The 56398-nt window shown below is 68.1% G+C and carries 52 protein-coding genes (2 of these 52 only partly in view); 26 read left to right on the forward strand and 26 right to left on the reverse strand.

The genetic code is table 11. The features are described 5' to 3' along the window. Positions 1-159 carry the final stretch of a response regulator transcription factor CtrA gene (gene ctrA / locus FBZ83_RS03130; protein ID WP_109070287.1) on the forward strand. The gene continues 573 nt to the left of window position 1, outside the view, so only the last 159 of its 732 coding nucleotides appear in the window; the start codon falls outside the window, past its left edge; the stop codon is at positions 157-159. Positions 160-229: 70 nt separating this feature from the next. Here ctrA and FBZ83_RS03135 read toward each other — a convergent pair whose 3' ends face one another. Continuing rightward, complete coding sequence (locus FBZ83_RS03135) at positions 230-466, reverse strand: DUF1127 domain-containing protein (RefSeq protein WP_247888115.1); 237 nt, start codon at positions 464-466, stop codon at positions 230-232. 133 nt (positions 467-599) lie between these two features. Here FBZ83_RS03135 and FBZ83_RS03140 point away from each other — a divergent pair, with 133 nt between their 5' ends. After that, positions 600-1505: a transcriptional regulator GcvA gene (locus FBZ83_RS03140; RefSeq protein WP_137105474.1), complete on the forward strand. Its 906-nt coding sequence runs from the start codon at positions 600-602 to the stop codon at positions 1503-1505. A 1-nt stretch (position 1506) separates the two neighbouring features. On the opposite strand, the gene FBZ83_RS03145 is transcribed toward FBZ83_RS03140, so the two are convergent. The 6 genes from FBZ83_RS03145 to FBZ83_RS03170 form a co-directional block, all read right to left on the reverse strand. After that, positions 1507-2352, reverse strand: a complete 846-nt coding sequence (locus FBZ83_RS03145) for a CheR family methyltransferase (RefSeq protein ID WP_145681020.1) — start codon at positions 2350-2352, stop codon at positions 1507-1509. Further along, entirely contained in the window at positions 2349-3449 is a 1101-nt protein-coding gene (locus FBZ83_RS03150; RefSeq protein ID WP_186465968.1) for a protein-glutamate methylesterase/protein-glutamine glutaminase, read from the reverse strand. The genes FBZ83_RS03145 and FBZ83_RS03150 overlap by 4 nt, the downstream gene beginning before the upstream one ends. A gap of 138 nt (positions 3450-3587) precedes the next feature. Beyond that, a complete protein-coding gene (locus FBZ83_RS03155; RefSeq protein ID WP_145672709.1) occupies positions 3588-3953 on the reverse strand; it encodes a response regulator in 366 nt (121 codons plus the stop codon). A 48-nt stretch (positions 3954-4001) separates the two neighbouring features. After that, positions 4002-4499: a chemotaxis protein CheW gene (locus FBZ83_RS03160; RefSeq protein WP_145672711.1), complete on the reverse strand. Its 498-nt coding sequence runs from the start codon at positions 4497-4499 to the stop codon at positions 4002-4004. After that, positions 4496-7261, reverse strand: a complete 2766-nt coding sequence (locus FBZ83_RS03165; protein ID WP_145681022.1) for a hybrid sensor histidine kinase/response regulator — start codon at positions 7259-7261, stop codon at positions 4496-4498. The genes FBZ83_RS03160 and FBZ83_RS03165 overlap by 4 nt, the downstream gene beginning before the upstream one ends. A gap of 334 nt (positions 7262-7595) precedes the next feature. Beyond that, on the reverse strand, positions 7596-8240 hold the full coding sequence (locus tag FBZ83_RS03170) for a histidine phosphotransferase family protein (RefSeq protein WP_145681023.1): 645 nt from the start codon (positions 8238-8240) through the stop codon (positions 7596-7598). Between the two features lie 245 nt (positions 8241-8485). On the opposite strand from FBZ83_RS03170, the gene FBZ83_RS03175 reads away from it, so the two are divergent. The 5 genes from FBZ83_RS03175 to FBZ83_RS03195 all read left to right on the forward strand — a co-directional run bounded on the left by FBZ83_RS03175 (position 8486) and on the right by FBZ83_RS03195 (position 14885). Next, a complete protein-coding gene (locus FBZ83_RS03175; RefSeq protein ID WP_014198307.1) occupies positions 8486-8668 on the forward strand; it encodes a DUF3553 domain-containing protein in 183 nt (60 codons plus the stop codon). Further along, on the forward strand, positions 8665-9051 hold the full coding sequence (locus tag FBZ83_RS03180; protein WP_145681024.1) for a c-type cytochrome: 387 nt from the start codon (positions 8665-8667) through the stop codon (positions 9049-9051). The genes FBZ83_RS03175 and FBZ83_RS03180 overlap by 4 nt, the downstream gene beginning before the upstream one ends. 116 nt (positions 9052-9167) lie before the next feature. Next, on the forward strand, positions 9168-11588 hold the full coding sequence (locus FBZ83_RS03185) for a penicillin acylase family protein (protein ID WP_145681025.1): 2421 nt from the start codon (positions 9168-9170) through the stop codon (positions 11586-11588). Beyond that, positions 11585-12820, forward strand: a complete 1236-nt coding sequence (locus FBZ83_RS03190) for a threonine ammonia-lyase (protein ID WP_145681026.1) — start codon at positions 11585-11587, stop codon at positions 12818-12820. The genes FBZ83_RS03185 and FBZ83_RS03190 overlap by 4 nt, the downstream gene beginning before the upstream one ends. A 112-nt stretch (positions 12821-12932) precedes the next feature. Next, the gene (locus FBZ83_RS03195) at positions 12933-14885 is read left to right on the forward strand and encodes a M10 family metallopeptidase C-terminal domain-containing protein (protein ID WP_145681027.1); all 1953 of its coding nucleotides are present in this window, start codon (positions 12933-12935) and stop codon (positions 14883-14885) included. Between the two features lie 59 nt (positions 14886-14944). Here the strand turns inward: FBZ83_RS03195 and FBZ83_RS03200 are convergent, their stop codons facing one another. Then, positions 14945-15424, reverse strand: coding sequence for a flavin reductase family protein (locus FBZ83_RS03200; protein ID WP_145681028.1), 480 nt, complete (start codon positions 15422-15424; stop codon positions 14945-14947). Positions 15425-15651: 227 nt separating this feature from the next. Between FBZ83_RS03200 and FBZ83_RS03205 the strand changes: the two genes are divergently transcribed. The 6 genes from FBZ83_RS03205 to FBZ83_RS03230 all read left to right on the forward strand — a co-directional run bounded on the left by FBZ83_RS03205 (position 15652) and on the right by FBZ83_RS03230 (position 22515). Continuing rightward, the gene (locus tag FBZ83_RS03205) at positions 15652-16713 is read left to right on the forward strand and encodes a flagellar motor protein MotB (protein ID WP_145681029.1); all 1062 of its coding nucleotides are present in this window, start codon (positions 15652-15654) and stop codon (positions 16711-16713) included. A 231-nt stretch (positions 16714-16944) separates the two neighbouring features. Further along, positions 16945-18411: a circularly permuted type 2 ATP-grasp protein gene (locus FBZ83_RS03210; RefSeq protein WP_145672733.1), complete on the forward strand. Its 1467-nt coding sequence runs from the start codon at positions 16945-16947 to the stop codon at positions 18409-18411. After that, on the forward strand, positions 18408-19385 hold the full coding sequence (locus FBZ83_RS03215; RefSeq protein WP_145672734.1) for an alpha-E domain-containing protein: 978 nt from the start codon (positions 18408-18410) through the stop codon (positions 19383-19385). Before FBZ83_RS03210 ends, FBZ83_RS03215 begins: the two co-directional genes overlap by 4 nt. A 93-nt stretch (positions 19386-19478) precedes the next feature. Beyond that, a complete protein-coding gene (locus FBZ83_RS03220) occupies positions 19479-20219 on the forward strand; it encodes an arginyltransferase (RefSeq protein WP_145681030.1) in 741 nt (246 codons plus the stop codon). Between the two features lie 224 nt (positions 20220-20443). After that, the gene (locus FBZ83_RS03225; protein WP_145681031.1) at positions 20444-20983 is read left to right on the forward strand and encodes a TRAP transporter small permease subunit; all 540 of its coding nucleotides are present in this window, start codon (positions 20444-20446) and stop codon (positions 20981-20983) included. Positions 20984-21003: 20 nt separating this feature from the next. After that, positions 21004-22515, forward strand: a complete 1512-nt coding sequence (locus FBZ83_RS03230; RefSeq protein WP_145681032.1) for a TRAP transporter large permease — start codon at positions 21004-21006, stop codon at positions 22513-22515. A 122-nt stretch (positions 22516-22637) separates the two neighbouring features. Here the strand turns inward: FBZ83_RS03230 and FBZ83_RS03235 are convergent, their stop codons facing one another. The 5 genes from FBZ83_RS03235 to FBZ83_RS03255 all read right to left on the reverse strand — a co-directional run bounded on the left by FBZ83_RS03235 (position 22638) and on the right by FBZ83_RS03255 (position 28678). Continuing rightward, positions 22638-23735, reverse strand: a complete 1098-nt coding sequence (locus FBZ83_RS03235; RefSeq protein ID WP_014198296.1) for a TRAP transporter substrate-binding protein — start codon at positions 23733-23735, stop codon at positions 22638-22640. A 474-nt stretch (positions 23736-24209) separates the two neighbouring features. Further along, entirely contained in the window at positions 24210-26480 is a 2271-nt protein-coding gene (gene parC / locus FBZ83_RS03240) for a DNA topoisomerase IV subunit A (RefSeq protein WP_145681033.1), read from the reverse strand. Positions 26481-26498: 18 nt separating this feature from the next. Further along, complete coding sequence (gene recO, locus FBZ83_RS03245; RefSeq protein ID WP_432612484.1) at positions 26499-27224, reverse strand: DNA repair protein RecO; 726 nt, start codon at positions 27222-27224, stop codon at positions 26499-26501. A gap of 182 nt (positions 27225-27406) precedes the next feature. After that, entirely contained in the window at positions 27407-27640 is a 234-nt protein-coding gene (locus tag FBZ83_RS03250) for a hypothetical protein (protein ID WP_145681035.1), read from the reverse strand. A gap of 42 nt (positions 27641-27682) precedes the next feature. After that, entirely contained in the window at positions 27683-28678 is a 996-nt protein-coding gene (locus FBZ83_RS03255) for a hypothetical protein (RefSeq protein ID WP_211101615.1), read from the reverse strand. Positions 28679-29042: 364 nt separating this feature from the next. On the opposite strand from FBZ83_RS03255, the gene FBZ83_RS03260 reads away from it, so the two are divergent. Together FBZ83_RS03260 and FBZ83_RS03265 are read left to right on the forward strand one after the other, a co-directional pair. After that, a complete protein-coding gene (locus tag FBZ83_RS03260) occupies positions 29043-31580 on the forward strand; it encodes a sensor domain-containing protein (protein WP_145681037.1) in 2538 nt (845 codons plus the stop codon). Between the two features lie 118 nt (positions 31581-31698). Beyond that, on the forward strand, positions 31699-32082 hold the full coding sequence (locus tag FBZ83_RS03265; protein ID WP_040135007.1) for a hypothetical protein: 384 nt from the start codon (positions 31699-31701) through the stop codon (positions 32080-32082). A 6-nt stretch (positions 32083-32088) separates the two neighbouring features. Here the strand turns inward: FBZ83_RS03265 and FBZ83_RS03270 are convergent, their stop codons facing one another. The 3 genes from FBZ83_RS03270 to FBZ83_RS03280 form a co-directional block, all read right to left on the reverse strand. Next, a complete protein-coding gene (locus FBZ83_RS03270) occupies positions 32089-32607 on the reverse strand; it encodes a hypothetical protein (RefSeq protein ID WP_145681038.1) in 519 nt (172 codons plus the stop codon). Between the two features lie 102 nt (positions 32608-32709). Beyond that, positions 32710-34203, reverse strand: coding sequence for a DHA2 family efflux MFS transporter permease subunit (locus tag FBZ83_RS03275; protein WP_119509379.1), 1494 nt, complete (start codon positions 34201-34203; stop codon positions 32710-32712). 264 nt (positions 34204-34467) lie between these two features. After that, complete coding sequence (locus FBZ83_RS03280; protein WP_145681180.1) at positions 34468-35574, reverse strand: HlyD family secretion protein; 1107 nt, start codon at positions 35572-35574, stop codon at positions 34468-34470. Positions 35575-35880: 306 nt separating this feature from the next. Between FBZ83_RS03280 and FBZ83_RS03285 the strand changes: the two genes are divergently transcribed. Next, positions 35881-36501 (forward strand): TetR/AcrR family transcriptional regulator, encoded by a 621-nt coding sequence (locus tag FBZ83_RS03285; protein WP_145681039.1) that lies wholly within the window; start codon positions 35881-35883, stop codon positions 36499-36501. 11 nt (positions 36502-36512) lie between these two features. Here the strand turns inward: FBZ83_RS03285 and FBZ83_RS03290 are convergent, their stop codons facing one another. Then, positions 36513-37187, reverse strand: a complete 675-nt coding sequence (locus FBZ83_RS03290; RefSeq protein ID WP_145681040.1) for a zinc-ribbon domain-containing protein — start codon at positions 37185-37187, stop codon at positions 36513-36515. Between the two features lie 231 nt (positions 37188-37418). Here FBZ83_RS03290 and ftsE point away from each other — a divergent pair, with 231 nt between their 5' ends. The 6 genes from ftsE (at position 37419) to FBZ83_RS03320 (ending at position 43839) form a co-directional block, all read left to right on the forward strand. Next, the gene (ftsE, locus tag FBZ83_RS03295) at positions 37419-38099 is read left to right on the forward strand and encodes a cell division ATP-binding protein FtsE (protein WP_014198283.1); all 681 of its coding nucleotides are present in this window, start codon (positions 37419-37421) and stop codon (positions 38097-38099) included. Between the two features lie 22 nt (positions 38100-38121). Further along, positions 38122-39024, forward strand: coding sequence for a cell division protein FtsX (locus FBZ83_RS03300; protein ID WP_145681041.1), 903 nt, complete (start codon positions 38122-38124; stop codon positions 39022-39024). 74 nt (positions 39025-39098) lie between these two features. Then, on the forward strand, positions 39099-39698 hold the full coding sequence (locus FBZ83_RS03305; RefSeq protein WP_247888116.1) for a YdcF family protein: 600 nt from the start codon (positions 39099-39101) through the stop codon (positions 39696-39698). 13 nt (positions 39699-39711) lie between these two features. Further along, entirely contained in the window at positions 39712-40494 is a 783-nt protein-coding gene (locus FBZ83_RS03310) for a lysophospholipid acyltransferase family protein (RefSeq protein WP_145681043.1), read from the forward strand. Then, positions 40494-41477, forward strand: coding sequence for an alpha/beta hydrolase family protein (locus FBZ83_RS03315; protein ID WP_145681044.1), 984 nt, complete (start codon positions 40494-40496; stop codon positions 41475-41477). Before FBZ83_RS03310 ends, FBZ83_RS03315 begins: the two co-directional genes overlap by 1 nt. A 130-nt stretch (positions 41478-41607) precedes the next feature. After that, positions 41608-43839, forward strand: coding sequence for an adenosylcobalamin-dependent ribonucleoside-diphosphate reductase (locus FBZ83_RS03320; RefSeq protein ID WP_145681045.1), 2232 nt, complete (start codon positions 41608-41610; stop codon positions 43837-43839). 6 nt (positions 43840-43845) lie between these two features. Here FBZ83_RS03320 and FBZ83_RS03325 read toward each other — a convergent pair whose 3' ends face one another. From FBZ83_RS03325 to FBZ83_RS03335, 3 genes are all read right to left on the reverse strand, one after another. Beyond that, complete coding sequence (locus FBZ83_RS03325) at positions 43846-44490, reverse strand: DedA family protein (RefSeq protein WP_247888117.1); 645 nt, start codon at positions 44488-44490, stop codon at positions 43846-43848. 100 nt (positions 44491-44590) lie between these two features. Then, on the reverse strand, positions 44591-45292 hold the full coding sequence (locus FBZ83_RS03330) for a glutamine amidotransferase (protein ID WP_145681046.1): 702 nt from the start codon (positions 45290-45292) through the stop codon (positions 44591-44593). A gap of 136 nt (positions 45293-45428) precedes the next feature. Then, the gene (locus tag FBZ83_RS03335) at positions 45429-46919 is read right to left on the reverse strand and encodes a PLP-dependent aminotransferase family protein (protein WP_145681047.1); all 1491 of its coding nucleotides are present in this window, start codon (positions 46917-46919) and stop codon (positions 45429-45431) included. Between the two features lie 113 nt (positions 46920-47032). On the opposite strand from FBZ83_RS03335, the gene FBZ83_RS03340 reads away from it, so the two are divergent. After that, positions 47033-48271, forward strand: coding sequence for a benzoate/H(+) symporter BenE family transporter (locus FBZ83_RS03340; RefSeq protein WP_145681048.1), 1239 nt, complete (start codon positions 47033-47035; stop codon positions 48269-48271). 26 nt (positions 48272-48297) lie between these two features. Here FBZ83_RS03340 and FBZ83_RS03345 read toward each other — a convergent pair whose 3' ends face one another. After that, positions 48298-49242, reverse strand: a complete 945-nt coding sequence (locus tag FBZ83_RS03345; protein WP_145681049.1) for a LysR family transcriptional regulator — start codon at positions 49240-49242, stop codon at positions 48298-48300. A gap of 96 nt (positions 49243-49338) precedes the next feature. Here FBZ83_RS03345 and FBZ83_RS03350 point away from each other — a divergent pair, with 96 nt between their 5' ends. Further along, on the forward strand, positions 49339-50121 hold the full coding sequence (locus FBZ83_RS03350) for an NAD(P)H-dependent oxidoreductase (protein ID WP_145681050.1): 783 nt from the start codon (positions 49339-49341) through the stop codon (positions 50119-50121). Positions 50122-50127: 6 nt separating this feature from the next. On the opposite strand, the gene FBZ83_RS03355 is transcribed toward FBZ83_RS03350, so the two are convergent. Beyond that, entirely contained in the window at positions 50128-50580 is a 453-nt protein-coding gene (locus FBZ83_RS03355; RefSeq protein ID WP_145681051.1) for a DMT family transporter, read from the reverse strand. A gap of 79 nt (positions 50581-50659) precedes the next feature. Then, entirely contained in the window at positions 50660-51373 is a 714-nt protein-coding gene (locus tag FBZ83_RS03360; RefSeq protein WP_247888118.1) for an AraC family transcriptional regulator, read from the reverse strand. A gap of 122 nt (positions 51374-51495) precedes the next feature. Here FBZ83_RS03360 and FBZ83_RS03365 point away from each other — a divergent pair, with 122 nt between their 5' ends. Next, a complete protein-coding gene (locus FBZ83_RS03365) occupies positions 51496-53115 on the forward strand; it encodes an ABC-F family ATP-binding cassette domain-containing protein (protein WP_137141802.1) in 1620 nt (539 codons plus the stop codon). 121 nt (positions 53116-53236) lie between these two features. Beyond that, positions 53237-53449, forward strand: coding sequence for a hypothetical protein (locus tag FBZ83_RS03370; RefSeq protein ID WP_040135042.1), 213 nt, complete (start codon positions 53237-53239; stop codon positions 53447-53449). 43 nt (positions 53450-53492) lie between these two features. Here FBZ83_RS03370 and FBZ83_RS03375 read toward each other — a convergent pair whose 3' ends face one another. The 3 genes from FBZ83_RS03375 to FBZ83_RS03385 all read right to left on the reverse strand — a co-directional run. Beyond that, the gene (locus tag FBZ83_RS03375; RefSeq protein WP_145681053.1) at positions 53493-54581 is read right to left on the reverse strand and encodes a TRAP transporter substrate-binding protein; all 1089 of its coding nucleotides are present in this window, start codon (positions 54579-54581) and stop codon (positions 53493-53495) included. 144 nt (positions 54582-54725) lie between these two features. After that, positions 54726-55865 (reverse strand): hydrogenase formation protein HypD, encoded by a 1140-nt coding sequence (gene hypD / locus FBZ83_RS03380; protein WP_145681054.1) that lies wholly within the window; start codon positions 55863-55865, stop codon positions 54726-54728. 125 nt (positions 55866-55990) lie between these two features. Continuing rightward, positions 55991-56398, reverse strand: partial view of an SH3 domain-containing protein gene (locus tag FBZ83_RS03385; protein WP_145681055.1) — the 3' portion only. Its footprint extends 234 nt past the window's final position; only the last 408 of its 642 coding nucleotides appear in the window; the start codon falls outside the window, past its right edge; it ends in the stop codon at positions 55991-55993.

Here is a 56398-nt window from a genome sequence, read left to right on the forward strand (position 1 = left end):
GTCTTCGTCTGCAAGCTGCGCAAGAAGCTGGCCGCGGCGACCCAGGGCGACAATTACATCGAGACGGTGTGGGGCCGCGGCTATGTGCTGCGCGACCCGCACGAGGACGCGTCCCCGATCCCGCGCGTCCCGCACCCACAGGCACAGGCGGCCGGCTGACCGCCGACCGCCCGTCACCGTTAACCGTCATCCCGATGAACGGCGGGCCTGGGCCCGCCGCCAACCGCACTCACTCCTGCCAGAACGCCTTGTCGGTTTCGCGGCGGGCGTCCTTGCGGCTCAGCCCGACATCGCGCAGCAGATGGTCGTCCAGAGCCGCCAGGGAGCGGCGCTGCCGGTGACGCTCGATCATCCCCAGCACCTCGCCGAACGCGCGCTCGGCAAACCGCCGCGCGCCGCCGCCAGCCTGTCCAAGAGACACCATGCCCCGGTCTGTGGAAACGGCGCCCAGCGCTCTCCTGCTCATGATCCGACACTCCGCTTGATGATTTCCGTCCCCTAGAAATGCCCCGGAAGCGGCTTGTCCGCAAAGGATGCTTTCTCTAACCTGCATGAGAGAATTTCATGCGGCCGGTCAACAATCCGGCGGATGCGGACCCATGCAGATCCCTCCCCTCAACGGCCTGCGCGCGTTCGAAGCGGCGGCCCGCCATCTCAGCTTCACCCGGGCGGCGGAGGAGCTGAACGTCACCCAGAGCGCTATCAGCCACCAGATCCGCACGCTGGAGGACCGGCTGGGCATCCGGCTGTTCCGCCGGCTGAATCAGGCGCTGGTTTTGACCGACGCCGGCCAGCTTCTGCTGCCCAGCGTGCGCGACGCCTTCGCGCGGCTGGCCACCGGCCTGGAGCGGGTGATGGAGCACGAACGCTCCGGCGTGCTGACGATGAGCGTTTCGCCCTCCTTCGCCAGCCGCTGGCTGATGAGCCGGATCGGCCGCTTCCGCGCCCGCCACCCGGAAATCCACCTGCGCATCAGCGTCAGCCAGCACGAGATCGACTTCGAGCGCGAGGCCGACATCGACATCGGGCTTCGTCATGGCCTGGGGGTGTGGGAGGGATTGCGGGCCGACCGCTTCCTCGATGACGCGGTGTTTCCCGTGTGCAGCCCGGCCCTGCTGCAAGGGCCGACGCCGCTGCGCCAGCCCGCCGACCTGCGTCATCATGTTCTGGTCGAGGAGACCGGCCACAGCTATTGGGCGACATGGTTGGCCATGGCCGGGCTCGGCGATCTGAAGCCAAGCTCCGAGATGGTCTTCGACGAGATCGGCATCGCCATCGAAGCCGCGGAGAACGGTCAGGGCATCGCGATGGCGCGCGGCACCCTGGTGCTGGAGGAACTGGCGAGCGGGCGGCTGACCCGGCTGTTCGACCTCGCCCTGCCGGGAGACTTCGGTTACTACCTCGTCTGCCCGGAGGTGACCGCCGACCGGCCCAAGATCGCCGCCTTCCGCCGCTGGATCATGGAGGAAGGCGCCGCCGACCGTCTCACCGTCACGCCACCCTAGATCACACGGCGGCCCGCAGCCCGCTCGGCACCTGGAAGCCGCCCAGGCTGTAGAGGCCGCGCTGGCCGTCCACCGGCTTGAAACGGTCGGTGATGCCCAGCACGGTCTCGGCGCCGCCGAGATAGAGCACGCCGTCCTGCGGCATCTGGCGGGAAATCGCCTCCAGCACCTTGGTCTTGGTCGGCTGGTCGAAATAGATCAGCACGTTGCGGCAGAACACGATGTCGAACTGCCCCAGCGCCGAGAGGTCGCCCAGCAGGTTGAACTCGCGGAAGGAAGCCATCTGGCGAAGCTGCTGGCTGATCTGCCACTTGTCGCCCTGCTGCTTGAAATGCTTCACCAGCATTTGAATCGGCAGGCCGCGCTGCACCTCGAACTGGGTGTAGATGCCCGACTTGGAGCGCTCGACCATTTCCGCCGAGATGTCGGTGCCGACGATCTCGATCCGCCAGCCGGCCAGCTTCGCCGCGTCCTCATTCAGCAGCATGGCCAGCGAGTAGGCCTCCTGCCCGGACGAGCAGGCCGCCGACCAGATGCGGATCGACCGCTTGGCGGACCGCGCCTCCAGCAGCCGCGGCAGGACGATCTGCCTGAACTGGTCGAAAGGCTTCTGGTCGCGGAAGAAGGACGACTCGTTGGTCGTCATCGCCTCGGTGATGTCGCGCAGCAGCGCTTCGTCCTTGCGCGTCCGCACGGTGGAGGCCAGCTCCTCCAGCCCCTTCATGTTCCACTTGCGCGCCACCGGCATCAGCCGGGATTCGAGTAGGTAGGCCTTGTCCCGGGTCAGGACCAGACCGGAACGCTGCTTGAGCAGCGTGGAGAACATGTCGAAATCTTCGACTCTCATGCTGCCCTCGATGCGAACTTGCGGATGTAGGGACCGATTTCCTTGAGCGGCAGCACCGCCGAGCAGATGCCCGCCTGGGCGACGGCGCCCGGCATGCCCCACACGACGCTGGACGCCTCGTCCTGCGCGATCAGCGTGCCGCCGGCGTTCACCACGTCGGTGCAGCCCTTCAGCCCGTCCTGCCCCATGCCGGTCAGGATGCAGGCCAGGACCTTGCGCCCGCCGAAAGCGCGGAGGATGGACCGCATCATCGGGTCCACCGCCGGGCGGCAGAAATTCTCGGGCGGGTCCTTGGTCAGCGAAATCACGTTGGCGCCCGCGCGCTGGGTCACCAGCATGTGGAAGTCGCCCGGCGCGATGTAGCAGCGTCCCGACACGATCGGCTCGCCGTCCTTCGCCTCCTGGGCGTTCAGCCCGCACTGGCGGGTGATGTGCTCGGCCAGGATGGTGGTGAAGGTCGCCGGCATGTGCTGGGTGATCAGGATCGGCTGGGTGACGCCGGCCTTCAGATGGGCGAGCACCTCGAACAGCGCCTGCGGGCCGCCCGTGGAGCTGCCGATGGCGATCACATCCGGCTTCACCTGGCCGACGGAACCGACGGCCGGAGCCGGGCGCAGCGTGACGGGCGGCGGCTCGCGCTTCAGGAAGGCGGCCGGCACCGGCGTCAGCGGGCGCAGCTCGCCGCGGGTGCGGGACCCGGCGCGGCGGGCCGCGGCGCCGAGCGCCTTGACCTTCGACACCAGCTCGCGCTTGAAGGCGTCCGCCCCGCCGATCTCGCGCGTGGAGGTCGGCTTGGGGATGTAGTCGGCGGCGCCCGCGGACAGGCAGCGCATGGAGATGTCGGCCCCGCGCAGCGTCAGCGTGGAGGCCATGATGATCTTCACCTGCGGGGCCACCGCCAGCAGCTTCGGGATGGCGGTCAACCCGTCCATCACCGGCATCTCGATGTCGAGGACGATGACGTCGAGCGAGTTGCGCTGCAGGGCGTTGACCGCCATCTGGCCGTCGCCGACCGACGCGACCACGCGGATTTCAGGATCGCCTTCCAACGCGCGGGTCAGGAGGCCGCGGATCACGGCGGAATCGTCGACCACCATCACCCGGACGGGATCGCCGCCGGCCGCACCGGTCGGATGCCCCGCCGGTGCGGGGGGAGGAGGTCTGCCGAAACGATCGGACATAACGCAATCAGCCTTTCAGGGTCGGAACGGTGCGCGGTGCGGTGGTCCCGCTCCTCACAGCAGCCCGACCTGCTCGAACTTGGTCTGGATGATGTCGCTGTCGAACGGCTTCATGATGTACTCGTTCGCCCCGGCGGACAGCGCCTCCTGGATGTGGGCGAGGTCGTTCTCCGTGGTGCAGAACACGACCTTGGGAAAGTCCCCGCCGCTCATCTTGCGCAGGCGGCGCAGGAACTCGATTCCGGTCATCACCGGCATGTTCCAGTCCAGCAGGATGGCGTCCGGCATCTTCTGCGCGCAGGCCTCCATGGCCTGCTTGCCGTCCTCCGCCTCGGTGCAGGCGAAGTGCAGCTCTTCCAGGATCTTCCGCGCGACCTTGCGGACCACGCGGCTGTCGTCGACGACCAGGCAAACTTTCATGGTGAACGGGCCTCAGGCTTCGCTTTGCACACCGACCGGGGTTTCGCCTCAGGCCGCTTCCATCGTGGTGAAGTTCAGCAGACGCGGCACGTCCAGAACCACCATGAGCTGACCGTTCAGGCGGTAGATGCCCGTAGACACCTCGCGCCAGCGCGGGTCGAGGGTGGCCGGGTTGCGCTCGAAGTCGTCGTTGGAGAGGCTCAGCACCTCCCCCACCGAGTCGACCATCAGGCTGTAGAGCTCGCCGCGCAGGTCCACCACGATGGACATGCCCGGCTTGTCCTTCGGGCGCGACGTCAGGCCGAGCCGCAGGCGCACGTCGATGGCGGTGACGATGCGCCCGCGCAGGTTCAGCGAGCCGGCGACCTCCGGCGGGGCCAGCGGGATGCGGGTGATCCGCTGGTGCCCCAGCACGTCCTGGACCTGGAGGACCGGAATGCCGAACAGCTGGTCGGCAATCGTCATGGTCACATAGTCCTGGCTGCCACCGGAGATGATCTCGTCGCCCTTGGACTTCTTGGTGGCGGGCAGCTTGGCGTTGCTCATGCGGCACCTTTCTGCTCGGACAGGGTCTGCTGCAGCGCGTACAGCAGAGCGTCACGGTCGAACTTGGCGACATAGTCGGTGAACCCGGCCTGACGGCCGCGGTCGAGGTCGCGCGGGGAAGCGTGGCTGGACAGGGCGACCATCGGCGTGCCGCTCCAGCGGGTGCCGCCCTGGCGGACCGCCTCGGCGAAGTCGAAGCCGCTCATCCCCGGCATCTCGATGTCGGAGACGATGACGTCGAAGTCCTCGCCCGCCTCGCAGAGCGCCAGCGCCTCGTTGGCGTTCTCCACGGCGGTGACGTCGTAGCCGGCGACCGACAGAAGCGGGGTCAGCAGGTTGCGGAAGAAGGGGCTGTCGTCGACCAGCAGCACGCGCTGGAGCGTCCTCTCCTCCTCGTAGCCATCGGTCGAGGACGAGCCGAACCAATCCTTGTAGGCCTGGGTCAGGAAGAAGCCCGCGTCGAGCACGTCCGTCGCCTTGCCGGCGATGATCGCCGAGCCCATCAGGCCCGGACGGTCGGCGGTGAGCTGCACCACCAGACGCTCCTCCACGATGTCGACGATCTCGTCGACGATCAGGCCCATCGACCGGTCGCCGTCGGCGAAGACCAGGACCGGCTGGCGGCCTTCCTGGCCGATCATGAAGCCCGGATCGATCGGCACCAGCGGCATCAGCTTGCCGCGGTACTGGACCACCGGCATGCCGTTGGACGATTCGACGCTGGCGAGGTCGACATCCTCCAGGCGGGCGACCAGCGACAGCGGCACCGCCTTCGGCGCGCCGGCCCCGGCGCGGAACAGCAGGAGGGCCATCTTGTCCTCCTGGCGGGTCGCCTGGACGGAGGTCGTCTCCTTGGACGCGGTCTCGCCCATGGCCATCTCGCCGGTCGCCGACGCGATGCCGTTGGGGTCGAGGATCATGATGACCGAGCCGTCGCCGAGGATGGTGTTGCCCGAGAACATCTCGATGTGGCGCAGGATCGGCGCCACCGGCTTCACCACAATTTCCTCGGTGTCGAACACGCGGTCGACCATGATGCCGAAGGTGTAGGTGCCGACCTGCGTGACCACGATGAAGGTCTCGTCGGTCTTCTTCTCGCCGCCCTCCTGGTCGTCCAGACGCAGCAGCTCCTGCAGCGAGACCAGCGGCAGCAGGCGGTTGCGCAGGCGCAGGACCGGCGTGCCCTTCAGCCGCTCGATGGTGTGCTCGCTGTCGGCGGCGGCCCGCACCAGCTCGACCACGCTGATCTGCGGGATGGCGAAGCGCTCGCCGGCGCATTCCACGATCAGGGCGGAGACGATGGCCAGCGTCAGCGGGATCTTGATGACGAAGGTCGAGCCCTTGCCCTGCTGGGACTTGATCTCGATCGTGCCGCCGATCTTCTCGATGTTGGTCTTGACCACGTCCATGCCGACGCCGCGGCCCGACACGTTGGTGACCTTCGCCGCGGTCGAGAAGCCGGGCTTCATGATGAACTGGATGATCTGCTGGTCGGACATCGCCGCCAGCTCGCCTTCCGAGGCCATCCCGTTCTGGATCGCCTTCTGCTTGATCCGGTCGATCGCCAGGCCCTTACCGTCGTCCTGGATCTCGATGATGATGTGGCCGCCCTCGTGATAGGCGTTCAACGTGATGCGGCCGGTCTCCGACTTGCCCGCGCGCACACGGTCGGCGGGCACCTCCAGGCCGTGGTCGGCGGAGTTGCGCACCATGTGCGTCAGCGGGTCCTTGATCAGCTCCAGAACCTGGCGGTCCAGCTCGGTGTCGGCACCGAGCATCTGGAGGTCGATCTTCTTGCCCAGTTCGTGCGACAGGTCGCGCACCAGACGCGGCAGCTTGGCCCAGGCGTTGCCGATGGGCTGCATGCGCGTCTTCATGACGCCTTCCTGCAGCTCCGACGTCACGTGGTTCAGGCGCTGCAGCGGGGCGGCGAACTCGCTCTCCTTCTGCGAACGCAGGATCTGGAGGAGCTGGTTGCGGGTCAGCACCAGCTCGGACACCATGGTCATCAGGTTTTCGAGCAGGTCCACGTTCACGCGGATGGTCTGCGCGGCGACCGCCGACTCCTTCGTCGCGGCCTCGCCGCCCGCACCGGCGCCGGATGAGGCCTCCGCGGCGGGAGCGGGCACCTTGGCGGCGGCCGGGACCGGATCGGGGTCCGGAACCACCAGATCGTGCGAGGGCGCCGGATCGTCCGCCGGCTCCGCGGCGACCGGGGCCAGCGCGGTGCTGGTCGGGCCGGGGGTGGCGTTCCAGATCGCCTCGAGCTCGTCCAGGGTGAGGTTGCCCGAGGAGGAGGCCGGGGCTTCCTCCGCCGCCGCGACCGCGGGGGCCGGCGGGGGTTCCGGGGCCGCGGCGGGCTTGGGCGGAGCGGCGGCGCCCAGCTTGCCCTCGGCGCACAGGTTCAGCCGCTCGATCAGCGGCAGGTCGTCGCCCGGGGGCTCCGCCTCCGTCGCCTCCAGCACCGCCAGCAGGCTCTTGATGGTGTCCAACGCCTGAAGGATCAGCGAGACCGCCTCAGGGTTGATGGTCAATTCCCCGTCGCGGAACTTGCCCAGCACGTTTTCCGAGGCGTGCGCGACCTTCTCCAGGCGCGGCAGGCCGAGGAAGCCGCAGGTGCCCTTGATGGTGTGCACCAGACGGAAAATGTTCGACAGAAGTTCCGGATTGTTGGGATTCTGCTCCAGACGGACCAGTTCCACGTCGAGAACCGACAGGTTCTCGTTGGTTTCCGTCAGGAATTCGGAGAGCAGATCATCCATGTCGCGATCCCCACGCCCGCAATTGTATCCGTTTCCGGCCGGGCCGTCCGGAGGGCGGCGTGCGCGACGCCGCCGGTACGGGCCATTCCAGCTACGGTCGGAGCCTGTCAAACACTGATTAAGAGAACCTTACCTCCTTCGATACCACTCTCGGGCTCCGCCGTCATGCCGAGCCACCCGGCCCAAGGTCACAGCCCGCCAGGCCGGTGCCGCCGTCCCGGCCTATGACCGCCGGGAACATTCCATACAGCCATGGCGAAGCGCCGCGCGCCGGAACGGCCGCGGTTCGGATCACGTCATTGCTGCGCGGGTCACGCCCCCGGCGGGGTCCGCATCACCAGTCGACGGTGAAAACCAGCCGGTCCGGCCCGGAGGGGGTGGCGGCGACACGATAGCCGTCGTCCTCGGCGAAGCGCCCGGTCATGTAGGCGTGGATGCTGCGCGGGGTCAGGTCGGCGGCGGCGACCGTGCCGGCCAGCGCCGCCGCGGACTCGTCCTTCAGGGCGCCGGGACGCCCGGCGGCGGTGATGGTGAAACGGCCCGCCTGCTCGTCCCCTTCCGCCGCGACGGTGATGGTGCCGCCATGGGTCAGCGCCTCGTCGGCCAGGATGATGACGTTGAGCAGCACCTTCGCCGCCCCGCGCTTGAAGGCGAGCTGGTCGTTCGGCACCCCGGCCGGCCAGTCCAGCGTGGTGCGCCCGCCCTCCAGCAGCCCCTGCGCGGAGGAGCGGGTGTCGCCGAAGCCCTTCTGCTCCCGCCCGGCGAGGCCGTAGGCCAGCCGGAAGACGCGCAGCCGCCGGTCGGCCTGCCCGGAGGAATGCTCGATCAGCTTCACCGCCTCGCCCAGGAAGCCGCCGGCGGGCTCGTCCTCCATCTCCTCGATCAGCTCCAACCCGTTGCGGATCGCTCCCACCGGGCTCACGAGGTCGTGGCAGATGCGGGAAGCGACAAGCTCGATCACGCGGATGTCCAGCGGCACGGGGAGTCTCCAGATCGTTGATGGCCGACCGTCGGCGAACCGGGTTGGCGACCATGGCCGCAGCCCAGGGAACGTCGTTCAGGAACTTCCCCCGGCCGGGCGGCATTCTGTTGCATGCCGGCGCCCCATGGGGATGGCCGGCGGCGACGTTCGTTTGTATCATTCCAGGAGCGCGGATGCCGCCGCTTTTCCACGGTCATCCCGCGAAAGCGATAACCAATTCCAGCGGATGCAGGAGGCGCGGCATGGACGATTCATTGGTTCCCGGCGCCTGGGTGCGCCACCCCGCCCGTCCCGACTGGGGGTTGGGGCAGGTGCAGTCGGCCATCGGCGACCGCGTCACCGTGAATTTCGAGAACGCCGGGAAGTTGCTCATCAACACGTCCGTGGTCGCGCTGACCGTCACCGATCCAGACGACGCGCCATGAGCGGGAAACTGCCGCTGGCCGCCCTCCTCCTGCTGGCCGCCGGCACCCCCGCGCTGGGCGACGACGCGCCCGATCCGGAGCACGGCAAGGCGCTGTTCCGCGCCTGCGCCTTCTGCCACACGCTGACGCCCGACGGCGGCAACCGCGCCGGCCCGACGCTGTGGCGGCTGTTCGGGCGCCCCGCCGGGGCGGTGGAGGGCTATCACTACTCCTCGGCGCTCAAGCGCAGCGGCATCGTCTGGGACGAGGCGGCGGTGGCCCGGCTGTTCGAGATCGGCCCCGACGTGATGACCCCCGGCAGCAAGATGCCGATGCAGACCATCACCAGCGCGGCCGACCGCCGCGATCTGGTCGAATATCTGAAGGAAGCCACGGCGCCGTAAGTCCGGATTGCGAGGCCCGCAAGCGGAATTGAGGAGCATGGCCCCGGACGGGCCCCATCCCCATCTCTGTCTGTCGAACCCCTTTCCGAGCCCCTTTTCCGAGCTGTGGTTTCCCGATGATTCCCCGCGCCGTCCGCAAGCCCCTGGCCATCCTGGTCGCCGTTCTCGCCCTGGCGGTCGTGGTGCCGGTGCTGGGGGCGGGCGGGTTCCTGCTGTGGCTTCGCCAGCAGGCCCCGGCCTATGAGGGCGCCGCCACCGTCCCTGGGCTGGAAAGCCCGGTAGAGATCCTGCGCGACCGCAACGCCGTCCCGCACATCTTCGCCGCCACCGAGCGGGACGCCTATTTCGCGCTCGGCTACGTCCACGCCCAGGACCGGCTGTGGCAGATGGAGACGATGCGGCGCAGCGGCGCCGGGCGTCTGGCCGAACTGGTCGGCACGCGCTTCGGCGACTGGGCGCTGCGGCTCGACCGCTCCATGCGCACGCTGGGCGTCTACCGCCGGGCCGAGGAGGCTTATGAGGAGCTGTCGCCGGAAGCCCGCACGGCCTTCGACGCCTACGCCGCCGGGGTCAACGCCTGGATGGAAACGCGGCGCGAGGCCCTGCCCATCGAATTCCAGCTCCTGCGCCACACGCCGGAGCCCTGGCGGCCCGCCGACAGCCTCGTCTGGGGGAAGCTGATGGCGCTCCAGCTTTCCGGCGATTCGCGGGACGAGCTGTTCCGCGCCAGCGCCCTGAAAAGCCTGACGCCGGAGCAGATGCGCGACCTGTTCCCGGACTCCGACCCCACCGCTCCGGTGACCCTGGCGGCGGCGCTCGACGGCATGGACTTGCAAGGCGCGCTGGCAGCATTGCCCGACCTCGGCTTCGACACCGCGTCCAACGAATGGGCGCTGACCGGGGCGCGCAGCGCGACCGGCAAGCCGATCATCGCCAACGACCCCCATCTCGGGCTGGAGGCGCCGATCCTCTGGTATCTGGCGCGCATCGTGACCCCGGAACACCGCATCGCCGGGGCGACCATCCCCGGCGTGCCGCTTCACATCCTAGGGCACAACGGGCGCGTCGCCTGGGGCTTCACCACCACCCACAGCGACACCCAGGATCTGTTCATCGAGAAGCTCGACCCGCAGGACCCCGCCCGCTACCTGACGCCGGACGGCAGCGAGGCCTTCGAGACGCGGCAGGAGACGATCCGCGTCGCCGGCCAGCCGGACGAGACGCTGACGGTGCGCGAGACGCGGCACGGCCCGGTGTTGACCACCCCGGACGCCGCCGATGCGGCGCCGGAGGGCCATGTGCTGGCGCTGGCCTTCCCCGGCCTGTCCGCCGCCGACACCACGGCGGAGGCGCTGTACCGCCTCAACCATGCCGCCGACGCCGCCGCGGTGCGCGAAGCGCTGTTCCTCCATGTGGCGCCGCAGCAGAACGTCGTCTACGCCGACACGGCGGGGACGCTGGGCTTCCTGTCGCCGGCGCTGGTCCCGGTGCGGCGTGGCGGCGACGGGCGCGTTCCGGTGCCGGGCTGGACCGGCGAGCATGACTGGATCGGCTACATCCCCTTCGACGCTCTGCCCCAGGCGGTCGATCCGCCGTCGGGCCAATTCGTCAACGCCAACAACGCGGTGGTCGGCCCCGGCTACCCCTACGCCCTGGCGACCGAATGGCCGGACCCCGCCCGTGCCGAGCGGATCGTGCAGATGCTCGGCGATGGCCCGCACACGGTGGAGGAGGTGGCCGCCCAGCAGATGGACGAGCTGTCCCTGCCGGCGCGCGACCTGCTGCCCCTGATGCTGGAACCGCTGCGCAACGTGCCCGATCTCAATGGACAGGCCCGCGCCGCGCTGGACCGTCTGGCCGGCTGGGACGGGCGGATGGACCGCGACCGGGCCGAGCCGCTGATCTTCTCCTGGTGGGAGCGGGAACTGGTGCGCAGCGTCTTCGCCGACGAGCTGGGACCGCTGTTCCAAAGCTACTGGGACCTGCGCCCGCGCGCCCTGCACCGCGTGCTAACCCAGGCGCCGCAGTGGTGCGACGACCGGACGACGCCGGCCCGCGAGGACTGCGCCACCATGCTGGCCGGGTCCCTGAAATCGGCGCTGGCCGAGATCGAGCGGCGACACGGCGCGGACATGAGCGGCTGGCGCTGGGGGGCGGAGCACAAGGCCGCCCTGAACCACCGGCTGCTCGGCCGGGTGCCTCTGCTCGGTTCGCTGTTCGACCTGTCGATCCCGACCGGCGGCGGCTCCTTCACCGTCAACCGCGGCACCAGCCGCGTGCGCGACCCGCAGGACCCCTTCTCCCACGTCCATGGTCCGGGGCTGCGCGCGGTCTACGATCTGGCCGACCTCGGCAACTCCCGCTTCTCCATCGCCACCGGCCAGTCGGGCAACCCGCTGTCGCCCCATTGGGGGGATCTGGTGCAGGGCTGGCGCGACGGGGTGGGTCTGCGGTTGGCCGGCGACCGCGGCACGCTCGCCCGCGACGGCGCCACGCTGCTGACGCTTTCCCCCAACCGTCCAGGGAGTTCGCCATGACCGAGGCTACACCGTCTCCGACCCTGACCCTGGACGACGTCCGCGCCGCCGCCGCGCGGATCGGCGGCCACCTGCCCGTCACCCCCACCGAGGCCTCGCCCCGCCTGTCGGAGATCACCGGCTGCTCGGTGGTGCTGAAGCTGGAGAACCAGCACCTCACCGGATCCTTCAAGGAACGCGGGGCGCTCAACAAGCTGCTGTCGCTGGGCGAGGCGGAACGACAGGCCGGGGTGATCGCCATGTCGGCGGGCAACCACGCCCAGGCGGTGGCCTGCCACGCCACGCGGCTGGGCATCCGCTCGGTCATCGTGATGCCGTCCTTCACCCCCTTCACCAAGGTGGAGCGCACGGAAAGCCTCGGCGCGCGGGTCGAGTTGCACGGCGAGACGCTGAGCGACGCGGCGGCCTACGCGCAGGAACTGGCGGCGCGCGAGGGACTGACCTTCGTGCACCCTTACGACGACCCGCTGATCGCCGCCGGCCAGGGCACCGCCGCCCTGGAACTGCTGGACGCCGCGCCGGACCTGGAGATGCTGGTGGTGCCGGTGGGCGGCGGCGGGCTGATCGGCGGCATGGCGGTGGTGGCCAAGGCGTTGAAGCCCGACATCGCGGTGATCGGGGTGGAGTGCGCCATGTTCCAGTCGATGCGCCAGGCGCTGGCCGGGCAGCCCATCACCTGCGGCGGCGCCACCATCGCCGACGGCATCGCCGTCAAGGCCCCCGGCGCCGTCACCCTGCCGCTGGTCCGCCGGCATGTCGACGCGGTGGTCGAGGTGGGCGAGCCGCGGCTCGAGGAGGCCGTCTACCGTCTCGCCACCGTGCAGAAGCTGGTCGCCGAGGGCGCCGGGGCGGCGGGTCTGGCCGCCGTGCTGGACGATCCGGAGCGGTTCCGCGGCAAGCGGGTGGGCATCGTCGTGTCCGGCGGCAACATCGACGCGCGCATCCTGGCGCAGGTCCTGACGCGCGGGCTGGTCTACGAGGGGCGCATGGTGCGGCTGCGCATCGGCATCACCGACGCCCCCGGCGCGCTCGCCCGCGTCGCCCGCCTGCTGGGCGAGGCCGGGGCCAACATCGTGGAGGTGCACCACCAGCGCCTGTTCCACGACGTGCCGGTGCGCATGGCCGAGATCGACGTGGTGCTGGAAACCCGCGGGCGCAGCCATGTCCAGCGCCTCGTCGCCCACATGGAGGAGGCGGGCTTCCCGACGGAGCTGATGACCGACATCTCCTGAACCGCGATGGAATGACGCAAGACGGTTTTCTTGTTGCGCGGCCCTGTACAAAAATGACGCACTCCGTGATAGAGAAACCAAACGCGAACTCTCTCTATCAGGATGTAAGCGCATGCCTGCCGCCTCCTGGGTTCCCACTTCGGCCGCCACCGTCTACGGGTTGACCGCCGCCAACCGACCCGCCACCGACATCGACGGCGGCCCGCTGGGATGCGATCCCGCCCTGCCACGGACCGGCATCGTGACGGCGCCCCAGGCGATTTCCGATCCGTCCCTGACACCCATCCTGTCGGGGGCCAAATGGGGCACCACCCAGGCCGCGGCTCCGGTCACCCTCACCTATTCCTTCTATGAGAACGGCGGTCCCGCCGTCGCCACCGCGGGGGTCAATCCGGCCCCACTGGGCGCGGCCTTCCGCGACGCCATCCGTGGCGCGCTGGCCGGCATCGCCGATGTCGCCAACGTCCGTTTCGTGGAGATCACCGAGGCGGCGACGGGCGGCCCGCTCGGCGCTCCCGGCGCGTCGGGCGCGCTGGTCGGCCATCTGCGCTTCATCGACGACGCCCGGCTGGACAACGATCCGGGCATGCCCGCCTACGCCATCGGTCCGTCCGCCTCGACCCTGTCCAGTGGTCTGGTTGCCTTCGATTCCGACCGCGTCGACGCCGCCAGCGGCGCTGGATACGCGCGGATTCTCCGGGAGATCGGGCGCGCCCTCGGCCTCACCGACAGCTTCGAGCCCGGCGATGCGCCTGCGGCCGGCAACGATCCGCGGGCGGAGAACGGCGTGTGGAGCACGGGTTGGACGATGATGTCGGTCACGCCACCAGCCTCCCGCCTGCCAGCCGGCACGGCGTTCAACCCAGTCGGGCCGATGGCGGCGGACATCCAGGTGCTGCAGTCCTGGTATGGGGCCAACCTGAGCACGCGTACCGGGGACGACGTCTACCGCATCGACGGTCCGCTCGCGGGAGCGGCGATCTGGGACGCCGGTGGAACCGATACACTGGACGCCTCCGCTGCGTCGAGCGGTCTGCACATCGATCTCTCATCCAATGAGATCAACGGCAACGCCGTCATCGCCAAGGGCATCAGCATTGAAAACGCCATCGGCGGGGCCGGCAACGACACCATCTTCGGGTCGTTCTCCAGCCCTATCCATCTGGTCAATGGCACACTTCTTCCCGGCAGCGCCAACAATCGCCTCGACGGCGGACCGGGCAACGACGACATCATGGCGGGGTCCGGCGACGACACGCTGATCGGCGGAACGGGCAGCAACGTGCTCGACGGGAGCCTCGGGTACGACACCGCGGTCTATGGCGCCGCCTCGACCGACGCCTATGCCTATAGCCTGCACGGTACCCTGTTCCTGTCGATTCCCAAGCTGGGCATCAGCGACCGGCTGCACGGGATCGAACAACTGTCATTCACCGACCGCAGCGTCGCCGTCGCGGACGCCACATCGATCCTGCGGTCCCCCCTTCCCAATCCCGTCAAGGAGCCTCCGGTTCCCGTGCCCATCGATCCCGCGCGCCGCCTTTCGATCACCCGCGGCGGGGTCAGCACCGAAATCGCGATGGATCGCTACTCCGGCCCGGTGAGTTGGCTTCACAACAGCCACATCGGCCAGAACGACAGCGAGGCGATGCGCGGGACGGAGCGTGCCGACTTCATCAACACGGTGGGCGGCGACGACGCGGTGGACGGCAGCGGCGGCGACGACGTGCTGGACGGCGGTCTCGGCTCCAACTTCCTGACCGGCGGGAACGGCAGCGACACCTTCTTCGTGGATGGGCGCGGCGGCGTCACCTGGTCGACGGTGACCGACCTGGAGGCGGGGGAATGGGTCACCGCCTGGGGCTGGAAGGAAGGGACGTCCAAACTGACCTGGGCCGAGATGGCCGGCGCGGAGAGCGCGAAGGGCGTCACCGCGCACATCGACCTCGACAGCAACGGCAGCATCGACATGAGCATGACCATCGCCGGAAAGTCCCTCGGCGCGATTTTCGTCACACCCGGAGAGGTCGGCGGCTCCAGCTACCTCGCCTTCGCCCTCAAATGACGGCCCGCCGGTGACGGTCGCCCGGTCCCGACCGGGCGCCCCGAACACCGCGTGGTGGCTCAGGGAAGCTGCGCGTAAGCGCCGCGGAAATAGAGCAGCGGCTTCCCGTCCTCGCTGCCGGACAGACGGCGCACGCGGCCCACGATGATGACGTGGTCGCCGCCGTCATAGACATGCTCGCGGTCGCATTCCAGGCTGGCGAGGCAGCCGGTGAGGATCGGCACGCCGCTGTCCCAGCGCTCCACCCCCACCCCGTCCCAGCGCTCCTGAAGATCGCGACGCGAGAAGCGGTTGGACAGCTCCGCCTGCCCTTCGGCCAGGATGTTCACCGCGAAGGACGGCGCGATGGTGAAGGCTTCGAACGACATGGCCGCCCGGCCCAGGCAGAACTGCACCAGCGGCGGGTCGAGCGACACCGAGGAGAAGGAGTTCACGGTCACGCCGATCGGCTCGCCGTCTGGTGCGACGGTGGTGACCACGGCGATGCCGGTGGCGAAGCATCCGAGGGCGTTGCGGAAGGCCCGAGAATCGATGGTCATGGCGGCCTGTGTGGGCTCGTCGGTTATTGGGGCGAGGGTGCGGCGGCGAAACAGCGGGATTAACCCAGCCGGACCGTCGGTGCAAGCCGCATCTGCCCCGACGCCTCCGGAAGCGGCCGGAAGCAGCCCCCAGCCGCATTAAATGGATCTTAAGGATAACACTCCACCCTTCGGGTGTCCGCACGGACCGCGAATTCCCGACCACAAGGCCCACTCAGCAAGGCTTCATGTCAGCGAACCCGTCCGGCGGCGAACAGCCGATCATCATCAAGAAGAAGAAGGGTGGCCATGGCGGCCACCATGGCGGCGCCTGGAAAGTCGCCTACGCCGACTTCGTGACGGCGATGATGGCCTTCTTCCTGCTGCTGTGGCTGCTCAACGTCACCACGTCGGACCAGCGCAAGGGCATCGCGGACTATTTCTCGCCCAGCTCGGTCAGCCGCGAAACCTCCGGGTCCGGCGGCATGCTGGGTGGGCGCACCATCACGGCGCCCGGCGCCCAGATGTCCCCCTCCTCCCCGATGTCGGCCGACGTCCCGGTCTCCGGCCCACCCGGCAATTCGACCCAGGAGGACGAGGAGGCGAACGACCCGACCGACGCCGCCCCGCCGCCGCCCGCCTCGACCGCCGAGCAGAAGTCCAACGAATCGCGGCTCGACTACCAGAAGCGGCTGGAGGAACAGGCCAAGCAGCTCGGCATTCCCGGCCAGAAGCCGGGCGAGCGGCTGTCCGACTTCGCGGAACGGGTGAAGGAGGGCGGCGAGAAGCTGCAGGACGCCCAGAAGGAGGCCCGCCAGTTCCAGCAGGCCGCCACCGAGATCCGCCAGGCCATCCAGTCCGTGCCGGAGCTGGAGCCGCTGGCCCAGAACCTGATGATCGACCAGACGCCGGAAGGCCTGCGCATCCAGATCGTCGACCAGGACCGCGTCTCGATGTTCCCCGGCGGGTCCGGCCAGATGTACCCGCAGACCCGCCAACTCGTCATGCAGGTGGCCAAGGCGCTCGCCAAGCTGCCCAACAAGCTGTCGATCAGCGGCCACACCGACGGCATCCCCTTCACCTCCGGGGCCGGGCGCGACAACTGGGACCTCTCCACCGAACGCGCCAACGCCACCCGCCGCGCCCTGATCGCCGGCGGCATCCCGGAGGAGCGCTTCCAGGACGTGATCGGCCGCGCCGACCGCGACCTGCTGGTGCCCGACCAGCCGGGCAGCCCGCGCAACCGCCGCATCAGCATGGTGCTGCTGCGCGAAAGCAAGACCACACCCCCGCCCGCCGCGACGAACTGATACCAAAGCCGATGCGGCGCTGGTACCAAGGCGTTAGTTCTTTGCCTTTGAACGTACCCCTTCTTGTTTTGTCGATGCGCCGCACAACGCGGGGAATGTTTGCCCTGTTCAAATGGCGAAGCGATGGTTCATACTTCGCGGCAGACACCATTGCCACACGGCATCGGTCAATCAAGGGCGTTAGCTGCGGGGGAGTCTGTGAGCGTACCCGAAGGCAAGGCGAATGACCTTTTGACGAACTATGATCCCGGCCTTTACTACGACGAATTGTTCGGAGGCCGTGATTATCCAGCCGAGCACTCGGCGCTGATCCGGCAGAGACTGGCCGGTCTGAACTTCGGGGATTTGTTGAGGCGGTCGCAGGACGCCGAACGTGAACTGTACAATCTGGGCATCACCTTCCTCGTTTATTCGAACAAGGACGCGGTGGACCGGATTCTTCCCTTCGACATCATTCCCCGGGTGATCTCGGCCAAGGAATGGGCGCATCTGGAGGCGGGAATCACCCAGCGCGTCACGGCGCTGAACCTGTTCCTCCACGACATCTACCACGACCAGAAGATCCTGAAGGACGGGGTGATCCCCGCCGACCTCGTGCTGGGCAACGGCTGCTTCCGGCCGCAGATGGTCGGGCTGGACGTGCCGTTCGACACCTACATCCACATCATGGGCACAGACCTCGTCCGCGACCGCGAAGGGACCTTCCGCGTGCTGGAGGACAACGGGCGCGTGCCGTCCGGCGTGTCCTACGTGGTCGAGAACCGCCATATGATGCAGCGCGTGTTCCCGGACCTGATGCAGGACATCGGCATCCGCCCGGTGGACAATTACGGGCACAAGCTGCTCGACGCGATGATGGAGATCGCGCCGCAGGACGTCGCCGACCCGCAGGTCGTGCTGCTGTCCCCCGGTTCCTACAACTCCGCCTATTTCGAGCACATCTTCCTGGCGCGCGAGATGGGCGTGCCGCTGGTCGAGGGCCGCGATCTGGTGGTGGAGAACGACCGCGTCTACATGAAGACCACCAACGGTCTGGCGCGGGTCGATTCGATCTACCGCCGCATCGACGACGCCTTCCTCGACCCCAAGGCCTTCAACCCGGACAGCATGCTGGGCGTGCCGGGCATCATGGAGGCCTACCGCAAGGGCAACGTGGCGCTGGCCAACGCCATCGGCACCGGCGTGGCGGACGACAAGGCGATCTACTGCTACGTCCCGCGGATGATCAAATACTACCTGGACCAGGAGGCGATCATCCCCAACGTGGACACGCGCATCTGCCGCGAGGCCGACGCGCTGCAGTACACGCTGGACAATCTGGACAAGCTGGTGGTGAAGCCGGTCGGCGAGGCCGGCGGCTACGGCATCACCATCGGCCCGCGCGCCAGCAAGGAGGAGTTGGCGGATTGCCGGGCCAAGCTGCTGGCCGATCCGTCCAACTACATCAGCCAGCCGGTGGTCGACCTGTCGGTCTGCCCCACCGTGACCGACGACGGCATCGATCCCCGCCACGTCGATCTGCGCCCCTTCGCCATCACGGGCAAGAACACCTGGGTGCTGCCCGGCGGTCTGACCCGCGTGGCGCTGAAGAAGGGCACGCTGATCGTCAACTCGTCGCAGGGCGGCGGGTCCAAGGACACCTGGGTTCTCCAGGACGGGGGGCCCCAGGATGGGTCACAGGAAGGGAGCGCGTCGTGAATCTGCTGGCCCGTTACGCCGAATGCATTTTCTGGATGGCGCGCTACATGGAGCGCGCCGAGAATCTCGCCCGCATCCTGGACGTGCATGAGACCTTCGCGCGCGACACGCGGGGGATGACCAACTGGTTCTCCATCGTCCAGCTCAACGCCGACGAGAAGGACTTCTTCAGCCGCCACGACCGCCCGACGGCGGAGGCGGTGGTCCACTACTACATGTTCGACACCCAGAACACGAACTCGCTGGTGTCCATGCTGCGCATGGCGCGGGAGAACGCCCGCGTCCTGCGCCCCTGGATCTCCACCGAGATGTGGACGCAGATCAACGTGTTCCACAACAAACTGGTGGAGATGAACGGCAAGGGCGTCGCGCTGCCCAACCTGTCCAAGGTCTGCACCTGGATCAAGGAGGAGTGCCAGACCCACACCGGAATCACCGAGGGCACCTTCTACCGCGACCAGGGCTGGTACTTCTACCAGCTCGGCAAGTACATCGAGCGGGCGGACCAGACGACCCGCCTGCTCGACATCAAGTACCACACGCTGCTGCCCTCCCCTGTCGTGGTCGGCTCCACGCTGGACATGAGCCAGTGGACGACGGTGCTGCGCTCCGCCGCCGGGTACCACGCCTTCCGGCGCGTCTACCCCCGCGGCATGTCGCCGACCACGGTCGCCGGCTTCATGATGTTCAACGAGGGATTCCCGCGCTCCGTTGTGATGTGTGTGCGACAGATCGACGGCCTCTTGACCCGCCTGAAGTCCCGTTACACCCTGCGCAACGGCAGTGAGGCGATGGAGAAGGTGGACGAACTGCTCGGCGCGCTGTTGGCCCGCCCGATCGAAGAGGTGATCCAGCTCGGCCTGCACGAGTATCTCGACGGCGTGCAGGCCCAACTCTGCGGGATCACTATCGAGATCGGACGCGCCTTCTTCGGCCAGGACACCGTCCCGATGACCCAGAGCCAGTCCCAGTAAGCTTCGTTACCGTAACCTCCGTTCAGCACCCTCTCCAGCCGCAGACCCCCAACAGCCGGCCCCCGGGCCGGTGATCCAGAAGTCAGCCAGCCGATGTCGGTCATCCAGCCGCAACTCCGCCCGCTCCAGCAGTTCTTCCGGTCCGGGCCGATGCCCTGCCCCTATCTGCCGGGCCGGGTGGAGCGCAAGCTGTTTACCCGGCTGTTGGGGCCCTATTCGGCGGAGGTCAACTCCACCCTGTCGCGCGCCGGCTTCCGGCGCAGCCACGACATCGTCTACCGGCCGGTCTGCCCGAACTGCCAGGCCTGCGTCCCGGTCCGCATCCCGGTGGCCGCCTTCGTCCCCACCCGATCGCAGAAGCGGGTCCTCCGGGGCAACGGCGACCTGACGCTGGCGGAGGCGCCGGCCGCCGCCACGACGGAGCAGTACCGGCTGTTCTCGCTTTACCAGAACTCCCGCCACGGCGAATCCGACATGGCGCGCATGGCCATGGCCGATTTCGCCGCGATGATCGACGAGGGCCGGGCCGACACCAGCCTGTTCGAGGCGCGCGACGCGGAGGGGCGGCTGGCCGGCTGCATGCTGACCGACCGGCTGACCGACGGCTATTCCGCGGTCTACAGCTTCTACGATCCCCGCCAGGACCGCCGCAGCCTGGGCAGCTTCATGATCCTCAGCCTGCTGGAGCGCGCCCGGGCGGACGGCCTTCCCTACGTCTATCTCGGCTATTGGATCGCCCAGAGTCGCAAGATGGCCTACAAGGCCAAGTTCCGTCCGCTGGAGGCGCTGGGCCGCGACGGCTGGTTCCGCCTGCCGAACGATCCGGAAGACTGACCGACCGACCGCCGGATTGACTGTGATCGGAGACTATTGGGGCAATCACGTATAAAGGCTTTCAAGCTCTTGCGCTGCCGGGGCCACCTGCGGAATATTGCCGCAGCAAACACCCCATGGTGTTACCATAAAAGATTGAACCGGCGCCCAGCGCCACCGTTCACAGGGCAACAAAAGGAACGGACGGGGATACACCCGTTCCAAACCAACAGGGAGGCTCTCCGTTGAGGTTCCTGCTCCGAATCAGCGGGCTGATCGATGCTGTCAACGACGGCGTCGGCAAACTCGTCTATTGGCTGGTGCTGGTCGCCGTGATTGTCAGCGCCGGCAACGCGACCATCCGCTACAGCCTCCATTACAGCTCCAACGCCTGGCTTGAGCTGCAATGGTACCTGTTCTCCGCGATTTTCCTGTTGTGCTCGGGCTACACGTTCCTGCGCAACGAACACATTCGCATCGACATCGTGCTCGGCCGCTTCTCCAGGCGCGTCCAGTGCATGGTGGACATCTTCGGGATCCTCTTCTTCCTGTTCCCGATGGCCATCCTGATCATGTGGCTCTCCTGGCCGATGTTCTGGGACAGCTTCATCACCAAGGAAATGTCGAGCGACGCCGGCGGCCTGATCCGCTGGCCGGCCAAGATCCTGGTTCCCGCCGGTTTCTTCCTGCTGACCATGCAGGCGGTGTCCGAGCTGATCAAGCGCGTCGCTTTCCTGGCCGGTCTGATTGACCAGCCCGGCGAGAAGATGCACAGCCACTCCTAAGAGACCGGGAACCACACACGATGGCCGCCTTCCTCATTGAGAACATGGCGCCGCTGATGTTCGCGGCGCTTGTTCTTTTCCTTTTGATGGGTTTCCCGGTCGCCTTCGCGCTCGCCGCGAACGGCCTTCTCTTCGGTCTGATCGGCATCGAGCTGGGTCTGCTGACGCCGGCGCTGTTCCAAGCGCTGCCAGAGCGCGTCTTCGGCATCATGCGCAACGACACGCTGCTGGCCATTCCCTTCTTCACCTTCATGGGCCTGATCCTCGAACGATCCGGCATGGCCGAGGACTTGCTCGACACGGTCGGGCAGCTCTTCGGCCCGCTGCGCGGCGGTCTGGCCTATGCGGTGATCTTCGTCGGCGCGCTGCTCGCCGCGACGACCGGCGTGGTGGCCGCGTCGGTCATCTCGATGGGCCTGATCTCGCTGCCGATCATGCTGCGCTACGGCTATGACCGCCGTCTGGCGTCGGGCGTCATCGCGGCGTCGGGCACGCTGGCCCAGATCATCCCGCCGTCGCTGGTGCTGATCATCCTGGCCGACCAGCTCGGCCGTTCGGTCGGCGACATGTACGCCGGCGCCCTGGTCCCCGGCCTGGTGCTGACCGGCCTCTACGCCGGCTACATCCTGGTCGTCAGCATCGTCCGCCCGGAGTTCGCTCCGGCCCTGCCGCCGGAGGCCCGCTCCCTGCGCGGCTTCCAGCTGCTGTTCCGGGTGCTGACCTCGCTGGTGCCGCCGCTGGTCCTGATCTTCCTGGTGCTGGGCACCATCTTCCTCGGCATCGCGACGCCGACGGAAGGCGGCGCCATGGGTGCCGCGGGCGCCATGATCCTGGCGCTCATCAAGCGGCAGCTGAGCTGGTCGCTGATGCGTCAGGCGATGGACACGACGGCGAAGCTGTCCTCCTTCGTCATCTTCATCCTGATCGGCTCGACGGTCTTCGGTCTGGTGTTCCGCGCCGTGAACGGCGACCTGTGGGTGGAGCATCTGCTGACCAGCCTGCCGGGCGGCGAACTGGGCTTCCTGATCGTCGTCAACATCATGGTCTTCCTGCTCGCCTTCTTCCTCGACTTCTTCGAGCTGGCCTTCATCATCGTGCCGCTGCTCGCCCCGGTCGCGGAAAAGCTGGGCATCGACCTGATCTGGTTCGGCGTCCTGCTGGGCGTCAACATGCAGACCTCCTTCATGCATCCGCCCTTCGGTTTCGCCCTGTTCTTCCTGCGCAGCGTCGCTCCACGGGAGGATTACAAGGACAAGATCACCGGGAAGATCATCAAGAAGATCACCACCGGCCAGATCTACTGGGGCGCCGTGCCGTTCGTCTGCATCCAGCTGATCATGGTGGCGCTGGTCATCATGTTCCCGGAGATGGTCTTCTCCGGCCTGGACCGCGGCGAGCCGATCGATCTGGACAATGTGAAGATCGAGATCCCGGCCTTCGACTCGGGCGAACCGCCGCCGCCGTTCGGCGCGCCGGAACAGCCCGCCGAGGACCCCAACGCCGACCTCATGAAGCAGTTGCAAGGCAAGTGACCGGTCCTTCCCTCCTCCCCTGCTTGGCGGGGGAGGAGCCTGGATCGGACAACAGCCGGATCATCGGCAACAAAAAAAAGCCCCGCTTCCGCGGGGCTTTTTCGTGTCCGGCCTCTTTCCCCTTACGACTTCTTCTTCGGCGTCGGCGCGGAGTAAACGAAGTTGTCGAAGGTGTTCTCGGCGACGCGGAACCACAGGTATTCCTCATCACGGAACTTGCGCCACTGCTCGTAGACCTTGCGGAACTTCTCGTTCTTCGCGGCTTCCTCCTCGTAGACATCGAAGGTCGCCTGGTAGCAGGCCTGCAGGATGTCGCGCGGGTAGGGCTTCAGCACGGTGCCGGCGCCGACCAGACGCTTCAGCGCGTGCATGTTCACCACGTCGTACTTGCCGACCATGTCGGCGGTCGCGTCGGCGCAGGCCGCCTCGAGAATCGCTTGGTAATGCTTGGGAAGCTGCTCCCACTGCGGCAGGCTGACGAGGAAGGACACCTGCGGCCCGCCCTCCCACCAGCCGGGGTAGTAGTAGTATTTGGCGACCTTGTTGAAGCCGAGCTTCTCATCGTCGTAGGGGCCGACCCACTCCGCCGCGTCGATCGTGCCCTTCTCCAGCGCCGGATAGATGTCGCCGCCGGCGATCTGCTGCGGCACGACGCCCAAGCGTTGCAAGATGGTGCCGGCATAGCCGCCGATGCGGAACTTCAGGCCCTTCAGGTCCTCCACCGTCTTCAGCTCGTTGCGGAACCAGCCGCCCATCTGGGTGCCGGTGTTGCCCGCCGCGAACTGGACGATGTTGTAGCCTTTGAAGAACTCGCGCATCAGCTCCATGCCGCCGCCGTGAGTCATCCAGGCGTTCTGCTGGCGCGCGTTCAGGCCGAAGGGCATTGCCGCGTCGAAGGCGAAGGTCGGGTCCTTGCCGACGTAATAGTAGGAGACGGTGTGGCCGCACTCCACGGTGCCGTCCTTCACGGCGTCCAGCACCTGCAGGCCGGGAACGATCTCGCCGCTGGCGAAGGTGCGGATCTGGAACTTGCCCTCGGTCATCTCGGCGACGCGCTTGGCCACCCGTTCGGCGCCGCCGTAGATGGTGTCCAGGCTCTTGGGAAAGCTCGACGCGCAGCGCCACTTGATCTCGGGGTTGCTCTGCGCGATGGCGGGGGCGGCCAGCGTGCTGGCGGCGACACCGACACCGGCGCTGGTGATGAAGGTACGGCGTTTCATGGCGGTCTCCTTGGGTCCTCTCGTCCCGGCGTGGGCGCACACCGCCGTTCCTGCCCCCGCAAAGGGGCGCGGCGCGCGAACCGAAAGGCTGTTGTTTTTTGAAGAAGTTGTCTGGCAACGCCGGATCGACGTCACCGTGCGGGTCACGAACCGGGGCTGCCGGGGCCGATGGGCCGCCGTGCCGCCGCTGTGCCTTCACACGGATCTGTGGTGACCATGCGCGTGCCTCCCTGTCGCCCGGTGTTCCTCCGGCCCCGGACGCCCTCTTCGGGGCACTCCTTCGGTCGGCGGTACCGAGTTCGTTTTGATACGTTCACTATGCCGGAATCGCGGGTCAGAGTTCAAGTCCGAGCATGGCTGAACCCTACCAATTCGGGAACTTTCCGTCGGAAATTCCGCCAAAAGTGAAACGGGGGGCCGAAAGCCCCCCGTTTGCGCGCAACGTTAGGTGTATAGGTTCGGGAAACGGCCGGCTTACGTGAAGCGGTTCACCTTGGGGAAGCCGTTGGGCGGCATCTTGCCGACGCCGGCGCGGTTGCCCAGCCAGCCGGTCAGGTTGGTGACGTTGAACTGCCGCTCGCCGTGCTTCCAGCTCAGCCCTTCGGCGATGGTGAAGACCTTCAGGTCAGACAGGCTGCCGTCCTTGTACTTCTGGAGCTGCACGCCTTTGCCGCGGGCCATCACCGGCACCTGCTCCAAAGGGAAGACCAACAGCAGGCGGTTGTTGCCGATAACGGCAACATGGTCGCCCTCCGCCGGGATGCAGATCTTGGCGTCCTTGTTGTCGTCGGGATTCAGGACCTGCTTGCCGGAGCGGGTGTGGGCGACGACCTCGTTCTCCTCGACCTGGAAGCCGCGCCCGTCTTCGGACGCGACCAGCAGACGGCGGTCGGGCTGATGCTTGAACAGGGTGATGATGTCCGCCTCGTTGCCGAGATCGATCATCAGCCGCACCGGCTCGCCGAAGCCGCGCCCGCGCGGCAGCTTGTCGGCGGACAGCGTGTAGAATTTGCCGTTGGTGCCGAAGACGAGGAGCTTGTCGGTGGTCTCACAATGGACCGAGAAGCCTTCCTTGTCGCCCTCCTTGTATTTGACGTCGAGACGCTCGGCGTCGGTCAGATGGCCGCGCACCGCGCGAATCCAGCCCTTCTGCGAGCACAGCACGGTCAACGGCTCGCGCTCCACCATGGCGTCCACGGGGATGTCGATGACGGCCGTGGCCTCGGCGACCTGCGTGCGGCGGTCCTCGCCGAAGCGCTTGCGCGTCTCCTCCGTCTCCTTGCCGATGGTCTTCCAGCGCAGGCTCTCGTCCGCCAGCAGCTCGCTCAGGCCGGCGCGCTCGGCGGTCAGCGCGTCGTTCTCGCGCTGGATCTCCATCTCCTCCAGCTTGCGCAGGTTGCGCAGCCGCATGTTGAGGATGGCCTCGGCCTGCACCTCGGTCAGGGAGAAGGCGCGCATCAGCGCCTGCTTGGGCTCGTCCTCCTCGCGGATGATGCGGATCACCTCGTCCAGGTTCAGATAGGCGATCAGGTAACCGCCCAGGACCTCCAGCCGATGATCGATCTTGGCCAGCCGGTGGCGGGACCGCCGCTCCAGCACCTCCATGCGGTGGTCGAGGAAGGCGTCCAGCACCTCGAACAGGTTCATCACGCGCGGGACGTTGTCCTTGTCCAGCACGTTCATGTTCATGGCGAAGCGGACTTCCAGATCGGTCGTCTGGAACAGCGAGGCCATCAGGACCTCGGGGTCGACGTTGCGGCTCTTCGGCACCAGGACGAGGCGCACATCCTCCGCCGACTCGTCGCGCACGTCCTCCAGAAGCAGCAGCTTCCGGTTGGTCAGAAGCTCGGCGATCTTTTCGACCAGCCGGGCCTTCTGCACCTGATAGGGCATCTCGGTGACGACGACCTGCCACGTGCCCTGCCCCAGCTTCTCCACCTCCCACCGGGCGCGCAGGCGGAAGGAGCCGCGGCCCGTGCGGTAGGCCTCGACCACGTTGGCCCGCGGCTCGACCAGCACGCCGCCGGTCGGGAAGTCCGGGCCGGAGATCAGGGTGACCAGATCCTCGATCTTCGTCGGGGCCGGCTTTTCCTTGCCGGCCAGCGCCGCCTTGACGCAGTCCAGCTTGTGCTTCAGCACCAGTCGCAGGGCGGAGCAGAGCTGGGCGGCGTTGTGGGGCGGGATGTTGGTCGCCATGCCCACGGCGATGCCGCTGGAGCCGTTGGCCAGCAGGTTGGGGAAGTTGGCCGGCAGGACCGCCGGTTCCTCCCCGTCACCATCGTAGGTCGGGCGGAAATCGACCGCGTCCTCGTCGATGCCTTCCAGCAGGGCCTTGGCGACGTCGGTCAGGCGCGCTTCGGTGTAGCGCATGGCCGCGGCGTTGTCGCCGTCGATGTTGCCGAAGTTCCCCTGCCCGTCCACCAGCCGGTAGCGCACCGCGAAGTCCTGCGCCAGACGGACCAGCGCGTCGTAGACGGAGGTGTCGCCGTGCGGGTGGAACTTGCCGATCACGTCGCCGACCACGCGGGCCGACTTCTTCGGCGGGGTCGAGGGGTCGAGGCGCAGCTGGCTCATGGCGTAGAGCAGACGCCGGTGCACCGGCTTCAGCCCATCGCGCACGTCGGGCAGCGACCGCGCCATAATGGTGGACAGTGCGTAGCTCAGGTACCGCTCGCTCAGCGCGTCGCGGAGCGGCTTTTCCTGGATGTCAAGGACGGGGTCTTGGGCAGGGTCTCGGGACGTCATGGCGTGTGGATACCAAATCTAGCGGCCACGCGCCACCGTGTTCTCGTAACGTTCTCTTAATCGCAGTCTTGCCGGCGGCAGCGGGCCGTTGAGCAGATGGCGCTCCAGGAAATGGCCGGTCAGGCGCAGCCCCTCCCCCACCGCCTGCGGCCCGCCGCCGCCCAGCCCGATGAGGAATCCGGGCAGCGGCAGCAACCGGTCGCGGTAGGGCTCCCCGGCCGAGGCCGACACCGCGCGGCCGGTGCGCGGGCTGACATAGGCGAGGTAGTCGTTGGTCCCGGTGACCGCGCAGCGGTCGAGGTCGAGCCCGAATCCAAGCTCGGCGAGCAGCCCGACCTCCCACCGCACGTAGGACTCGGCCCAGGCGTCGCCGCCCAGCAGACCGAACAGCGCCAGCAGCCCGTCGAACAGCGCGGGGTGTGGCTGGTGCTCCGGCAGGGCGGCTTCGGCCAGCGCGCAGGCGGCGGTCAGGGTCGCGAGTCGCAACGGATCATCGAGAAAGGCGGCGGAATAGCCCTGCACCGCCTCCAGCGTCAGGGTGCCCAGATGCTCGGGCAGGCGCGCGCGCCAGCGCGCCGACACCAGCGTGCCCGGTTCCAGCGCCGCCCGCGTGCGACTCGACCGCCCGCCCATGACCATGCCGGCGTGCCGCCCATGCTCCCGCGTCAGCAAAGTGACGACCGCCGAGGTCTCGCCATGCGGCCGCGCCGACAGCACGACGCCCTGATCGGACCATTCCATCACATGTCAGCCCTGGGAAAGGCGAAGGCCATGCCGCCCCTCCGTTCGTGTGCCCCCGCATCCATATGCCGCGTCGGCAGGGGCACTGTCGCGCCAAATCAACTGTTCTTCAAAATGGTCAAAAAAATCCATCGCCCGCCGAACAGCAGACGTCAAAATCAATAAAGGCAATTTTCCAAATACGCCTAAGATGAAGAATCCAAAAGCGCCGAAATACTGTTTATGTTGTATGTTCTGTGCATGTCTATATCGTGGGCGCCTTCCGTACCCTTCACGGTCACGAAGACCTTGAAGGATGTCTCGTCCTCTGACTGAACCTTTATCGGCTCCACCCTTACCGTCAACCGGTCCTGGTTGGAGCGCGGGGGCTGGGATAAGCCGAGAGGCACATCCGCATCGCCGCTGACATCGATCTCCATCGAACACTCCATGGATCGCATCACAAGAAAAACAGACGATACCTAGTCAACCCTTGCAGGGAAAGCAATAAGCCTTCTGTGGGAAGCCATGTGGCTTTTCGTCTGGCTAAGAACCGTATAAAGCACATCCGCGTAGGCACTCGCCAGCTCTGGACAATATCTTCTGTCAAATGCGCGGCTGCTCTCACAATCCACACAGACGAATCCCCAATAGTCATCTTGAACATGACCTTGCAGAGACGGCTTATTTTCCGGGGTCTTTTCATACTTTATACCATCCCCGTATTGAAATCGGATTGGCACGGCAAGCGTGCTCTTGAAGGGCAGCTTCCATCCGACAACCTTGGAAAACCCCAGGAACGTACGGATCTCTGGCTCTCCGACGATTGAGAACGCCCCGTTGTGATACTTGTGGATTCGCCACTCCCGGATCAGATTGTTTCGAAGATAATAGCGGCTGCAGCCATCCAATCCGTAAAATATGTTCTTCAAACTCGTAAATTCATGAAGGGACATGGGCCTCATCGCAACCGACCGTCGCTTCGATGACAGAATGTCCTCCTTGACAACCGCGACAAGAAATTTGTTGTCGTCGCCCTGCTTCTGCAGCTCTTTTATAGAAACTCGGCAGTGCTTTCCGGTGATCAGGGTAAAACAATTTGCGAGACTGCTGGCGATGTTGGAAAGAAGCTCATCAAGGCTTGGATCCTGCCCCAGATGAAGCTCCGCCACATAATCGCGGGCGATATGGCAGGCATAATGCAAATGAAGAACCGCTTGCGCGTAGCGATGAAGCTTCTGCTGCTCGCGAACAATGATATAAAACAAGGACGCCAACAAAAGAGAGACAACGGAAACCGCATACACCACCCCGACCCAATCCTGCGGAAACCAAACCGGGGACACAAACAAGCTCAATATGGAGGCCAGTCCAGCGGCAACCGCGAACCAGGAGGAGGCATGATCAAAATTCTTCTTGGGTAGCTGCTCTCGGTAGGCAGCTCTTTTTGTATTCGAATTTTCCATCCGGCAACCCATGAAAGCGCAGTTTTCTCAAAGATACGCAAACATACCAGAGCATTCTTTTTTAAGCTCGACCAACAATCTAGTCCAAGCAGTTGGACAACGTCAATTATCGCTTTTGTTTGCACACCAACGCAGTGATCAGCCGAATCGGTCTCTCATTACTGGCGACGACTGGGAGTTCCTCGTGGTCCCACCTTCCGGACTGGCCTTCCGGACTGGCCGGAAAATCGTGCGGCGCACGAGTGGCACGACCTCGCACGCGACCGCTGTGGGGCAAGCGGACCGTTCATGCGCATTCAGCTTCACATCTCATTCACCATTCCGGCACTATGTTGCGAGTTACGGAATGCGGGCGCGCCGCGGCGGTGAGGGGGCTTTGAGCAGCACGATCGAGCGATATCTGCTGGCCGAGAAAGCCGGCTCCGAAGGCGTCTGGGACTGGGACCTTCGCAACGATACGATGTTCCTGTCTCCCCGCTTCAAGGAGTTCCTCGACCTGCCGCCGGGCGACGTCAATCGCCCGGAAGATTGGCTCGACCGCGTCCACCCCGACGACATCGACTGGCTCTACGCCTCCTTCGAAGGCCAGATGGTCGGCGTCTCGCTGCCTTTCCAGATCGAACACCGCGTCCGCCGCGCCGGAAGCGGTTTATCGTCCCCGGACGCCGGCGCATCGCCGGACGACGGCGACTCCGGCTGGCGCTGGCTGGTCTGCCGCGGCATGGCGGTCCCCGACGAATCGGGCGATCCGGTCCGCCTCGTCGGGTCGGTCGCCGACATCACCGACCGCAAGCACGCCGAACGCCAGCTGCGCCGGAGCGAGGAGCGCTATGCGCTCGCCGCCGCGGCCAGCAACGACGGCCTATGGGACTGGGACCTCGGCGCCGGAACCGTCTATTACTCGCCGCGCTGGCTGTCGCTCCTCGGGCTGGAGGTGGGCAGCGTCGGCAGCAGCCCCGACGAATGGATGGGGCGCGTCCATCCCGACGACCGCCCGTCGTTGCGCGCGGCGCTGGACGCCCTGGGCGGCGACAACACGGTGTTCCAGATCGAGTATCGTGTGCGCCACGCCGATGGCGGCACCCGCTGGATGGCTTGCCGCGGCATCGCCGTGCTGGACGCGCAGGGCCGCCCGGTGCGGCTGGTCGGCAGCCAGGCCGACGTCACCGACCGCAAGACCGCCGAGCAGCGCCTGCTGCAGAGCGAGGAGCGCTACGCGCTCGCCGCCGCCGGCGCCAACGACGGGCTGTGGGACTGGCGGCTGGACACGGACGAGGTCTATTATTCCCCGCGCTGGGCGGCCATGCTCGGCTTCGCCGGAGACAGCCTGTCCAACCGGATCGGCGAATGGTTCGGCCGCGTGCATCCCGACGATCTGGCCGGGCTGCGCACCGCCATCGACCTGCACCTGACGGGCGAGCGCGAGCATCTCCAGCACGTCTTCCGCATCAGCGCCGCCGACGGGGACGAGCTGTGGATGCTGGTCCGCGGGCTCGCCGTTCGCGACGGATCGGGCCGGGCGGTGCGAATCGCCGGATCGATGACCGACATCACCGCCCAGAAGCGGGCGGAGCAACAGCTCCTGTTCGACGCCTTCCACGACGGCATGACCGGGCTGCCCAACCGGACCCTGCTGCTGGACCGCATCGGGCAGGCGCTCGACCGCAACCGGCGGGCCGGCGGCAAGGCCTTCGCCGTCATCTTCGTCGATCTCGACCGCTTCAAGTCGATCAACGACGCGCTGGGCTCCAGCGTCGGCGACCGGTTGCTGAAGACCATCGCGGAGCGGCTGGACGAGACCCGCCGCATGGGCGACACGCTGGCCCGCCTGTCGGCGGACGAGTTCGCCGTTCTGCTGGACGGCATCGACGATGTCGGCGATGCCCTGTCCGCGGCGGAGTGCATGGGCGAGGCCGTCGCGCGGCCGCTGGCGCTGGACGGCCACGAGCTGGTGCTGTCCGCCTCCATCGGCATCGCGCTCAGCGTCTCCGGCTACGACCGGGCGGAGGAGATGCTGCGCGACGCCAGCCTCGCCATGTACCGCGCCAAGTCGGGCGGGCGGGCGCGCATCGACGTGTTCGACAGCAACCTGCGCCGTCAGGCGATGGCCCAGATGCGCACGGAAACCGACCTGCGCACGGCGCTGGAGCAGAATCAGCTCGTCCTCTACTACCAGCCGATCGTCGCCCTGTCCTCGGGCCACATCGCCGGGTTCGAGGCGCTGATGCGCTGGAAGCACCCCGAGCGCGGGCTGGTCCCGCCGGGCGAATTCATCCCGCTGGCCGAGGAGTCGGGCCTGATCGTCCCGATGGGCCGCTGGGCACTGCGCGAGGCGGCGCGCCAGCTCGGCCAATGGCAGGCCCGCTTCCCCCGCCCCGCCCCGCTGTTCATGAGCGTGAATGTCTCCTCCCGCCAGTTCAGCGACGACGACCTGATCGGGCTGGTCAGCGAGGTGCTTCAGGAAAGCGGCGTTCCGCCGTCGAGCCTGAAGCTGGAGATCACGGAAAGCCTGCTGATGAAGGACCCTGCCAAGTGCCGGGTGCTGATGCAGGGCATCCGCGACATGGACGTGCGCCTGTCCATCGACGATTTCGGCACCGGCTACTCGTCGCTGTCCTACCTTCACAAGTTCCCGGCGGACACGCTGAAGATCGACCGCAGCTTCGTCCAGGCCATCTCGTCGGGCGAGGGCAACGCCGCCATCGTGCAGGTGATCGCCACGCTGGCCGCCATCCTGGGCATGGAGGCGGTGGCCGAAGGCGTGGAAACCGAGATGGAATCGGAGTTCCTGCGCGACATCCTGTGCAAGTACGCGCAAGGCTACCTCTACGCCCGACCGGCGCCCGCCGACGCCATCGAGGCGCTGCTGCTCCGCGAGGCGGAGGAACCGCTGGTCGTCCCCAGCCTGGCGTAAGGCATCCCCTCTCCCGATCCGGCCCCGCCACGGCCCCATCCAACGGACACTTTCCCCGGCACCGCCCTTTGTGCGACTGTCCGCGCTCTTTCATCAGGACAGATCAGGATCTCGCGTTATGGCCGACCGCAACTGCGGAGAATGCACGCTGTGCTGCAAGCTGATGGGCGTGCCCGAACTGAAGAAGCCGTCGGCCAAGTGGTGCGTGTCCTGCGACCAGGGCAAGGGCTGCACCGTCTATGAGGAGCGTCCGCAGTCCTGCCGGAACTTCCAGTGTTTCTGGCTGATGGACGAGAATTTCCCCGACGAATTCCGGCCCGACCGCATCAACGCCCTGGCCGCCTTCAACGACGTCAAGGACAGCTGCGTCCTCCACGTCGATCCGGCCAAGCCGCGCGCCATGTCCAGCCCGAAGGTCAACGCCCTGATCGACGCGCTCCTCAAGAGCTACGCCAAGGTGTTCGTGCTGTCCGGCAAGGAAAGCGCGCTGATCCAGCGCTGAGGCGGGTTACGCCCCGCCGCCGCGGAAGTTGAGCAGGCTCGGCGCCTTGTCGATGATCTCCTCCAGGATCAGGGAGGCGGTCTCCAGATCGCGCTCCAGGTCCGCGCCGAGCTTGCCGGCGTAGTTGGGGCGCTTCAGCTTCTCATGGGCGTCGTGCAGGCTGCGCAGTTCCGCCACGAAGATCTCGCGGGCGCCCATCGGCAGGATCGGGTTGGCCGACAGCACGAAGAAGAAGCGCATGCTGGCCCGCACCAGAAGGGCCAGCATCACCGTGTCCAGCCGCTCGAACTGGTCGCGCAGGTCGTCGGAGCGGGTGTCCACGAGGTTGCGCAGGCGCTGCTCGATCAGGATCACCAGCGCCTGGAACTCGCCCACCTTGTCGCGGAATTCGCGGTAGGCGCCGAAGCTGTGCTTGCTCGCCTCATGCTCGGCCAGTTGGGCGAGCTTCGACGCCTCCCGGCACTGGCGCTCCAGCGCGGACAGCAGTTCCTTGACCTCGGCGCGGGTGTATTGGCGCTTGCTCATGACGGCGGAAAGACCCTTCGACGCGACGGCCTGCCCTATAGCACGAAGACAGGCGCCGGTCACCGGGACGCTTCACCCGCGCAACGGAAGGAAGTCCTGGCCTCAGTGATCCGCCGCCGCCGGCTTGCCGCCCGGACGCCGCACCAGCGGCATCAGCAGGAGCCCGGCGAAAAACACCCCGGCCATCAGCAGCAGACAGTCGTTGAAGGTCAGCACCATCGCCTCCCGCTCCACCATGCGGGCGAGCGTCTTCATGGCCGCGGCCTGCGGGTCGGCGACCAGCCCGTCGAACTTGGCGGCCAGCCCGTCCAGAGTCTCCTGCACCAGCGGACGGGCGAGGTTCAGGTTGTCGCCCAGCCGGTTCATGTGCAGGGAGGCCCGCTCCAGCAGCACGGTGTTGATCGCCGCCAGACCGATGGCGCCGCCCAGGTTGCGCATCAGGTTGTAGAGGCCCGACGCGTTCTTGAGCTGCTCCGGCGGCAAGGTGCCGAGCGCGATGGTGTTCACCGGGATGAAGCAGAGCATCAGGGACAGGCCACGCACCGCCTGCGGCAGGAACAGCTCCCAGAAGCCGGACTGGTTGGTCAGGTGGGCGTTCAGCCAGACGCCCGTGCCGAACAGGCACAGCCCCATCGCCAGCATCACCCGCAGGTCGAGCTTCTTCGACAGCGCGCCGGCGATCGGCGCGGACAGGAACTGGAAGGCGCCGGTCACGAACATGATTGTGCCGATCTGCAGGCTGTTCAGCCCGCGCACCCGCGCCAGGAACAGCGGCTGCAGATAGACCGCCCCGTAGAGCCCGATGCCGATGATGAAGCTGTAGAGCGAGCCGATGGCGAAGTTGCGGTCCAGGAAGGCGCGCAGCTCGACGATCGGGTTGCCGTAGGTCAGGACCCGCCAGAAGAAGCCGACGGCGGACACCGCGGCGACCACCGCGAAGATCGCCACATACTCGTCCTGGAACCAGTCCTGGCGCGGGCCTTCCTCGACCACGAACTCCAGGCTGCCGAGGAAGGCGGCCATCAGCCCCAGACCGATGAAGTCGAAGCCCTTGCGCAGCGCCGGGTTGGGCTTGTCCACATCGACCAGCGTCCAGACCAGCGAGGTCACGGCGATGCCCGGCAGCACGTTGGCCAGGAACAGCCAGTGCCAGGAGAAGCTCTGGGTCAGCCAGCCGCCGAGAGTCGGCCCCAGCGTCGGCGCCATGGTGGCGACCAGACCGATCATCACCGACACGCCGGCCCGCTTTTCCGGCGGAAACAGGGAGAAGCTGGTGGCGAAGACGGTCGGGATCATCGCGCCGCCGATGAAGCCCTGGAGCGCCCGCCACACGATCATCGATTCGATGCTGGAGGTAAAGGCGCAGGCGACGCTGGTCAGGGTGAAGCCGGCGGCGGCGATGGTGAACAGCACGCGGGTGGAGAGAATCCGCGCCAGCATGCCGGACAGCGGGATCATCACCACCTCGGCGATGAGGTAGGAGGTCTGCACCCACGAGATTTCGTCGGCGCTGGCCGCGAGGCCCGCCTGGATCTCCGACAGGGAGCTGGACACGATCTGGATGTCCAGGATCGCCATGAACATGCCGACGACCATGGACAGGAAGCCCAGCCAGTCGCGCGTGCTCACCGGGCGCGGTCCGGCGCCGGACCCGGTATTGGAAGGGGTAGAGGAAGGAGCCGCCGCGCCCCGGCCCGCGGGGGGCGGGGGAGTTTGGAGCCGGGACGCGGCGGTCTCGCCACCCGCGTCCGCCGGGGGATTGGCGTTGCGGGCGGTGGGGGTGTCGTCGTTGGTGATGGCGGTCATGGTCGCCCTCTCCAGGACGAAAGAGATTGGAACGAAAAACGGGTGTCGGCGCGGTTACTTCGACGCGACCGTCCGGCCGGGGACCAGCGCGCCCATGACGGTGCCCCTGTCGTGCGGCTGCTCCTCGGCGCCGCGGGTGTCCACTTCGGCGACCACCGACAGGCCGGGGCGCAGCAGGCCGGACAGCGCGCTGTCGCGCGGCAGGGCGATGCGCACGGGCACGCGCTGCACGATCTTGGTGAAGTTGCCGGTCGCGTTCTCCGGCGGCAGCAGGCTGAACTGCGAGCCCGACGCCGGGGCGAAGCTCTCCACCCGGCCGAGCAGATGCTTGTCCGGATAGGCGTCCACCTCCACCGTCACCGGCTGGCCAGGGCGCATGCGGGCGAGCTGCGTCTCCTTGAAGTTGGCGACCACATAGACGTCGGGCAGCGGCACCAGCGAGAGAAGCTGAACGCCCGGACGCGCGTACTGGCCGACCTGGACGCCGCGGTTGCCGACCACCCCGTCCACCGGGGCGCGGATGACCGTGTTGTTCAGGTCGTTGCGCGCGGTCTGCAGGGCGGCCTCCGCCTGACGCAGCCGGGCGTCGGTCTCGCTGCGGCTGGCGTTCAGCACGCCGACCTGATCCTGCTCCGCGACCAGCGCGGCGCGGCTGCGGGCGGTCTCCGCCGTCGCCTTTCGCAGGTCGGCGTCCGCCGTCTCGAACTTCTGGCGGCTGGCCCAGCTGTCGCTGGCGAGCGCGCGGGTGCGGTCGAAATCCTGCTGGGCGCGGCGCTGCTCGGCCTCGGCGCTGGAAACCGAGGCGGCGGCCTGATCGATGATCGCCTTCTGGAGCTGCAGCTTGCTGTCGATGGTGCCGAGCGCCGCCTTCTGCGCGGCGACGTTGGCCTCGGCTTCCGCCACCTTCGCGCGGAAGTCCTGATCATCGAGAACCGCCAGCACATCGCCCGCGGCGACCTGCTGGTTCTCCGCCACCCGGACGTCCCGCACATAGGCCGAGACCTTGGGGCTCACCACCGTGATGTCGCTGTGAACATAGGCGTTGTCGGTCGACTCGAAGAAGCGACCCTCGGTCCACCACTCCCAGCCGGCGTAGCCGCCACCGGCCAGCGCCGCCACCGCCACACCCGACAGAACGATCTTCCGCACGGTCTTGACCATCGTAATCCAGCCCACCCGTTTCGATTCTTTGCCCGGCACGGTCCGGCTCGCCGCCGTCCCGCCGAAACTGAACCGTTCAGTTTAGTCTTGCGAAAAGATGATCGCGGGCCTACCTGTTGTCAAGAGTGAACTGAACGGTCTAGTTTTAACGTTTGGGATTGTGGTTGGATGCGGAACGCGTTACGGCAGCGGGGACTCGGCGCACGAAGGTCCGCAGGCTCCGCCGGCACCGTGGTACAACAGGATGCAGGGCCGGTGGCAGGACACCCGGTTTCAGGCCCCCTGGTTTCAGGACATGAGGAACGCATGAGCACGCTGGTCGCCCCCACCCCGGAGGCAGGATCGAAGCCCGCGCAGATCCTGGAGGCCGCCGGAAAGCTGTTCCTGGACCATGGCTATGGCGCCGTCAGCATGGACGCCATCGCCAAGACGGCCAACGTGTCCAAGGCGACGCTCTACGCCCATTTCGGCAGCAAGGACGAGCTGTTCCGCGTCATGGTCGCCCGCGAATGCAAGGGGCACGCGATGGCCGCCGTTTGCGAGGAGGCGCGCGCGCTCGACACGGCCGACGGGCTGCGCCTGATCGCCCGCCAATTCGTGACGATGATCCTGTCGCCGCATGCGCTGGCCGGCTACCGCGTGGTGGTCGGCGAGGCCCACCGCTTCCCCGAGCTGGCGAGCGCCTTCTACGAGGCGGGCCCCGCCCGCACCATGGAGCACATCAGCGCCTTCATGACCGACCTCGACCGCCGCGGCCTGCTGCGCATCCCCGATCCGCAGTTGGCGGCGGAGCAATTTGTCGGACTCGTCAAGTCGCACACGCACCTGCGCTTCATGCTGTGCCTGTCGGAACGCCCCACGGAGGAACAGCTGACCCGGATCGTCGACGGCGCCGTCTCCCTGATCATCCGGGGCTACGCGCCATAATGGAACGGCGGTCAGCGACCGCCGTCAAAGGTGATCATGACCTCCTGCACCCCGGCGGAGTCCGCCTGGACGTCGCGGAAGGTGGCGATCTCACCGGGAAGAATCTGCGGCGGCACCGGCTCGACGGTCCAGTTCCGCAACGGCTGACGGTCGGCGCCGAGCGCGGTGACCCGCAGCGCCGGCACCGCGCGCGCCGTCTCGGAAACGTTGAGGATCTGCCCCTCCACCAGCAAGGCTGCCTTGCCGTCCTCGGCCTTCTGCTCCGATCGGACGTTCTGGAGCTGGAGGCCGGTGCCCGGCGGCTCCACCGGCAGGCCGACCGTCTCGTAGAACAGGGCTGCCGGGGGCCACAGCCGCACCACGGCGACGCGGCCAAAGTAACCGGCGGCGCCGATGGCCAGCAGGACCGCAACGAAACTCCCCCAGCCGACCAGCGCCCGGCGCCGCGCGCCCGCGTCCGCCGGAGGCTTGGCAGCCGCCTTCGTCTTGGAGGGTGGCGTCTTGGCGGATGGCGGCGGGACCGGATGGAACTCGGTCACCGCGTCGGGGGGAAAGGCGGCCTCATCCTGCGGCGACTGCCACCACATGTGGCCGCATTGGGCGCAACGCACCTTCCGGCCCTGCGGACCAACCGCCGAATCGGCAAGAGTGTACCGTGTGTCGCAGGCCGGGCAGGTGATGATCATAGATGCCGATCGTTGTCACCGAATTTGCAGACTGTCCTTATAGGTAGTCATGGGGTGTGAAGCAAGGAACGCTCGGGGCCCGCGCTCGGCCCCGACCACCACCACCCCGGCCAGGGCAATGGCTGCCGCGCGGTGGACAGCGGTGGACGCGCCCGCCCCTGCCGGTGCATTGTCCATCCGCGCACCCGGCGGGACGCCGCCGGGGCCTTCCGTTGCGCCTTTGGTGGGACCGTGATCCGTTTCGAAAATGTGGGACTGCGCTATGGCACCGGGCCGGAGGTGCTGCGCGACATCAGCTTCACCCTGCCGCCCGGCTCGTTCCACTTCATGACGGGGGCGAGCGGGGCCGGCAAGTCGTCGTTGCTGAAGCTGATGTATCTGGCGCTCCGCCCGTCGCGCGGGCTGGTCACCCTGTTCGGCAAGGACATGGCGCGGGTGAAGCGCACCGACCTTCCGGCGTTGCGCCGTCAGATCGGCGTGGTGTTCCAGGACTTCGCCCTGCTCGACCATCTCTCGGCGCTCGACAACGTCGCCCTGCCGCTGCGCATGGGCGGCGCCCGCGAGTCCGACGTGGTGGAGCACTGCACGGAGATCCTGCGCTGGGTGGGCTTGGGCAACCATCTGAACTCCCTGCCCTCCACCCTCTCGGGCGGGCAGCAGCAGCGCGTCGCCATCGCCCGCGCCGTCATCAACCGCCCGCGTCTGCTGCTGGCCGACGAGCCGACCGGCAACGTCGACGACGGCATCGGAATGCGTCTCCTCTACTTGTTCGAGGAGCTTCACAAGCTGGGCACCACCGTGGTCATCGCCTCGCACAACGAGGCGCTGATCCGCCGCTTCGAGCACCCGCGCCTGATGCTGGAGAACGGGCGCCTGCACGTCCTGCCGGCGCACGCCTCGCGCTGGGCCTGACGCGGAGGGAAGGAGACACGCCATGGCCCTGCCGCCGCTGACCCGCCGAAACTCCGACCTGCCGCTGGCGAAGGACCCGACCTCGCGCTTCCTGATGTGGCTGACCGCGCTGATGGTCTATCTGGCGGCGCTGGCGCTGGCCGGGGCCCTGCTCGTCTCCGACATGACCCGGCGCTGGGACAGCGGTCTGGCCGGCGGGCTGACCGTGCAGGTCATGCCGCTGCCCGACAGCGTCCAGGCCGCCCCGCTGGAGGAGCGGACGGAGGCGGCGCTGACCGTCCTGCGCGCCACCCCCGGCATCGCGACCGCCAGCCTTTTGTCCAGCGGCGACGTCGGCCGGCTTCTGGAGCCGTGGCTGGGCAAGGAGGCCGCCGATCCGCTGCTGCCGATGCCGCGGCTGATCGACGTGATGACCAACGGGCCGGTGGACACGGCGGCGCTGGCGGCGCGCCTGACCTCCGCCGCCCCCGGCGCCACGCTGGACGACCACGCGGTGTGGCTGGCCGACCTGCGCCGCTTCGCCGGGGCGATGCACCTGGCGGCGCTGGGCATCGTCGCGCTGATCGGCGGGGCTGGCGTGATGGCGGTGATCTTCGCCGTGCGCTCCGGCCTCGCCATCCACCGCCATGTGGTGGAACTGCTGCACCTGATGGGGGCCACCGACCGCTATGTGGCGCGGCAGTTCGAATCGCACGTCATCGGCCTGACCCTGCGCGGCGGCATGACCGGGCTGCTGCTGGCCGCCGGCACGCTGGGCGGGATCGGCCACGCCGCCGCCGGGCTCCACGCCAGCCTGCTGCCTGACCTCGCCACCTCGCCCTGGTGGGCCGTCGCCGCGCTGGCCGCCGTGCCGCTGGCCGCCTGCCTGCTGGCGGCGCTGACCGCGCGCTGGACGGTGCTGCGCACGCTGGAGTCGATGCCGTGACGGCCCGCCCGATTCATCCGTCCGGAGGCTGAGGGATGGCGCTCCCCTCGCGACGCACCCGGGTCATCCGCGCCTTGAAACGACTGCTGCTGCTGGCAGCTTGGTGCGGACTTCTGTGGCTCGGCGGGCTGTTCTGGTTCGCCGCGTCGATCCCCCGCACCCCGCCGCAGCCCGGCAGCGCCGAGGCCACGCGCAACACCGACGCCATCGTCGTGCTGACCGGCGGCAGCGGGCGGCTGAGCACCGGGCTGGAGCTGCTGGCCGACGGGCGGGCGCACCGGCTGTTCGTCTCCGGCGTCTACGAGGGGCTGGAGGTGCAGGAGCTTCTGAAGCGCTCCCGCCAGTTCCCCGGCGAGATGGAATGCTGCATCACGCTCGGCTACTCGGCGGACAGCACGATCGGCAACGCCTACGAGACGGCGGACTGGCTGCGCGCCCAGGGCTACGGCTCGATGCGGCTGGTCACCGCCAATTACCACATGATGCGCAGCCTGCTGGAGTTCCGCATGGTGATCCCGGAGGTCGAGGTGGTGCCCCACCCCGTCGCCTCCCCCAACGTGCATCTCAACGACTGGTGGCTGTGGCCGGGCACCGCGAATCTGCTGATGACCGAGTACAACAAGTACATTGTGACGCGCCTTCGCTACACCCTTGAGAAGCTGATCGAATCCTGACAAGTTCCCGGCCATGATCTTCCTGCGCTCCCTCGCCTTCAACGTCGCCTTCTATGTGTGGACGGCGGTCATCTGCGTCGGCATCCTGTGGTCGCTGCTGCTGCCGCGGCGCAGCATGATCCGCGTGATCACGTGGTATTTCGGCACCGTCTCGTGGCTGGAGCGCACGCTCGTCGGCATCCGCTACGAGGTGCGCGGGCGGGAGCATGTTCCCCAGAGCGGGTCCTTCATCCTGGCCGCCAAGCACCAGTCGGCCTGGGAGACGATGAAGCTGCACTTCCTCGTCAACGATCCGGCGATCATCCTGAAGCGCGAGCTTCTGTGGATTCCCATCTGGGGCTGGTACGCCGCCCGGTCCCGGATGATCGCCGTCGACCGCGGCGCCAAGGGCCGCGCCGTCGCCTCGATGGTCCGGAACGCCCGCCCGGTGCGGGACGAGGGCCGGCCCATCGTGATCTTCCCGCAGGGCACGCGGGTCGCCGTCGGCGCCTACCGCCCCTACCGGATCGGCGTCGGCGTGCTCTACGACCATCTCAAGATCCCCATCGTGCCGATGGCGCTGAACGCCGGCCTCTACTGGGCGCGCAACAGCTTCATCAAGCGGCCGGGCACCATCACAGTGGAATTCCTGCCCCCCATCCCTGCGGGCCTGGGCCGCGCCAAGGCCATGCAGGAGCTGGAGGAGCGGCTGGAGGCGGCCACCGACCGGCTGGTCGTCGCCGCCGGCGGACCGGCGACCGTGCGGCCGAAGGCGGCGGAGCCGGCCACCGCCGCGGTGAGCGAAACCGCCTCCTGATGCGGCGCGGCGCGGCCTTCGCCTTTCTTGCCGGTCTTGTGCTGGCGACGTCGATGGCGACGGATGCCCACGCCCAGTCGCAGCCGAGTGCGGAACGCTTCTCCAACGCCGCGGTGACCGGAGGCGTCACCATCACCCGCAAGGCCTGCGCCGCGCTGGAGGCCCAGGAAACCGCCGCCTGGGTCGAGGTGGACGGGCGCGGGGAGTGCCTGCGCTACTACGCGGCGGGCCTGCGCCCCGCCCCCGGCCCCAACCCCATCGCCGCGGCCTGGATGCACGGCGACATCATGGGGACCAAGCCGACCTCCGTCGGCCACCAGGAGGGGTTGGGCGTCGCCGCCATGATCGACCAGGAACGCGCCCTGGCGGAGCGGTTCGGCATCCCCTTCCTGTTCCTCGCCCGGCCCGGCGCCTATGGCAGTTCCGGCCGTTTCTGGACAACGCGCCACACGCCGCGCGAGGCGGCCCTGATGAACGCCCTGCTCGACGTCCTGAAGGCCCGCTACGGCGTGACGGCATGGGCGCTGGGCGGCCACAGCGCCGGCGGCACGCTGACCGCGGAGTTCCTCGCCCGCCGCCACGACCTGCGCTGCGCGGTGATCTCCTCCGGCGCGCCGGCCTACCGGGCCTATCTGGAGGCGCGCGGACTCCAGAGGGTGCTGGCCCGGCCGCAGGGTTGGTTCGATCCCGCCGACTCGCTCGACCGCATCCCGCGCGACCCCGAACGCCGAGTCTTCGTCATCGGTGACCCGCGCGAGACGAACATCCCGTTCGACACCCAGCGCGGCTACTTCGACGCCCTGGCGGCGCGCGGGCACGCGGCGTGGCTGGTGCCGCTGGAGCGGGCGCCTGCCCCGCGCCGCCACAGCCTCGTGGACTTCGGCGAGACCGCGCTCGGCCTGTGCGGGTCCGGCGCCGACACCGGGCGGATCCTGGCGACGCTCAAGGCCATGCCGGACCAGCGGGACCGCATCAGCAACTGACTGACGGAACGCAAAGGGAACGGCCGGACCGCCCCCGCGGTTGACCCCCGGAAGGGCGGCCCCTACTCTTCGGACAGCGTTGACGGCGGACCGGCGCCATGGACCGGCCGGCCGCGCCAAGGGAGGACGCATGACGGGCATCGCCGCCATTTCCCAGCGGATCTGGGACATGAAGTACCGCTTCAAGTCCGCCGCCGGCGACCCCATCGACGACACCATCGCCGACACCTGGCGCCGCGTCGCCACGGCGCTCGCCGCGCCCGAGGCCGATCCGGCGGTCTGGGCGCCGCGCTTCGAACGGGCGCTGTCCCGTTTCGAGTTCCTGCCCGCCGGGCGCATCCTGGCCGGCGCCGGCACCGGGCGGACGGTGACGCTGTTCAACTGCTTCGTCATGGGGCGGATCGAGGACGACCTCGGCGCCATCTTCGCCCATCTGCGCGAAGCGGCGCTGACCATGCAGCAGGGCGGCGGCATCGGCTACGACTTCTCCACCCTGCGGCCCAAGGGCGCCCTGGTGAAGGGTGTGGGCGCCGACGCCTCCGGCCCGCTGTCCTTCATGGACGTGTGGGACAGCATGTGCCGCACCATCATGTCGGCGGGCGCCCGGCGCGGCGCGATGATGGCGACGCTGCGCTGCGACCACCCCGACATCGAGGATTTCATCGACGCCAAGCGCGAGCCCGGCCGGCTGCGCATGTTCAACCTGTCGGTTTTGGTCACCGACGCCTTCATGGACGCCGTGCGCGAGGACCGGCCCTGGCCGCTGGTCTTTGACGGGCAGATCCACCGCGAGGTGCGGGCCCGCGGCCTGTGGGACCGCATCATGCAGGCCACCTACGCCTACGCGGAGCCGGGCGTCATCTTCATCGACCGGGTGAACGGGCAGAACAACCTGAATTACTGCGAATCCATCTCCGCCACGAACCCCTGCGGGGAGCAGCCGCTGCCCCCCTACGGGGCCTGCCTGCTCGGCTCGATCAACCTCGCCGCCCTGGTGATCGACCCGTTCGAGGGGACGGCCCGGCTCGACACCGACCGGCTGACGGAGCTGACCGCGCTCGCCGTGCGGATGATGGACAATGTGGTGGACGCCTCGCGCTTCCCGCTGGAGGCGCAGGCGCGGGAGGCCCACGCCAAGCGCCGCATCGGGCTGGGGGTCACCGGGCTGGCCGACGCGCTGATCCTCTGCCGCGCCCGTTACGGCGGCGAGGCGGCGGTGGCGCTGACCGACTCCTGGCTGAAGACGATCCGCAACGAGGCCTACCGCGCCTCCGCCCGGCTGGCGGCGGAGAAGGGGGCCTTCCCGCTCTTCGACCGCGACGCCTATCTGGACGCCCCGATGGTGCGCGGGCTGGACCAGGACGTGCGCGCCCTGATCGCGGAGCATGGCATCCGCAACGCCCTCCTGACCTCGATCGCGCCGACCGGGACGATCTCGCTGTTCGCCGACAACTTGTCGTCGGGGATCGAGCCGGTCTTCTCCTACAGTTACGAGCGCACCGTCCTGATGCCCGACGGCACCCGCCGGACGGAGGAAGTGAGCGACCACGCCCACCGCCTGTTCCGCGCGCGGTTCGGGGACGAGTCCCCCCTGCCCGATTACTTCGTGGACGCGCAGTCCCTGACCCCGGCGGAGCATGTGGTCATGCAGGCCGCCGCCCAGCGCCATGTGGACAGCTCGATCTCCAAGACCATCAACTGTCCGGAGGATCTGCCCTTCGACGCCTTCAAGGACGTCTACTGGCAGGCCTACGAGCTGGGCTGCAAGGGCTGCACCACCTACCGGCCGAACGCGGTCACCGGCTCCGTCCTGTCGGTGAAGAAGGAGGGCGCCACGTCCCCGGCCACGGCGTCGTCCAAGCCGCCCGACCGTCCGGAAACGCTGCCGGGCGAGACCTACAAGGTGCGCTGGCCGGACAGCGACCACGCCATGTACATCACCATCAACGACATCGTGGAGAACGGGCGCCGCCGGCCCTTCGAGGTCTTCATCAACTCCAAGAACATGGAGCATTACGCCTGGACCGTGGCGCTGACGCGGATGATCTCCGCGGTGTTCCGCCGCGGCGGCGAGGTCGGCTTCGTGGTGGAGGAGTTGAAGGCGGTCTTCGACCCGCGCGGCGGCGCCTGGATGCAGGGCCGCTACGTCCCGTCCCTGCTGGCGGCCATCGGCGACGTCATCGAACGGCACCTGAAGGCCATCGGCATGCTGCCCGACGCGGGGGAGCCCGGCGCCGCAACGGCGGCCGTCGGAGCCGAGCCGGCCGCGCTCCGGCAATGCCCGAAATGCGGCCAGCCCGGCCTGATCCGACAGGAGGGCTGCGACAGCTGCCTCAATTGCGGCTATTCCAAATGCGCCTGAGGGCGGTCAGCAGCGCGACGGCTCGCCGTCGATCGGCGGCGCCGGCACGCAGGGCGCGTCGCCCAGGTTGCGGGTGACCGCCGGCGTCGCCCTGGCGCCGGACAGGAGTTCGTCGATGCCGACCCCCTTCGCGATGGCGATGCCGGGCGCCATCATCAGGGGTACCCAGATCACCGCGGACAGCAGGTTGGCGGTCTGGAAGCTGTGGTGCGGCATCGCCATCATCCCGGCGGTGATCGGCACCACCGGCCGCAGCGGACCGAGGAAGCGGGCGAAGAAGACGCTCTTGCCGCCGTGGCGCAGGAAGAAGCGGCCACCCCGCTCCAGAAGCTCCGGCCGCTGGCGGAACGGCCAGACCGCCGGAACCCGATCGCCGAACACCCGGCCGAGCCAGTAGGACACGGCGTCGCCCAGCACCGCGCCCAGCGCGAGGGCGATGTACACCTGCCAGAAGCCGAGGGCACCGGAGGCGACCAGCGCGCCTCCCGCGGCGATCAGCACCACGCCCGGCACCACGAACCCGACGAAGGCCAGGGACTCCGCGAAGGCGCACAGGAAGAAGATCACCTCCGCCCAGGAGGCGTTCGCCTCGATGAAGGCGCTCCAACGCTCCATGCCGTCGATCAGCACGTTCCTTGCTGCGTCGTTCATTCAACTTCCCTGTGAGGCGGCTCGTCGGAGCGGACTGTGCCACAGATCGGCGGCGTCGTGCAGATCGGTGAGCACCCCATCCCACCCCGCCGCACAGGGATCACGGCACGGCCCGGAGCCACTCGGCCAGCATCTTCTGCCCGGCCTCACGCAATTCCGGGCCGATCCGCGCCGCTTGACCGCGCAGCACGCGCGGGTCGATGCCGGCCCCCGCCAATTCGGCGGCGTGGCCCGTCAGCCATCGCTCGATGCCGGCGGCCACGTCGACCTCCGGATGGAATTGCAGCGCCAGCGTGTGGCGGCCGACCGAAAAACCCTGGGTTGCGCAGAGCGGCGTCGACGCCAGGCTTTCCGCCCCGGCGGGAATCTGGAAGGCGTCCCCGTGCCAGTGGAGCACCGGAACGCCCTCCAGGTGGCGAAGCGGCCCGGCCCGTCCGGCATCGGTCAGGGTGAGCGGCCCGAAGCCGATTTCCTTGTGACCCATGGGACGCACCGCAGCGCCGAGCGCCTTGGCGATCTGCTGCGCCCCGAGGCAGATGCCGAGCGTCGGGCGCCCCGCGGCCAGCCTTGCCGCCAGGAGCGAGGTTTCCTCCGCGAGATAGGGATAGGCGTCGCTGTCATAGACCCCGACGGGACCGCCGAGAACGATCAGCAAATCCGGCTCCAGCGGATCGAGCGTCGCGAACGGCGCCGCGTCGAGATCATGATAGCGGACCGCATAGCCGGCATCCGACAGCACCGCGCCGAAGATGCCGAGGTCTTCAAAATGGACGTGTCGGATCGCCACCGCTGTCTTGTGCATGGGTCGCCTCCCGCCCCCGCGCCGGGAGCGTCGTGGATTGGTCGGTTCTCGGATACCAGACGAATGGCTCGCTGCACCCAGCCATTTTCCAGCAATGGTCCAGACCAATTCTCCTTGTTCCGGAGGCCCGCCGAATTTACGGCGTCGCCGCCGCGCGGAACGCCGTCTCCAGCTTTCTGACCGCGGTCTCGATTTCGAACGGCGTGTAGGCCGCGAAGCCCATCAGGAAACCCGCCTTGCCATCGCCGGCGGCGTGCAGCGCCGACAGGCCGAGCAGCTCGATCCCAACCCGCCGCGCCGCCTCAACGGCGGCGCGCTCCGTCAGATCGCCGGTCAGCAGGCAGGGCATCTGCAACCCGCCGATGGGCACCTGCGGCTCGACGAAGTCCGACAGGTGTTTGCGGACGAGACCCGCCAGCGCGTCGAGGCGCTCGGCATAGACGCCGCGCATCGTCCGGACATGCGCCCCGAAATGCCCACCCTCCATGAAGCGGGCCAGCGTGAGCTGCGCCATCGGCGCCGTGTGGCCGTCCAGCAGGGTGCGTGCCACCGTCATCGGCTTCACGAGCGACGGCGGCAGCACGGCGTAGCCGATCCGCAATCCGGGAAAGAGCGATTTGGTGAAGGTCCCGATGTAGATGGTCCGGCCATGCGGATCGAGCCCCTGCACGCAGGCCGTCGGCTTGCCCGCGTAGCGGAACTCGCTGTCGTAGTCGTCCTCGATGATCCAGGCCTGATGCCGGGCCGCCCACTCGATCAGGGCCAGACGGCGGTCCAGCGCCAGCGTCGCGCCGGTCGGGAACTGGTGGGACGGCGTCAGAAACACCGCCTTCGCCCGCTGCGGCTCGGCCAGGATGTGATCGACGACGATGCCCTGCCGGTCGACGCGGACCGGAACGCAGTCCAGCCCCGCCGCCTCGAACGCCTTGCGCGCCCCGTAATAGGCCGGGTCCTCCAGGAAAATCCCGTCGCCGGGGTCGAACAGCAGGGTCGCGCAGAGCGACATCGCCTGTTGCGAGCTGGTCAGCACCAGAACGCGGTCGGCGGTGGCGCGCGCGCCGCGTTCGAGGTTCACATAATCGGCGATGGCGCGGCGAAGCGGCTCGGTCCCCTGGGGATCGCCGTGGAACAGGCTTTGCGCGCCGACCTCCTTGCGCACCTGCCGTTCCAGCTGCTCCCAGAGCGCGAGCGGAAAGGTCCGGGTTTCCGGAACGCCGTGGGCGAAGGGCCGCGGCGCCGGCATCTCGCGCACGCCGCCCCCCTCGAACACGGCGGCCCCGCGCCGGCTGAGAGCGGGCGCCGGATCGCTCGGGAGCGTGTCGCGCCGGGGCCGGCGGCGGCCGGGGGTGAACTCACTGATCTCCGCGACGAAGCTGCCGCTGCCGACGCGCCGGTCGATGAAGCCTTCGGCGTGAAGCTGGGCGTAGGCCGCCTCGATCGTGTCGCGCGACACCCCCAGCGAGGCGGCGAGCGCGCGCGAGGCCGGCAGCGGCTTGCCCGGCCCGAGCGCGCCATCGACGATCAATTGCCTGACGGCCCGCTGGATCCGCGCGTGAAGCGGCATCGCCGCGTGGGCGGGGTTGGCGATCCACGCCTTCACGGACTCGAGCTGGGAATGCCGGAACAATTGGTCTGGCTCTCTTCGATAAAGCGGATGGGCACATCAGGCCATTGGTCGGGTAGTTGTCAAGGCCGCTCATCGCCCTTGCGGCTCGAACCGTCCGGAGGTTTCGCGCAACCATGCCACCCAATTCGACCCCCATCCGCCTCAACGACCTCACCCACCCCGTCGTGGCGGGCCTGATCTCCGTCATCGTCAACTACGGCGGCACCTTCATCCTGGTCTTCCAGGCGGCGAAGGTCGCGGGCCTCAGCCCCGACCTCACCGCCTCCTGGGTCTGGTCGGTCTCCATCGGCGTCGGGTTGACCGGGCTGTTCCTGAGCTGGCGCCATCGCGAGCCGATCATCACCGCCTGGTCCACCCCGGCCGCAGCGTTCCTCGTCACCGCGCTGGCGACGACGCCCTACGCCGAGGCGGTCGGCGCCTACATGATCTCGGCGGCGGCCTTCGTCGCGCTCGGCCTGTCGGGCTGCTTCGAGAAGGTCATCCGGCTGATCCCGCCCGGCATCGCCTCCGGCCTGCTCGCCGGCATCCTGCTCCCCTTCGGCATCGGGGCCTTCGGCGGGGCCAGCGTCGACCCGCTGCTGGTCGGGCTGCTGATCGTCGCCTACGTCGCGCTGAAGCGCTTCTCCGCCCGCTATGCCGTGGTCGGCATCCTCGTCCTCGGGCTCGCTTTCCTGCTGACGCAGGGCCGCGTCGATCTGTCGGGGCTGTCGCTGGAGTTCGCCGCCCCGGTCTTCACCGCGCCGGACTTCTCGCTGAACGCGCTGCTGTCGGTCGCGCTGCCGCTGTTCCTGATCACGCTGTCCGGCCAGTACATGCCGGGGATGCTGGTCCTGCGGAACGACGGCTTCAAGACGAGCGCCAACCCCATCGTGACCGTGACCGGCCTCGGCTCGCTGCTCATGGCCCCGTTCGGCTCCCACGCCTTCAACATCGCCGCCATCACCGCCGCCATCGCGACCGGCAAGGAGGCGCACGAGGACCCGTCCAAGCGCTGGATCGCCGGGATCGCCGCGGGCGTCTTCTACGTGCTCGTCGGGGTGTTCGGGGTGACGCTGGCCGCCGTCTTCATGGCCTTTCCCGCGACCTTCATCACCGCGCTCGCCGGTCTGGCGCTGCTCGGCACCATCGGCGGCAGTCTGGCCGGGGCGATGGCCGACCCGGCGTCCCGCGAGGCGGCGCTGATCACCTTCCTGGCGTCCGCCGCGAACATCAAGCTGCTCGGCATCGGCGGGGCGTTCTGGGGTCTGATGATCGGCCTCGTCGCCCATCTCGTCCTCAACGGGCACCTGCGCCTGCCCCGCCGCAGCCTGGCGGTCAGAAAAGAGGCGGTGACCGAGGGAGCGACCCCGTAACCGCCCCATTGGCTATCCCCGGGCGGCTATCCCCGAGACGGCCGCTCGATCCCGGGGATGGTCGCGACCGTCTCCGCCAGGAACTCCACCAGCAGCCGGACCCGCGCGATGCCGGCCCGTTCCGGCACGATCAGCAGGTTGAGCGGCACGGCGGGCGGCGCGTGGTCGGGCAGGAGAACCTCCAGGCGGCCGTCGGAAAGCAGATCGTCGACCAGCCAGACATGGGCCGGGCCGATGCCGCGGCCGGCGAGGTAGGCCTCGCGCGCGGCCAGCCCGTGATCGACCCGTAGCCGCCCCCCCAGGGACACGGCGTGGAGGCTGCCGTCCGGCCCTTCGAGCGTCAGCCGGTCGCTCCCCGCAATGTTCGACATGCGCACGCCGTCGAACCCCGCAAGGTCGGCCGGCGCCGTCGGCCGGCCGTGCCGCTCCAGACAGGCCGGCGCTCCGACGAGGACGCGCCGGCTCATCCCGAGCGCCCGCCGCTTCAGGGAGCTGTCAGTCAACGGGCCGAGGCGGATGGCGATGTCCACGCCGTCGCGCACGAGGTCGATGCGCTCATCGGTCAAGCGAAGATCGACGGCGATGTCCGGATGGCGGTCCTGGAAGGCGAAGATCAACCGGCTGATGTGCCGGACACCGAGCGCCGCCGTGCAGGACACGCGCACCGTTCCGGCCGAGGCGCGGCCGGTGTCGCGCGCCTCGTCGCCCGCCTGTTCGACGAGGCGCAAAATTTGGACGGCGTTGGCGTGGTAGCGCTCGCCCTCCGCGGTCAGCGCGACGCGCCGCGTGGTCCGGCTGAACAGCGCGACGCCCAGCGCCTCCTCCAGCTCGCGGATGTGCCGGGTGACGCTGGACTGGCCGATGGCCATCTCGCGCGCCACCGCCGACAGGCTTCCCCGTTCGGCGACGCGGACGAAGGTCCGCATGCGGTCCAGCGTAACGTTGACGGATGTGGCGCTCGATTGATCCATTTTACGGCAGGGTTCTATCCGTTCATCCCGTCTACCGGATCAATCTCCACCCGAATAGCGTGAGGCTCAAGCGTTTCCAGCGAACAGGTGCCTGTGATGAACGTGCTGATCGTCTTCGCCCACCCCGACCCGCGCTCCCTCAACGCCGCCCTGCGCGACGCCGCCGTCGCGGAGCTGGAGGCTCAGGGCCACACGGTGCGGGTCTCCGACCTCTACGCCATGAACTGGAAGACAACGGTGGATCACGCCGACTTCCCCAGCCTCGGCGAGGGGGAGCGCCTGAAGGTGGCCGCCGCCTCCGGCGCCGCCTTCGCCGCCGATGCGCTGACCGGCGATGTGAAGGCCGAGCAGGAAAAACTGCTGTGGGCCGACGCGCTGATCCTGCAATTCCCGCTCTGGTGGTTCACCATGCCGGCAATCCTCAAGGGCTGGGTCGACCGCGTCTACGCCTACGGCCTCGCCTATGGCGTGGGCGAGCACAGCGACCGCCGCTGGGGCGACCGCTACGGCGAGGGCCGCTTCGCCGGCAAGCGCGCCATGCTGGTGGTGACGACGGGCGGCTGGGCTGAGCATTACGCGCCGCGCGGCATCAACGGCCCGATCGACGACCTGCTGTTCCCGATCAACCACGGCATCCTGCATTACCCCGGCTACGACGTGCTGCCGCCCTTCGTCGCCTACCGGGTGGACCGCTTCGACGAGACCGGCTTCGCGCGGGCGGCGGAGCAATTGCGGGAGCGGATGCGGACGCTGGAGACGACGGCGCCGATCCCTTTCCGCCGGCAGAACGGCGGCGACTATGCCATCCCCAGCCTCGAACTCCGCCCCGATCTGGAAGCCCCCGGCGCGTCCGGATTCGCCCTGCACCGCACCGCCTGAGGGCGCTTACAGCCGGATCAGGACGACGCCGAGGATCAGGGAAGCGGCGCCGGCCAACCGGGTCGGGCTGATCGGCTGCTGCGGCAGCCCAAGCAGGCCGACATGGTCGAAGACGAGGGAGCCGAGCATCTGGCCGACCACGATCAGCGCCAGCACGGTCGCCGCCCCCAGGCGGGGCACCATCAGGATGGCCGTCCCGATGAACAGCGCCCCGAACAGCCCGCCGGTCCAGGTGACCCACGACCCCGCTCCACCCACCGCTTCGACGAGGCGGGGTCCGGGCGCGAGGAGCGCCACCGCCAGCATCGCCAGCATGCCGACGACGTAGCTGACGAAGCCCGCCCACCAGGGCGAACCGAGGTCGGCCCGCAAATTGGCGTTGAGGACCTGCTGCAACGCGACGCTGACCCCGGCGCCGACGACCAGGAGGTACGAGGCGGCGGACACTGCGATGGACATGCCATGCTCCCAAGATTGGCTGTGGGTGAATGCCGGATGGGTAGCAGGCGGAGCGGCGGCGGTCTGGTACGGATGTGACCTACCCGGCGCGGTAGCGGCCCGGAGTCACGCCGAAGGCGCGGCGGAAGCAGCGACCCAGATGGCTCTGGTCGGTGAATCCGGTGTCCGCCGCGACTGCGGCGATGGGCTCCCCGGCGCGGAGCAGCAACCGCGCCTCGTTCAGCCGCTCCTGGAGCCCGAAGGCGTGGGGTGGCACGCCGTGGTGCTTGCGGAAGCGGCGGGAATACCCCTCGCGGCTCATCCCGGCGCGGCGGGCGGCCTCGCCGACGCTGTCCCACGCCTCGCCCCCCATCAACGCGGATGCGGGCTCCACCCCGGTCCTGAGGGAATGGCGATGCTCCTCGGCGATCCGCGTCAGGTCGGGCCAGCCCAGCCCGCCCGTCCTCCGCCAATGCCGGGCCAGCGCGGCAATCGCCTCCGGCGCGGCGTGGAGGCCGGGTCGCGTGTAGAGGTTGACGCAGACGACCTCGTCCGCCCCGCACAGCGAGCGGTGCGGCAGGCCCGCCGGGATGTGCACACCCTCGCCAGGACCGGCCTCGCACAGGTCGCCCGCGATGACGAAGCGCCGCCGCCCCGCCAGAACGAAGGTCAGTTGATCCTCGCGATGGAAATGCACCGGCAAGGCCACGTCGAGGCCGCGTACCGTCCCCAGTTCGACGATCCCGCCGCCGCCGGTGGGGCGCCAATAGTCCCAAACCTGCGGCGGACGCCCCATGGCGGCGATCCTTCCCATGACACTGTTTCCGGATTGCGATTTTCGCATGGCGCCGATCTGGACTCCATCGCACCGCACATCCTGTGGCATAAGAGCCCCCGCCACGCCATGGGAACAACGCCGCAGGAACGCAGCCGCACATGATCCGCTTCGACAACATCAGCAAGCAGAATGGTCACCGAATCCTCTTCCTCGAAGCATCGGCGGCGTTGAACCGGGGCGAAAAGATCGGGTTGGTCGGTCCCAACGGGGCGGGCAAGACGACGCTGTTCCGCATGATCACCGGCGAGGATTTGCCGGACACCGGCCAGGTGGCGATCGAGAAGCAGGCGACCATCGGCTACTTCAACCAGGACGTCGGCGAGATGTCCGGCCGCTCCGCCGTCGCCGAGGTGATGGACGGCGCCGGCCCGGTCAGCACCGTCGCCGCGGAGCTGGCCGAGCTGGAAGCCGCCATGGCCGACCCCGACCGCGCCGACGAGATGGACGCCATCATCGAGCGCTACGGCGAGGTCCAGGCCCGCTTCGACGAGCTGGGCGGCTATGAGCTGGAGGGCAAGGCGCGCGAAGTGCTGGCCGGCCTCAGCTTCAGCCAGGAGATGATGGACATGGACGTCGGCATGCTGTCCGGCGGCTGGAAGATGCGCGTGGCGCTGGCCCGCATCCTGCTGATGCGCCCCGAGGTCATGCTCCTCGACGAGCCGAGCAACCATCTGGACATCGAAAGCCTGATCTGGCTGGAAGGCTTCCTGAAGGGCTTCGAGGGCGCCCTGCTGATGACCTCGCACGACCGCGAGTTCATGAACCGCATCGTCAACAAGATCATTGAGATCGACAGCGGGTCGCTGACCAGCTACTCCGGCGACTACGGCTTCTACGAGCGCCAGCGGGCGCTGCGCGAGAAGCAGCAGGAGGCGCAGTTCGAGCGCCAGCAGGCCATGCTGGCCAAGGAGCTGAAGTTCATCGAGCGCTTCAAGGCCCGCGCCTCGCACGCCAGCCAGGTCCAGAGCCGGGTGAAGAAGCTCGACAAGATCGAGCGGTTCGAGCCGCCCAAGCGCCGCCAGATCGTAACCTTCGACTTCCCGCCGGCCCCGCGCTCCGGCGACGACGTCGCGGTGCTGAAGAACGTGCACAAGGGCTATGGCAGCCGGACCATTTACGAAGGGCTGGACCTGACGATCCGCCGCAAGGAGCGCTGGTGCGTCATGGGCGTTAACGGCGCCGGCAAGTCGACGCTGCTGAAGCTGGTGGCCGGCGCGACCGAACCGGACAACGGCACCGTCACGGTCGGCGGCAGCGTGCGCATGGGCTATTTCTCCCAGCACGCCATGGATCTGCTCGACGGCGACAAGACCATCTTCGAATCGCTGGAGACCTCCTTCCCGCAGGCGAGCCAGGGAGCGTTGCGCGCGCTCGCCGGCTGCTTCGGCTTCTCCGGCGACGATGTGGAGAAGAAGTGCCGCGTGCTGTCCGGCGGCGAGAAGGCCCGGCTGGTCATGGCGATCATGCTGTTCAACCCGCCCAACTTCCTGGTGCTGGACGAGCCGACCAACCACCTCGACCTCGACACCAAGCAGATGCTGATCTCGGCGCTGGGCGCCTATGAGGGCACCATGCTGTTCGTCTCGCACGACCGGCATTTCCTGGCCGCCCTGTCGAACCGGGTGCTGGAGCTGACTCCGGAGGGCATCCACCAGTATGGCGGCGGCTACACCGAGTATGTGGCGAGCACCGGGCAGGAGGCGCCGGGCATTCACTGAGGCCGTCCCGCCGGAGCGGGAACGCGTGCAGCGCAACAAGCGGCTTGCGCGGGCCGCCCCCTCCATGGAAACTCGTGCCCGTGTCGTTCGGGCTGGGTTGCGCAACCATGGAGATTTTGGAATGGCTGGGTACGACAACGCCGACGGCCCCGCGGGGCTGGTCATCCGCCTGATCGACACCGCGGTGAAGGCCCTGGACGAGATGTCCGACGCCGCGGGCGAGATCGCGCCGGACGTCGGCACTCTGACCGACACTCTGGTCGCCGCCCAGCGCATCGCCGACCGCGCGTCGCAGGATCTGCAACGCCTGTCCCAGAAACTGGCCGCCCAGTAGCGGCCGAAACGGTGCGGCGCCGCAGCGCCGCACCGATCCTCCTTTACCGACGCTGCCCGGCGGTGAAGGCGAAGTTGTCGAAGCTGTTCTCGGCGACGCGGAACCACAGGTATTCCTCGTCGCGGAACTTCTTCCACGGCTCGTAGATCTTGGCGAACTTCGGGTTGTTCTTGGCCGTCTCGTCGTACAGCTCGTAGGCCGCCTTGTAGCAGGCCTCCATCACCTCGCGCGGGAAGGGACGGAGCTGGGCGCCGCCGGCCACCAGACGCTTCAGGGCGGCGGGGTTGTCGGCGTCGTACTTGGCGTTCATGATCGCCAGCGCCTCGAAGCAGGCCGCTTCCAGGGCCGCCTGATAGGGCTTCGGCAGTTCCTCCCACTTCTGCTGGTTGACCAGCAGCGAGACGTTCAGCCCGCCTTCCCACCAGCCGGGGTAGTAGTAGTACTTGGCGACCTTGTTGAAGCCGAGCTTCTCGTCGTCGTAGGGGCCGATCCACTCGGCGGCGTCGATGGTGCCCTTTTCCAGCGACGGGTAGATGTCGCCGCCGGCGATCTGCTGCGGCACGACGCCCAGCTTGGTCAACACCTGCCCGGCGAAGCCGCCGATGCGGAACTTCAGACCGCTGAGGTCCTGAACCGTCTTGATCTCCTTGCGGAACCAGCCGCCCATCTGGGTGCCGGTGTTGCCCGCCGGGAAGTTGACGACGTTGTAGCCCTTGAAGAACTCGCGCAGCAGCTCCATGCCGCCGCCCTGGAGGATCCAGGCGTTCTGCTGGCGGGCGTTCAGGCCGAACGGCACCGTCGCGTCGAAGGTGAAGGTCGGGTCCTTGCCGACATAGTAATAGCTGGCGGTGTGGCCGCACTCGACCGTGCCGTTCTGCACGGCGTCGAGAACCTGGAGGCCGGGAACGATCTCACCCGATGCGAAGGGCCGGATCGTGAACTTGTTGTCGGTGATGGCGGCGACGCGACGGGCGATCACGTCGGCGGCGCCGTAGATGGTGTCCAGGCTCTTCGGGAAGCTGGAGGCGAGGCGCCAATGCACTTCCGGCGTGCTCTGCGCGATGGCCGGAGCGGCAAGGGTGCTGGCCGCGACGCCGACACCGGCGCTGGCAAGGAATGAACGGCGTTTCATACGGGAAGTCCCCTCCTGTTCTTTTGTTCAGGAACGAACCTATCAGCGTCTTTCGAGCCCCCGCAAAAGGTTAGCCGTGCAATGGGCGAATGGCTTCCCCGACGAAATATGTCGTGACAAATGGTCCGTGGTTGAAACTGTTGATTACGACACTGCCAACCGGTGGTCGCGGAAGCGCCCATACGTGTAATGGGCGGCGCAGCCCCCTTCCGCCGACACCATGCAGGAGCCCATCGGGTTCTCCGGCGTGCAGACGGTGCCGAACAGCTTGCAATCGCTGGGCTTCTTCACCCCGCGCAGGATGTCGCCGCACTCGCAGCCCTTGTGATCGGGCACCGCACGGCCCGGCACGGCGAAGCGCCGCTCCGCGTCGAAGGCGGCGAATTTTTCCTTCAACCGCAGGCCGCTGTCGGGAAGCGCGCCGAGGCCCCGCCATTCGAAGCTGGACCGCACGTCGAAGGTGTCGGCGACGAGCCGCTGGGCCTTCCGGTTGCCCTCCGGGGTCACCGCGCGGGTGAACTGGTTCTCCACCACCGCCCGCCCCTCGTTCACCTGACGGATCAGCATCAGGATGGCCTGGAGCACGTCCAGCGGCTCGAACCCGGCGATCACCACCGGCGTGCCGTAGTCCTCCGCCACGAACGCGTAGGGTTGGCTGCCGATGACCACGGAGACGTGGGCCGGGCCGACGACGCCGTCGAGCGGCAGCGCGCCCGTCTCCCGCACCTCCGGGCTGTCCATGATGCCCCGGATGGCCGCGGGGGTCAGGACGTGGTTGCAGAAGACGCTGAAATTCCTGAGGCCCTTGGCCTTGGCAGCGTGGACGGCCACCGCGGTCGGCGGCGTGGTCGTCTCGAAGCCGATGGCCAGAAAGACGACCTCGCGGTCCGGGTTCTCCTCGGCGATGCGCAGGGCGTCCATGGTGGACAGCACCATGCGTACGTCCGCCCCCTCGGCCTTCGCCTTCAGCAGGCTGACCCGCCCCGAACCCGGCACGCGCAGCACGTCGCCGTAGGTGCACAGGATCACGCCGGGCTGGCGGGCGATGGCGATAGCGTCGTCGATCCGCCCCACCGGCAGGACGCAGACCGGGCAGCCCGGCCCGTGGATCATCCGCACGTTGTCCGGCAGCAGGTCTGGGATGCCGTAGCGGGACACCGCGTGGGTGTGGCCGCCGCAGAACTCCATCAGATGATAGGTCCGCCCGGTCGCCGCCTCCCGCGCGATGGCGGCGGCGATGCCGCGGGCCAGCGCCGCGTCCCGGAATTCATCGATGTATTTCATCGCACCCGCCCCTTCGGCCTGCCGTCACGGCATTTGGACAGCGGCGGCAGGCGCTGGCGTTGATGCGGATCAAGAATGGGGCTTGCGGGGGGACGTCGTCACAACGCCCCCGCCGCGAAGCCTTCTTACTTGGAGGCGCCCATCATGGGCAGCGACAGCTCCGGCCCCCGCCCCGAATCCTCGATGGCGATGGCGGAGGAGCCAGGAGAGCCCAGCGCGACGCTGACTGGCCGCCCGTTGTTGTGGTTCTTCCACATCTCGTAGAGCGCCAGCGCCGCGTAGATCTTGGCCTCGCGGCTGGTGTTGTAGAGCCATTCCTGGGTCGGGATGACGCGCAGCGCGCCGTTGCCCGGCTGCTCCACCTTCTCCGCGAAGCGGTAGCCGAGCTGGTTGTTGATCCCGGCCAGCAGCCCGTCGAAGCCCGAGGAGATCCGCCCGAACCCGGCGTCCGACGCCGCGGACGACGCGCCGCCGAGCGTGCTCGGCGTCTGCCGCTTCACGAGGTCGCCGAAGACCCAGCCCTCCTCACCGGT

It is taken from the genome of Azospirillum brasilense, from assembly GCF_007827815.1.
Lineage (GTDB): Bacteria > Pseudomonadota > Alphaproteobacteria > Azospirillales > Azospirillaceae > Azospirillum > Azospirillum brasilense_C.

What these genes read in the sequence shown, in the direction of transcription:
- FBZ83_RS03365 (WP_137141802.1), top strand. Translation starts at nt 51,496, where the DNA reads ATGATCCGCTTCGACAACATCAGCAAGCAGAATGGTCACCGAATCCTC.
- FBZ83_RS03185 (WP_145681025.1), top strand. Translation starts at nt 9,168, where the DNA reads ATGATTCCCCGCGCCGTCCGCAAGCCCCTGGCCATCCTGGTCGCCGTT.
- hypD (WP_145681054.1), bottom strand. Translation starts at nt 55,865, where the DNA reads ATGAAATACATCGATGAATTCCGGGACGCGGCGCTGGCCCGCGGCATC.
- FBZ83_RS03270 (WP_145681038.1), bottom strand. Translation starts at nt 32,607, where the DNA reads ATGAGCAAGCGCCAATACACCCGCGCCGAGGTCAAGGAACTGCTGTCC.
- FBZ83_RS03205 (WP_145681029.1), top strand. Translation starts at nt 15,652, where the DNA reads ATGTCAGCGAACCCGTCCGGCGGCGAACAGCCGATCATCATCAAGAAG.
- FBZ83_RS03350 (WP_145681050.1), top strand. Translation starts at nt 49,339, where the DNA reads ATGAACGTGCTGATCGTCTTCGCCCACCCCGACCCGCGCTCCCTCAAC.
- FBZ83_RS03325 (WP_247888117.1), bottom strand. Translation starts at nt 44,490, where the DNA reads ATGAACGACGCAGCAAGGAACGTGCTGATCGACGGCATGGAGCGTTGG.
- FBZ83_RS03275 (WP_119509379.1), bottom strand. Translation starts at nt 34,203, where the DNA reads ATGGTCGTCGGCATGTTCATGGCGATCCTGGACATCCAGATCGTGTCC.
- FBZ83_RS03320 (WP_145681045.1), top strand. Translation starts at nt 41,608, where the DNA reads ATGACGGGCATCGCCGCCATTTCCCAGCGGATCTGGGACATGAAGTAC.
- FBZ83_RS03150 (WP_186465968.1), bottom strand. Translation starts at nt 3,449, where the DNA reads ATGGTGGTCGACGATTCCGCCGTGATCCGCGGCCTCCTGACCCGCGCG.
- FBZ83_RS03200 (WP_145681028.1), bottom strand. Translation starts at nt 15,424, where the DNA reads ATGACCATCGATTCTCGGGCCTTCCGCAACGCCCTCGGATGCTTCGCC.
- FBZ83_RS03180 (WP_145681024.1), top strand. Translation starts at nt 8,665, where the DNA reads ATGAGCGGGAAACTGCCGCTGGCCGCCCTCCTCCTGCTGGCCGCCGGC.
- FBZ83_RS03140 (WP_137105474.1), top strand. Translation starts at nt 600, where the DNA reads ATGCAGATCCCTCCCCTCAACGGCCTGCGCGCGTTCGAAGCGGCGGCC.
- FBZ83_RS03280 (WP_145681180.1), bottom strand. Translation starts at nt 35,574, where the DNA reads ATGGTCAAGACCGTGCGGAAGATCGTTCTGTCGGGTGTGGCGGTGGCG.
- FBZ83_RS03230 (WP_145681032.1), top strand. Translation starts at nt 21,004, where the DNA reads ATGGCCGCCTTCCTCATTGAGAACATGGCGCCGCTGATGTTCGCGGCG.
- FBZ83_RS03255 (WP_211101615.1), bottom strand. Translation starts at nt 28,678, where the DNA reads ATGGGTTGCCGGATGGAAAATTCGAATACAAAAAGAGCTGCCTACCGA.
- FBZ83_RS03300 (WP_145681041.1), top strand. Translation starts at nt 38,122, where the DNA reads ATGGCCCTGCCGCCGCTGACCCGCCGAAACTCCGACCTGCCGCTGGCG.
- FBZ83_RS03375 (WP_145681053.1), bottom strand. Translation starts at nt 54,581, where the DNA reads ATGAAACGCCGTTCATTCCTTGCCAGCGCCGGTGTCGGCGTCGCGGCC.
- FBZ83_RS03340 (WP_145681048.1), top strand. Translation starts at nt 47,033, where the DNA reads ATGCCACCCAATTCGACCCCCATCCGCCTCAACGACCTCACCCACCCC.
- FBZ83_RS03155 (WP_145672709.1), bottom strand. Translation starts at nt 3,953, where the DNA reads ATGAAAGTTTGCCTGGTCGTCGACGACAGCCGCGTGGTCCGCAAGGTC.
- FBZ83_RS03285 (WP_145681039.1), top strand. Translation starts at nt 35,881, where the DNA reads ATGAGCACGCTGGTCGCCCCCACCCCGGAGGCAGGATCGAAGCCCGCG.
- FBZ83_RS03190 (WP_145681026.1), top strand. Translation starts at nt 11,585, where the DNA reads ATGACCGAGGCTACACCGTCTCCGACCCTGACCCTGGACGACGTCCGC.
- FBZ83_RS03235 (WP_014198296.1), bottom strand. Translation starts at nt 23,735, where the DNA reads ATGAAACGCCGTACCTTCATCACCAGCGCCGGTGTCGGTGTCGCCGCC.
- FBZ83_RS03330 (WP_145681046.1), bottom strand. Translation starts at nt 45,292, where the DNA reads ATGCACAAGACAGCGGTGGCGATCCGACACGTCCATTTTGAAGACCTC.
- FBZ83_RS03290 (WP_145681040.1), bottom strand. Translation starts at nt 37,187, where the DNA reads ATGATCATCACCTGCCCGGCCTGCGACACACGGTACACTCTTGCCGAT.
- FBZ83_RS03360 (WP_247888118.1), bottom strand. Translation starts at nt 51,373, where the DNA reads ATGGGAAGGATCGCCGCCATGGGGCGTCCGCCGCAGGTTTGGGACTAT.
- FBZ83_RS03175 (WP_014198307.1), top strand. Translation starts at nt 8,486, where the DNA reads ATGGACGATTCATTGGTTCCCGGCGCCTGGGTGCGCCACCCCGCCCGT.
- FBZ83_RS03220 (WP_145681030.1), top strand. Translation starts at nt 19,479, where the DNA reads ATGTCGGTCATCCAGCCGCAACTCCGCCCGCTCCAGCAGTTCTTCCGG.
- FBZ83_RS03370 (WP_040135042.1), top strand. Translation starts at nt 53,237, where the DNA reads ATGGCTGGGTACGACAACGCCGACGGCCCCGCGGGGCTGGTCATCCGC.
- FBZ83_RS03165 (WP_145681022.1), bottom strand. Translation starts at nt 7,261, where the DNA reads ATGGATGATCTGCTCTCCGAATTCCTGACGGAAACCAACGAGAACCTG.
- FBZ83_RS03250 (WP_145681035.1), bottom strand. Translation starts at nt 27,640, where the DNA reads ATGGAGATCGATGTCAGCGGCGATGCGGATGTGCCTCTCGGCTTATCC.
- FBZ83_RS03310 (WP_145681043.1), top strand. Translation starts at nt 39,712, where the DNA reads ATGATCTTCCTGCGCTCCCTCGCCTTCAACGTCGCCTTCTATGTGTGG.
- parC (WP_145681033.1), bottom strand. Translation starts at nt 26,480, where the DNA reads ATGACGTCCCGAGACCCTGCCCAAGACCCCGTCCTTGACATCCAGGAA.
- FBZ83_RS03265 (WP_040135007.1), top strand. Translation starts at nt 31,699, where the DNA reads ATGGCCGACCGCAACTGCGGAGAATGCACGCTGTGCTGCAAGCTGATG.
- FBZ83_RS03315 (WP_145681044.1), top strand. Translation starts at nt 40,494, where the DNA reads ATGCGGCGCGGCGCGGCCTTCGCCTTTCTTGCCGGTCTTGTGCTGGCG.
- FBZ83_RS03135 (WP_247888115.1), bottom strand. Translation starts at nt 466, where the DNA reads ATGAGCAGGAGAGCGCTGGGCGCCGTTTCCACAGACCGGGGCATGGTG.
- FBZ83_RS03145 (WP_145681020.1), bottom strand. Translation starts at nt 2,352, where the DNA reads ATGAGAGTCGAAGATTTCGACATGTTCTCCACGCTGCTCAAGCAGCGT.
- FBZ83_RS03160 (WP_145672711.1), bottom strand. Translation starts at nt 4,499, where the DNA reads ATGAGCAACGCCAAGCTGCCCGCCACCAAGAAGTCCAAGGGCGACGAG.
- FBZ83_RS03355 (WP_145681051.1), bottom strand. Translation starts at nt 50,580, where the DNA reads ATGTCCATCGCAGTGTCCGCCGCCTCGTACCTCCTGGTCGTCGGCGCC.
- FBZ83_RS03195 (WP_145681027.1), top strand. Translation starts at nt 12,933, where the DNA reads ATGCCTGCCGCCTCCTGGGTTCCCACTTCGGCCGCCACCGTCTACGGG.
- FBZ83_RS03345 (WP_145681049.1), bottom strand. Translation starts at nt 49,242, where the DNA reads ATGGATCAATCGAGCGCCACATCCGTCAACGTTACGCTGGACCGCATG.